Origin of the sequence: Neisseria mucosa (assembly GCA_003028315.1) — a bacterium.
In the GTDB taxonomy this organism is placed as follows: Bacteria; Pseudomonadota; Gammaproteobacteria; order Burkholderiales; family Neisseriaceae; genus Neisseria; species Neisseria mucosa.
Genome location: CP028150.1, coordinates 1495412 through 1552476, shown reverse-complemented (window position 1 = coordinate 1552476; position 57065 = coordinate 1495412). Strand labels below are relative to the sequence as shown.

56 protein-coding genes, 1 tRNA gene and 4 pseudogenes (2 of these 61 running past the window's edge) are annotated in these 57065 nt (G+C 51.5%); 34 read left to right on the top strand and 27 right to left on the bottom strand.

Translation table 11 applies throughout. The features are described from left to right. Window positions 1-513, top strand: the 3' portion of a protein-coding gene (locus NM96_07790) for a hypothetical protein (GenBank protein AVR79245.1). The gene continues 384 nt to the left of window position 1, outside the view; only the last 513 of its 897 coding nucleotides appear in the window; the start codon falls outside the window, past its left edge; the stop codon is at window positions 511-513. A gap of 82 nt (window positions 514-595) precedes the next feature. On the opposite strand, the gene NM96_07785 is transcribed toward NM96_07790, so the two are convergent. From NM96_07785 to NM96_07775, 3 genes are all read right to left on the bottom strand, one after another. Next, entirely contained in the window at window positions 596-1036 is a 441-nt protein-coding gene (locus tag NM96_07785) for a CDP-paratose synthetase (protein ID AVR79244.1), read from the bottom strand. 145 nt (window positions 1037-1181) lie between these two features. Beyond that, window positions 1182-2423: a hypothetical protein gene (locus NM96_07780; GenBank protein AVR79243.1), complete on the bottom strand. Its 1242-nt coding sequence runs from the start codon at window positions 2421-2423 to the stop codon at window positions 1182-1184. Window positions 2424-2584: 161 nt separating this feature from the next. After that, window positions 2585-5056 carry a DNA ligase (NAD(+)) LigA gene (locus tag NM96_07775; GenBank protein ID AVR79242.1) on the bottom strand — a complete coding sequence of 824 codons (2472 nt, stop codon included), beginning with the start codon at window positions 5054-5056 and terminating at the stop codon, window positions 2585-2587. Window positions 5057-5118: 62 nt separating this feature from the next. On the opposite strand from NM96_07775, the pseudogene NM96_07770 reads away from it, so the two are divergent. Then, window positions 5119-5251, top strand: a pseudogene (locus NM96_07770) (IS5/IS1182 family transposase). A gap of 107 nt (window positions 5252-5358) precedes the next feature. Here NM96_07770 and NM96_07765 read toward each other — a convergent pair. Then, window positions 5359-6615, bottom strand: a complete 1257-nt coding sequence (locus NM96_07765) for a cell division protein ZipA (GenBank protein AVR79241.1) — start codon at window positions 6613-6615, stop codon at window positions 5359-5361. Between the two features lie 235 nt (window positions 6616-6850). Then, on the bottom strand, window positions 6851-7423 hold the full coding sequence (locus tag NM96_07760) for a 1,6-anhydro-N-acetylmuramyl-L-alanine amidase AmpD (GenBank protein AVR79240.1): 573 nt from the start codon (window positions 7421-7423) through the stop codon (window positions 6851-6853). On the opposite strand from NM96_07760, the pseudogene NM96_07755 reads away from it, so the two are divergent. After that, window positions 7400-7558: pseudogene (locus tag NM96_07755) on the top strand (UDP-N-acetylglucosamine diphosphorylase). The gene NM96_07760 and the pseudogene NM96_07755 sit on opposite strands and share 24 nt — an antisense overlap. Continuing rightward, complete coding sequence (gene mltG / locus NM96_07750; protein ID AVR79239.1) at window positions 7552-8547, top strand: endolytic transglycosylase MltG; 996 nt, start codon at window positions 7552-7554, stop codon at window positions 8545-8547. Before NM96_07755 ends, mltG begins: the two are co-directional and overlap by 7 nt. A gap of 70 nt (window positions 8548-8617) precedes the next feature. On the opposite strand, the gene recJ is transcribed toward mltG, so the two are convergent. The 4 genes from recJ to NM96_07730 form a co-directional block, all read right to left on the bottom strand. After that, window positions 8618-10318 carry a single-stranded-DNA-specific exonuclease RecJ gene (recJ, locus tag NM96_07745; GenBank protein AVR79238.1) on the bottom strand — a complete coding sequence of 567 codons (1701 nt, stop codon included), beginning with the start codon at window positions 10316-10318 and terminating at the stop codon, window positions 8618-8620. A 146-nt stretch (window positions 10319-10464) separates the two neighbouring features. Continuing rightward, window positions 10465-10740, bottom strand: coding sequence for a DUF1289 domain-containing protein (locus NM96_07740; GenBank protein AVR79237.1), 276 nt, complete (start codon window positions 10738-10740; stop codon window positions 10465-10467). A gap of 146 nt (window positions 10741-10886) precedes the next feature. Continuing rightward, a complete protein-coding gene (locus tag NM96_07735; protein ID AVR79236.1) occupies window positions 10887-12389 on the bottom strand; it encodes a phosphate acetyltransferase in 1503 nt (500 codons plus the stop codon). A 233-nt stretch (window positions 12390-12622) separates the two neighbouring features. After that, window positions 12623-13864, bottom strand: coding sequence for a tryptophan permease (locus NM96_07730; protein AVR79235.1), 1242 nt, complete (start codon window positions 13862-13864; stop codon window positions 12623-12625). Window positions 13865-14245: 381 nt separating this feature from the next. Between NM96_07730 and NM96_07725 the strand changes: the two genes are divergently transcribed. Together NM96_07725 and NM96_07720 are read left to right on the top strand one after the other, a co-directional pair. Further along, window positions 14246-14920 carry a carbonic anhydrase gene (locus NM96_07725; GenBank protein AVR79234.1) on the top strand — a complete coding sequence of 225 codons (675 nt, stop codon included), beginning with the start codon at window positions 14246-14248 and terminating at the stop codon, window positions 14918-14920. 118 nt (window positions 14921-15038) lie between these two features. After that, entirely contained in the window at window positions 15039-16604 is a 1566-nt protein-coding gene (locus NM96_07720; protein AVR79233.1) for a SulP family inorganic anion transporter, read from the top strand. A 957-nt stretch (window positions 16605-17561) separates the two neighbouring features. Here NM96_07720 and rfbC read toward each other — a convergent pair. Genes rfbC through NM96_07705 form a run of 3 tightly spaced genes read right to left on the bottom strand, consistent with a single transcriptional unit; the run spans window position 17562 to window position 19551 of the window. Then, a complete protein-coding gene (rfbC, locus tag NM96_07715; GenBank protein ID AVR79232.1) occupies window positions 17562-18101 on the bottom strand; it encodes a dTDP-4-dehydrorhamnose 3,5-epimerase in 540 nt (179 codons plus the stop codon). Between the two features lie 47 nt (window positions 18102-18148). Continuing rightward, a complete protein-coding gene (gene lysA, locus NM96_07710; GenBank protein ID AVR79231.1) occupies window positions 18149-19369 on the bottom strand; it encodes a diaminopimelate decarboxylase in 1221 nt (406 codons plus the stop codon). Between the two features lie 11 nt (window positions 19370-19380). After that, on the bottom strand, window positions 19381-19551 hold the full coding sequence (locus tag NM96_07705; protein AVR79230.1) for a prokaryotic lipo-attachment site family protein: 171 nt from the start codon (window positions 19549-19551) through the stop codon (window positions 19381-19383). A 70-nt stretch (window positions 19552-19621) separates the two neighbouring features. On the opposite strand from NM96_07705, the gene NM96_07700 reads away from it, so the two are divergent. From NM96_07700 to rarD, 4 genes are all read left to right on the top strand, one after another. Next, the gene (locus NM96_07700; GenBank protein AVR79229.1) at window positions 19622-19945 is read left to right on the top strand and encodes an iron donor protein CyaY; all 324 of its coding nucleotides are present in this window, start codon (window positions 19622-19624) and stop codon (window positions 19943-19945) included. Between the two features lie 32 nt (window positions 19946-19977). After that, window positions 19978-20397 (top strand): DUF2251 domain-containing protein, encoded by a 420-nt coding sequence (locus tag NM96_07695; protein AVR79228.1) that lies wholly within the window; start codon window positions 19978-19980, stop codon window positions 20395-20397. A 21-nt stretch (window positions 20398-20418) separates the two neighbouring features. Beyond that, on the top strand, window positions 20419-20925 hold the full coding sequence (locus NM96_07690) for an S-ribosylhomocysteine lyase (protein ID AVR79227.1): 507 nt from the start codon (window positions 20419-20421) through the stop codon (window positions 20923-20925). A 213-nt stretch (window positions 20926-21138) separates the two neighbouring features. Continuing rightward, entirely contained in the window at window positions 21139-22038 is a 900-nt protein-coding gene (gene rarD, locus NM96_07685; GenBank protein ID AVR79226.1) for an EamA family transporter RarD, read from the top strand. A gap of 76 nt (window positions 22039-22114) precedes the next feature. Here the strand turns inward: rarD and NM96_07680 are convergent, their stop codons facing one another. From NM96_07680 to NM96_07665, 4 genes are all read right to left on the bottom strand, one after another. Beyond that, window positions 22115-22810 carry a nucleotidyltransferase family protein gene (locus NM96_07680; GenBank protein AVR79225.1) on the bottom strand — a complete coding sequence of 232 codons (696 nt, stop codon included), beginning with the start codon at window positions 22808-22810 and terminating at the stop codon, window positions 22115-22117. A 124-nt stretch (window positions 22811-22934) separates the two neighbouring features. Beyond that, window positions 22935-23435, bottom strand: coding sequence for a 4-hydroxyphenylacetate 3-monooxygenase, reductase component (gene hpaC / locus NM96_07675; protein AVR79224.1), 501 nt, complete (start codon window positions 23433-23435; stop codon window positions 22935-22937). Window positions 23436-23447: 12 nt separating this feature from the next. After that, entirely contained in the window at window positions 23448-23885 is a 438-nt protein-coding gene (hpaR, locus tag NM96_07670; protein ID AVR79223.1) for a homoprotocatechuate degradation operon regulator HpaR, read from the bottom strand. A 341-nt stretch (window positions 23886-24226) separates the two neighbouring features. After that, window positions 24227-24745 carry a protein disulfide oxidoreductase gene (locus NM96_07665; GenBank protein AVR79222.1) on the bottom strand — a complete coding sequence of 173 codons (519 nt, stop codon included), beginning with the start codon at window positions 24743-24745 and terminating at the stop codon, window positions 24227-24229. A 200-nt stretch (window positions 24746-24945) separates the two neighbouring features. Between NM96_07665 and gap the strand changes: the two genes are divergently transcribed. Beyond that, complete coding sequence (gene gap, locus NM96_07660) at window positions 24946-25977, top strand: type I glyceraldehyde-3-phosphate dehydrogenase (protein ID AVR79221.1); 1032 nt, start codon at window positions 24946-24948, stop codon at window positions 25975-25977. A gap of 65 nt (window positions 25978-26042) precedes the next feature. Here the strand turns inward: gap and NM96_07655 are convergent, their stop codons facing one another. The 3 genes and pseudogenes from NM96_07655 to NM96_07645 form a co-directional block, all read right to left on the bottom strand. Further along, window positions 26043-28217, bottom strand: a complete 2175-nt coding sequence (locus NM96_07655; protein AVR79220.1) for an AsmA family protein — start codon at window positions 28215-28217, stop codon at window positions 26043-26045. Between the two features lie 454 nt (window positions 28218-28671). After that, window positions 28672-29467 (bottom strand): IS5/IS1182 family transposase gene (locus NM96_07650; protein ID AVR79219.1). Its coding sequence is split into 2 segments (ribosomal slippage): window positions 28672-29100 and window positions 29102-29467, totalling 795 coding nucleotides; the frame shifts between segments, so codons are not numbered across the junction. A gap of 165 nt (window positions 29468-29632) precedes the next feature. Further along, window positions 29633-30001: pseudogene (locus NM96_07645) on the bottom strand (hypothetical protein). A 267-nt stretch (window positions 30002-30268) separates the two neighbouring features. On the opposite strand from NM96_07645, the gene NM96_07640 reads away from it, so the two are divergent. From NM96_07640 to NM96_07560, 17 genes are all read left to right on the top strand, one after another. Further along, complete coding sequence (locus tag NM96_07640; protein AVR79218.1) at window positions 30269-31861, top strand: L-lactate permease; 1593 nt, start codon at window positions 30269-30271, stop codon at window positions 31859-31861. A gap of 135 nt (window positions 31862-31996) precedes the next feature. Continuing rightward, on the top strand, window positions 31997-32641 hold the full coding sequence (locus NM96_07635; GenBank protein AVR79217.1) for an imidazole glycerol phosphate synthase subunit HisH: 645 nt from the start codon (window positions 31997-31999) through the stop codon (window positions 32639-32641). A 161-nt stretch (window positions 32642-32802) separates the two neighbouring features. Next, window positions 32803-33540, top strand: coding sequence for a 1-(5-phosphoribosyl)-5-[(5-phosphoribosylamino)methylideneamino]imidazole-4-carboxamide isomerase (locus NM96_07630; protein AVR79216.1), 738 nt, complete (start codon window positions 32803-32805; stop codon window positions 33538-33540). Between the two features lie 309 nt (window positions 33541-33849). After that, a complete protein-coding gene (locus tag NM96_07625; protein ID AVR79215.1) occupies window positions 33850-34167 on the top strand; it encodes a multidrug transporter MatE in 318 nt (105 codons plus the stop codon). Window positions 34168-34311: 144 nt separating this feature from the next. Then, window positions 34312-35079: an imidazole glycerol phosphate synthase subunit HisF gene (locus NM96_07620; protein ID AVR79214.1), complete on the top strand. Its 768-nt coding sequence runs from the start codon at window positions 34312-34314 to the stop codon at window positions 35077-35079. A 99-nt stretch (window positions 35080-35178) separates the two neighbouring features. Further along, the gene (locus NM96_07615; GenBank protein AVR79213.1) at window positions 35179-35577 is read left to right on the top strand and encodes a phosphoribosyl-AMP cyclohydrolase; all 399 of its coding nucleotides are present in this window, start codon (window positions 35179-35181) and stop codon (window positions 35575-35577) included. Between the two features lie 163 nt (window positions 35578-35740). After that, window positions 35741-36064: a phosphoribosyl-ATP diphosphatase gene (locus NM96_07610; GenBank protein ID AVR79212.1), complete on the top strand. Its 324-nt coding sequence runs from the start codon at window positions 35741-35743 to the stop codon at window positions 36062-36064. 113 nt (window positions 36065-36177) lie between these two features. Further along, entirely contained in the window at window positions 36178-36501 is a 324-nt protein-coding gene (locus tag NM96_07605; GenBank protein AVR79211.1) for a histidine triad nucleotide-binding protein, read from the top strand. Between the two features lie 45 nt (window positions 36502-36546). Further along, window positions 36547-36750 (top strand): twin-arginine translocase subunit TatA, encoded by a 204-nt coding sequence (locus NM96_07600; protein ID AVR79210.1) that lies wholly within the window; start codon window positions 36547-36549, stop codon window positions 36748-36750. Window positions 36751-36753: 3 nt separating this feature from the next. Then, window positions 36754-37428, top strand: a complete 675-nt coding sequence (gene tatB, locus NM96_07595; protein AVR79209.1) for a twin-arginine translocase subunit TatB — start codon at window positions 36754-36756, stop codon at window positions 37426-37428. An 8-nt stretch (window positions 37429-37436) separates the two neighbouring features. After that, window positions 37437-38213 (top strand): twin-arginine translocase subunit TatC, encoded by a 777-nt coding sequence (tatC, locus tag NM96_07590; GenBank protein AVR79208.1) that lies wholly within the window; start codon window positions 37437-37439, stop codon window positions 38211-38213. Between the two features lie 157 nt (window positions 38214-38370). Continuing rightward, entirely contained in the window at window positions 38371-38655 is a 285-nt protein-coding gene (locus NM96_07585; GenBank protein ID AVR79207.1) for a PepSY domain-containing protein, read from the top strand. A 220-nt stretch (window positions 38656-38875) separates the two neighbouring features. Beyond that, the gene (locus NM96_07580) at window positions 38876-40726 is read left to right on the top strand and encodes a hypothetical protein (GenBank protein ID AVR79206.1); all 1851 of its coding nucleotides are present in this window, start codon (window positions 38876-38878) and stop codon (window positions 40724-40726) included. Window positions 40727-41235: 509 nt separating this feature from the next. Then, entirely contained in the window at window positions 41236-41889 is a 654-nt protein-coding gene (locus NM96_07575; GenBank protein AVR79205.1) for an isochorismatase, read from the top strand. Between the two features lie 220 nt (window positions 41890-42109). Next, window positions 42110-42185: transfer RNA gene (locus NM96_07570), tRNA-Met, on the top strand. A gap of 261 nt (window positions 42186-42446) precedes the next feature. Continuing rightward, window positions 42447-43784 (top strand): sodium-dependent transporter, encoded by a 1338-nt coding sequence (locus NM96_07565; GenBank protein AVR79204.1) that lies wholly within the window; start codon window positions 42447-42449, stop codon window positions 43782-43784. 113 nt (window positions 43785-43897) lie between these two features. Then, on the top strand, window positions 43898-44863 hold the full coding sequence (locus tag NM96_07560; protein AVR79203.1) for an IS30 family transposase: 966 nt from the start codon (window positions 43898-43900) through the stop codon (window positions 44861-44863). Between the two features lie 124 nt (window positions 44864-44987). Here the strand turns inward: NM96_07560 and NM96_07555 are convergent, their stop codons facing one another. The 6 genes from NM96_07555 to hemN all read right to left on the bottom strand — a co-directional run bounded on the left by NM96_07555 (window position 44988) and on the right by hemN (window position 50798). After that, window positions 44988-45995 carry an FAD:protein FMN transferase gene (locus NM96_07555; GenBank protein ID AVR79202.1) on the bottom strand — a complete coding sequence of 336 codons (1008 nt, stop codon included), beginning with the start codon at window positions 45993-45995 and terminating at the stop codon, window positions 44988-44990. Between the two features lie 235 nt (window positions 45996-46230). Beyond that, window positions 46231-47307, bottom strand: coding sequence for a peptide chain release factor 1 (locus NM96_07550; GenBank protein ID AVR79201.1), 1077 nt, complete (start codon window positions 47305-47307; stop codon window positions 46231-46233). Between the two features lie 138 nt (window positions 47308-47445). Then, complete coding sequence (locus NM96_07545; GenBank protein AVR79200.1) at window positions 47446-48132, bottom strand: methionine ABC transporter ATP-binding protein; 687 nt, start codon at window positions 48130-48132, stop codon at window positions 47446-47448. A 1-nt stretch (window position 48133) separates the two neighbouring features. Further along, window positions 48134-48871 (bottom strand): methionine ABC transporter ATP-binding protein, encoded by a 738-nt coding sequence (locus NM96_07540; protein AVR79199.1) that lies wholly within the window; start codon window positions 48869-48871, stop codon window positions 48134-48136. A gap of 227 nt (window positions 48872-49098) precedes the next feature. Beyond that, window positions 49099-49299 carry a hypothetical protein gene (locus NM96_07535; protein ID AVR79198.1) on the bottom strand — a complete coding sequence of 67 codons (201 nt, stop codon included), beginning with the start codon at window positions 49297-49299 and terminating at the stop codon, window positions 49099-49101. A gap of 77 nt (window positions 49300-49376) precedes the next feature. Next, the gene (gene hemN / locus NM96_07530; GenBank protein ID AVR79197.1) at window positions 49377-50798 is read right to left on the bottom strand and encodes an oxygen-independent coproporphyrinogen III oxidase; all 1422 of its coding nucleotides are present in this window, start codon (window positions 50796-50798) and stop codon (window positions 49377-49379) included. Window positions 50799-50941: 143 nt separating this feature from the next. Between hemN and NM96_07525 the strand changes: the two genes are divergently transcribed. The 3 genes from NM96_07525 to NM96_07515 all read left to right on the top strand — a co-directional run bounded on the left by NM96_07525 (window position 50942) and on the right by NM96_07515 (window position 53513). After that, window positions 50942-51676 carry a fumarate/nitrate reduction transcriptional regulator Fnr gene (locus NM96_07525; GenBank protein AVR79196.1) on the top strand — a complete coding sequence of 245 codons (735 nt, stop codon included), beginning with the start codon at window positions 50942-50944 and terminating at the stop codon, window positions 51674-51676. A 79-nt stretch (window positions 51677-51755) separates the two neighbouring features. Further along, window positions 51756-52850: a multidrug transporter gene (locus tag NM96_07520; protein AVR79195.1), complete on the top strand. Its 1095-nt coding sequence runs from the start codon at window positions 51756-51758 to the stop codon at window positions 52848-52850. Window positions 52851-52892: 42 nt separating this feature from the next. Beyond that, entirely contained in the window at window positions 52893-53513 is a 621-nt protein-coding gene (locus NM96_07515) for a DUF2238 domain-containing protein (protein ID AVR79194.1), read from the top strand. 94 nt (window positions 53514-53607) lie between these two features. On the opposite strand, the gene NM96_07510 is transcribed toward NM96_07515, so the two are convergent. Then, window positions 53608-53979, bottom strand: coding sequence for an adhesin (locus NM96_07510; protein ID AVR79193.1), 372 nt, complete (start codon window positions 53977-53979; stop codon window positions 53608-53610). Between the two features lie 36 nt (window positions 53980-54015). On the opposite strand from NM96_07510, the pseudogene NM96_07505 reads away from it, so the two are divergent. After that, window positions 54016-54207: pseudogene (locus NM96_07505) on the top strand (phosphorylase). A 327-nt stretch (window positions 54208-54534) separates the two neighbouring features. After that, a complete protein-coding gene (locus NM96_07500) occupies window positions 54535-55803 on the top strand; it encodes a divalent metal cation transporter (GenBank protein ID AVR80296.1) in 1269 nt (422 codons plus the stop codon). A gap of 229 nt (window positions 55804-56032) precedes the next feature. Here NM96_07500 and NM96_07495 read toward each other — a convergent pair whose 3' ends face one another. Then, a complete protein-coding gene (locus tag NM96_07495; GenBank protein AVR79192.1) occupies window positions 56033-56497 on the bottom strand; it encodes a universal stress protein in 465 nt (154 codons plus the stop codon). A gap of 192 nt (window positions 56498-56689) precedes the next feature. Here NM96_07495 and NM96_07490 point away from each other — a divergent pair, with 192 nt between their 5' ends. Beyond that, window positions 56690-57065 carry the 5' end (the start) of a tRNA threonylcarbamoyladenosine dehydratase gene (locus tag NM96_07490; protein AVR79191.1) on the top strand. The gene runs 401 nt beyond the window's last position, so the window shows 376 of its 777 coding nt (coding positions 1-376); its start codon is at window positions 56690-56692; the stop codon falls past the right edge of the window.

The window sequence follows — 57065 nt, the reverse complement described above, 5'->3', positions numbered from 1 at the left end:
CTCAAACGCCGGTTCAAAGCCCAAAAGCCCAACGAAAAATGGCTGACCGACGTGACCGAACTCAAAGGGAGCGACGGCAAACTGTACCTCTCGCCAATCTTGGACTTGTTCAACCGCGAGATCGTCGCCTACGCCATGAGCCGCAGAGCCGACAGCGAAATGGTGAAGGAAATGCTCGAAAAAGCTGCCCCCCGTCTGACTGCTAAAGGAACGATGCTTCATTCGGACCAAGGTGTACTGTACCGTACGGCGGGGTATAGGGAATTGCTTGCGGAGCATTCCATGGTTCAAAGCATGTCGCGAAAGGCGAACTGTTGGGACAATGCGCCGATGGAAAGCTTCTTTGCGGTGTTGAAGACGGAGTGTTTCTATAATGCAGGTGAATTGACGGTAGATGAATTGATGAAGCAGATAGATGACTATATGGATTACTACAACCGGGAGCGTTGCAGTTTGAAATTGAAAAAGCTGAGTCCTGTCGCATACAGAACCCAGCTTGCACAGAGCGCCTGAATAGGCTTTTATGAGTGTCCAAGATTTGGGGGCCAGTTCAGTTTTCAGACGACCTTTTTTACGCCTTTAACTTGTAGCATCTTCAGTCAGTCCATTGGTCAGCCCACTCTTTCAATAAACGGTGGCGTTTTTCAAATGTCCGACGCAAAGTCGGTAATCCGATTAGCCGGTCAACCGTTTTGCCCAGCCCGAAAGTAAATTCCACCGTATCCGTCACGCAGGTACGCCCCTCGGAAAATTTGAATTCATGTGTATGGCGGAAGGAACGGTAAATCCCTTTCAGCATCAGGTCGGTAAACGATTGGTTCGGCTCAAGCGAAATGATTTCGGCGCGATGCCGCAACCAAATCCCGCAAACTCTGTATCTGAAATCCAAAATATCTCCACGCGCCCAGTATTCCTTTTCCGACAGCCATTGCACGTCAAACGGGAACTGACAGGCAAATCCGTGTCGGGAAGTGCAGTAGCGGAATATCGGTTCGAGCGGCGCATCCAGCCGGACGCTGCGGGTGTAAGTCAGCATGATATTGACCGTTGTGGGTAAAGATGGAGATATTGATAAGAGTGGTGCAGTTGGTATCAGTTCATCATTGCATTGGGCGACATGGTTGGTTTGGTATGGATAATGGAATAAAGGTCGTTTGAAAATTTTCAGACGACCTTTTGACTTATTCCTCATGTGAAAATAAGCCGGTGTTTTCTTCCGTATTTTGTAAAAATTCAACAATTTTTCTTGTTTTTTCTAATTCATTCTCTACGTTCTGAATATCTTTCTCACGTTTCTCATAGTTTGCAAAAACTAACTGCCTTTCAAGTGTTTCTTTTTTTCTTTGTAATTCATTTTTTTGCTGGTTTAGTATTGATATAAATCTGCTCTTTGATTCATTGAATAATTCTACCATTTTAGTGGGTAGCTTATTGTTTCCAAATGAAGGTCTTATATCATCAATACCGATTGTTGTTGTAAGATAGAGCCATATAAAATCATCATGATGTTTAACTGGAAGGACAGTATCTTCCATACCTAATTGCATACCTAATTGCAGGTGTTCTAAAAAATTATATCTATTGAGTAACCCTTGAAAATTATTGAATGTTTTTGAATTTAAAGATAGGCAGTTTAAAGCAATTAATTTAAGGATTTCATTGGGGATAAAGGAGCGAAGTATATTGCTATATATTTTTTCTTGTGGATTAATATATGAATTACTAATTTTCTCTCTGGATTTTTCGTCATCAGCAACATAATCTTCTATACTGATTTTATTATTTGTATTTCCATATGTGTCTTTGGATAAATTTAGTGAGATTAATTTAAGTATCTGAAATAGTACAATGAAGTACCTTTTCAATTCAAGATTTTGTTGTATATTATTTGCGATGTAAAGATTAATTTTTATTTGGTTGTCGCAAACGTTTGATTGGTAGATTTTTGAATACTTCTCATATATTTCATTAATAAATGAATCTTTATTATCATGTGCTGGATTATATTTGTTTATTTCATCAATATTTTTGACAAGGGTTTCAACTATTTTATTATGCTGCTCCAGCAAAGAAAAAAACGTCGATTCAAACTGTTGCAGATTAAAAATCTCTGACTGGCGGCTTTGTTGTTCTACCTGTTGGCGTTGCTGTTCTGCAGCCTGTTTCAACTCTTCGCGCGTTGCTTGCATTTCCTGCGCTTGTTGATGAATGGTGTAGAGCAGGCCGATAAGGGCTAGGAAGCTGATGATGGGGTTCAGCGTGCCGCCCAGATAGTCGCCGAATGTTCCCCATGTGGCGGAGTCGTTAGCAATGGGGAATGTTTTAAAATTGTTGATATATCGTTCTAAAACAAAAATAAATGCTGCAACAGCGATTCCGCCTAATACCCATAATAAGCGATTGGGTTTATTCCCTTTGTCCATGGTTTTTCCTTTTGTTTACACTCATAAAGGTCGTCTGAAAAATTTTCAGACGACCTTATTTTATAAATCCGAATCAGCAATATCTATACCGTTGTTTCCGCATATGGGGAATTGCGATGCGGGGATTTCCTAGTTTAATCTGCGGCATGTTTGGCGGGTATTCAGCCCAGCATCGCCAAAAGCTCTTCCTCGCTCAAAACCGCCACACCCAAGGCATTGGCTTTTTCCAGCTTGCTGCCTGCGGCTTCTCCGGCGACGACGTAGTCGGTTTTTTTGGACACGCTGCCGGAAACTTTGCCGCCTGCGGCTTCGATCAAGGCTTGGGCTTGGTCGCGTTTGAGGGTGGGCAGGGTGCCGGTTAACACGAAGGTTTTGCCTGCTACGGCTTCATTGAGGTCGTCTGAAACTGTTGCTCCTTGGTTTTCAGACGACGTTTGTGCGAAGAAGGTTTTCAGGTTTTCGAGCAGGGCGGCGTTTTGTGTTTCGCTGCGCCATGCTTGCCAGTCGGCGGGGAGGGTTTTGTCGGTTTGCAGGCCCTCTATGCTTTTGCCGGCGAGTTCCCATAAGGCTTGGGCTTTGTTTTCGCTGATTTTGAAACCGGGCAGGCGGGCAATCCAGCGTTGCGGCTCGGCGTGGCGGGCGGGCGGGATGGTAACGGCTTGGGTTTGCGGGGCAACGCCTGCGGCGAGCAGCTCATCTATCATCGCCTGCTGCGCGTCTTGGGCGAAGAAGTGGGCGATGGAGCGGGCGACGACGGTGCCGATGTCGGGCAGGCAGGCGAGGATGGGTTCGGGTGCGCGGCGGACATGTTCCAGCGAGCCGAATGCCTGCGCCAGCGTTTTGGCGGTGCGTTCGCCGACGTGGCGGATGCCGAGCGCGAACAGGAAGCGGGCGAGTTCGGGCGTTTTGCTGGCTTCTATGCCTGCGAGGATGTTTTCCGCCCACTTGGTCGGTTGTTTTTTGCTGTTTTGGGTGTTGGATTCAGACAGGTCGTCTGAAACCGTTTCTGCGTCACCGTTTTCGTTTTCAGACGACCCTTTATCCGCCGTTTCCTTCATTTTTTGCAAGGTCGGGATGTTGAGGCGGTAGAGGTCGGCGAAATGGCGGACGAGGTTTTGGGCGACCAGCTGCTCGATTTGTTTTTGACCGAGGCCGTCGATGTCCATGGCTTTGCGTGAGGCGAAGTGGATTAAGCCTTGCGCGCGTTGCGCCTGACACAGCATGCCGCCGCTGCATCGGGCGACGGCTTCGCCTTCTTCGCGTTCGATTTCGCTGCGGCAAATGGGGCAATGGGTTGGCAGGCGGTAGGGCTTGTGGAGCGGAACGGATTGGGTTTGATTGGCGGACGGTGTTTCGGCAAACAGGTCGTCTTGCTGATGCTTGAGGTCGTCTGAAACGGCAACGGCGGTTTCCTGCATCGGGCGGCGTTCGAAAATCACGCGCACGACTTCAGGAATCACGTCTCCGGCGCGGCGCACGACGACGGTGTCGCCGACGCGCACGTCTTTGCGCGATACTTCGTCCTGATTGTGCAGGGTGGCGTTGGTGACGGTGACGCCGCCGACGAATACGGGTTGCAGGCGGGCGACGGGGGTAACCGCGCCGGTGCGCCCGATTTGCACGTCAATCGCTTCGACGATGGTCAGGGCTTCTTCGGCGGGAAATTTGTGGGCAATCGCCCAGCGCGGCGCGCGGGAGATGAAGCCGAGTTCACGCTGTTGCGCCAAGCTGTTGACTTTGACGACCATGCCGTCGATTTCGTAGGGCAGTTCGGGGCGTTTTTGCTGCATTTGTTCGTAAAACGCCAATACTTCGTCGATATTTTTGAAACAGCCGAAATTGCCGTCGGGCAGGCTGAAGCCGAGTTCTTGGAAATAGGCGAGTTCTTGGATGTGTTCTTCCGCGACGAAACCGCCTTGCTGACGGGCGACGGAGTAGGGGAAAAAGTGTAGTTTGCGTTGCGCGGTGATGCGCGAATCGAGTTGGCGCAGGCTGCCGGCGGCGGCATTGCGCGGATTGGCAAAGGGTTTTTGCCCGTTTTCGGTTTGTCTTTTATTGAGGGCGGTAAAGTCGGCTTTGAGCATCAGCACTTCGCCGCGGACTTCGATGAATTCGGGCGGATTATCGCCGTGCAGCCGCAGGGGGATGTTGGCGACGGTTTTGACATTTTGGGTAACGTCTTCGCCAGTCGTGCCATCGCCTCGCGTCGCCGCCTGCACCAATACGCCGTCGCGGTAGAGCAGACTGATGGCGAGGCCGTCGAATTTGGGTTCGATAACGTATTCGGGATTGCCGCCGTCCAAGCCGTCGCGCACGCGTTGGTCGAAGGCGTACATTTCGGCATGGTCGAACACGCCGTTTTCATCTTGCGGGGAAAAGGCGTTGGTCAGCGACAGCATCGGCACTTCGTGGCGCACTTCGGCAAATCCCGCCAAAGGCTCGCCGCCGACGCGCTGGGTCGGGCTGTCGGGCAGTTTGAGTTCGGGATGGTTTCGTTCCAACGCTTCGAGTTCGCGGAATAATTTGTCGTATTCGGCATCGGGTACGCTGGGCGCGTCGAGGGTGTAGTATTCGTAGGCGTAGCGGTTGAGGAGGTCGGTGAGGTGGCGGATGTGTTGTGCGGTCGGATTCATGGAGGAAGGTTTTCAGACGACCTTTGTCTGATATAGTGGATTAACTTTAAACCAGTACGGCGTTGCCTCGCCTTAGCTCAAAGAGAACGATTCTCTAAGGTGCTGAAGCACCAAGTGAATCGGTTCCGTACTATCTGTACTGTCTGCGGCTTCGTCGCCTTGTCCTGATTTAAAGTTAATCCACTATACATGATGGGACGGGCAAAGGTCGTCTGAAAAATGATAGGTTGAAAACAGTTGAATTTTACCCGAAAAAAAGCGGATATGCCGTAACGACATATCCGCTTTGATTACATTCGATTTTAGGAGAACAGGCGCAGGGCTTGTTTGCTGCCGGGTTTGATGCCGACTTTGAGCATTTCTTCCTGACGCGCCAAGACGTAATTGCGAATGTCTTTGAGCCATTGGGTAGAAACTTCTTCCATTTTGTCGTTGACCAGATCCAAGCCCAACTGACCGGAGAGGCGTACCGCCAAGTCCATGAAGAGGTCGAAGGTTTTTTCGCCGGCGGGCGCGTGCGGGATGTCGAGCAGCATGCTGAAGCCTTTGTAGGACTGGTTGTCCAACAGGGCGTTGGTAAACGCGTCGCCTGTGAGGCTGTGGATGGCAAACATCGGGCTGCCGGTTTGTCCGGTGTAGTGGAATGCGCCGTCTTCGCCCAATACGAAGCCGAGGTTTTCAACAGACGCGCGCAGTTCGACGCCGCTGATGTTGCTGTGTGAAACCAAGTGGATGGCGATGGTTTGATCGACGCGGGCGCAGAAGGTGTCCAATGCCTGCGCGACTTCGGTAAACGCTGCCAAATCGGTGTGGAGGACTTTGCCGCCCATCAGTTGGGCGAAGGTGTCAACTTGTTGGTTGAACTGTTGCAATTCTTCTTGAGTCGCCAAACCGTTGCGGCTGACTGCTTGCAGGCCGACAACGAAACCTTGGTAATACACGCTCGGAATCGGTTCGGCAACTTGGAAGCGGTCGTCCATGGTGCAGCCGATGATTTGGAAACGGTGGCGGTTGGACAGGCGGGGCAGGGCGTGCAGCTCTTGCGCTTCGGAGAGGGCGATGTAGGCGAGGTAGTCGAAGCGCGGGTCAAACCACGGCAATTCGACTTGAGACAATTCGTCCAAGCTGACCAAAGGTTGGTTGGCGGCGGACGGCAGGTTAACCGGCTCGTCACTGGCGGCTTGGGTGGTGATTTCGTTGTTCAGCCCGATGACGGTATGCTGTACCGGCTCGTCGGTAAAGTCGTCTTCAATCGCCAACTCGACATCGGTTTTGATGGCGGAAGGTTTGGCGAGTTTGGCTTTGGCGGCGAAGATTTCGTCTTGTTCTTGCAGATTGCGCAGCGCGGCTTCTTGGGCTTTGTTCGCTTTTTTGACGAACAGGCCTTTGCCGCCGGATTCTTTACCGTCGCGCACATGGCTGGTTTTACTGTTCAGGAGCGCGTCTTTGTCGGAGTGGCCGAACTGCTCGCGCACCTGTTTGCGGTATTGGTTTTCTTGGTACATATTGTAGGCGATGACGGCAAGGATGACTGCCAAGCCTAAGACGATGAAAATCATGGGTAATCACTTTTTTGTAAGAGCGGCATTCCGTCTTCGTTGCCCGGGGTGGTTTGCCTTTGGGCGTATGCGGAATCGTATTGCCGCGAGTAAGTTCGTCGGAGTCGGACACGGATTGTCCCGTATGGATGCTCGATTATAACGAAAATAAACTTTTCTGACAGCAAATGCCGAGAATGATAGCCCAAAATCGGGCCAGGTCGTCTGAAAAATGCTATATGGCATTTTTGAGCGATTAACGGACAACCGGGAAACCTGCTGCCTGCAATCTTTGCCAGTCGAAAAAGTGGCCGGGGTCGGTTTTGCGGCCGGGGGCGATGTCCTGATGACCGGTAACGGCGGTGATGGGGTAATGCCCGATCAACGCTTGCAGCAGGGTTTCCAGCGTTTGATATTGCGCCTCGGCAAACGGCTCGAAATCGCAGCCTTCCAATTCGATACCGACCGAAAACGCGTTGCACTTTTCACGTCTGCGAAACGACGACACGCCCGCGTGGTACGCCATATCGTCGCAAGAAACGAACTGCACCGCCTCGCCCTCGCGGGTGATCAGAAAATGGCTGGAAACGCGCAAGGTGTGGATGACGCTGAAAAACGGATGTTCGTCGGGGGCGATGCGGTTGGTAAACAGCTTTTCCACCGCGCCCGTCCCATATTCGAAAGGCGGCAGCGAAATATTGTGTAAAACCACCAGCGACACAGTTTCTGATTCTGCACGCGGCTCGAAGTTCGGCGAAAACGCGCGGCGCGCAGGCTGCCACCAGCCTTGTTGCCAGTCAATGTCTTGGCATTCGGACGGAAGATTCATATTCAGACGACCCTTTATTTCATACGACCACTGAGGCGGAAAAAACATACGTCGGGCGGGCGCGCAGGGAAGAAGGCGCGCATTTCGGTTATACTGTCGTCCGACGTTCACAAATCAAAAATCCTACCATGCTGAAAAAAATGTTGAAATGGTTTGCGGTATTTTTTGTTGCCGTTGCCGCCGTGTTCGCCGCCTTGCTGTTTGTTCCCAAAGACAACGGCAAAGCATACCGCATCAAAATTGCCAAAAACCAAGGCATTTCTTCCGTCAGCCGTACGCTTGCCGAAGACGGAGTCGTTTACAACCGCCATGTACTGGTCGCAGCCGCCTACCTGATAGGTGCACACAATAAACTCAACGCCGGCTCGTACCGCCTCCCTTCCAACATTTCCGCCTGGGGCATTTTACAGAAAATCCGCAATGGCAGACCCGATGCCGTTACCGTTCAAATCGTCGAAGGTTCGCGTTTTGCCACCATGCGTAAAATCATCGATAACACGCCCGACATCGAACACAAAACACGCGGCTGGAGCGATGCGGAACTCATGCAGGCGATTGCCCCCGACGCGCTCAGCAGCAATCCCGAAGGCCAGTTCTTCCCTGACAGCTACGAAATCGACGCAGGCAGCAGCGATTTGCAAATCTACCAAACCGCTTATCAAACCATGCAACGTCGTCTGAACGACGCCTGGGAAGATCGCCAAAGCGGATTGCCCTACAAAAATCCGTATGAAATGCTGATTATGGCGAGCCTGATTGAAAAAGAAACCGCCCACGAAGACGACCGCGCCCATGTTGCTTCCGTATTCGTCAACCGCCTCAACATCGGCATGCGCCTGCAAACCGATCCGACCGTGATTTACGGCATGGGCAGCGCGTATAAAGGCAAAATCCGAAAAGCCGACCTCCAGCGCGATACGCCGTATAACACCTACACCCGCAGCGGCTTAACCCCGACCCCCATCGCCCTGCCAAGCAAAGCCGCCCTTGAAGCCGCCGCGCATCCGTCGAATGAAAAATACCTCTATTTCGTCTCCAAAATGGACGGCACCGGCTTGAGCCAGTTCAGCCATAATCTGGAAGAACACAACGCTGCCGTACGCAAATACATTTTGAAGAAATAGGTTGAACTGAGCTTCAAAAGCATAAAGGTCGTCTGAAAATTTTCAGACGACCTTTTATCTTTCGCAAGCCTTAAGCCGCTTCCCAATAATCGATATAAAGCTGCAATTCCATCTGATTGCGCCACTCGTTTGCCACAGGGCGGTAAACCGTGCGGATGTATTCGGGAATATCATCGGTACACCGCCAGAACATGGCTTCAAATTCGTAGCCGTCTTTTTGCAGCCAGACTTTTTTGTGTTTGCCCTCCGCGCCCAAAGGTTGCTGGCGGATGACGTGAAACTCGTCGGTAAAGCTCGGCGGCGCGAAGCCTTGTCCCCAAACATGGCGGGCGAGGTTTTGCGCCTGTTCCAGCGTGATGTCGCAGGCTTTCAGGCTGCCGTCGGTGATGAAGGTTTGCGACAAATCGTCTTCGCACACCATTTCGCGCACGGCTTCTTCAAAGGCCGTCTGAAACGCGGGAATGTTGTGTTCGAGTATGCTCAAGCCCGCCGCCATCGCGTGTCCGCCGAATTTCAAAATCAAATCGGGGTGACGTTTGGATACCAAATCCAAAGCGTCGCGCAGGTGCAGGTTGGGAATGGAACGCCCCGAACCACGCACTTCGCCGTTGTCCGCTGGGGCGAACACGATGGTCGGGCGGTAGAAGCGGTCTTTGAGGCGGCTGGCGACGATGCCGACCACGCCTTGATGAAAGTCGTCGCGGTAGGCGACCAGGGTTGTCTGACCTGAAGGCAGGGTTTCGGGAAAAGCGTTCAGCGCGTCTTGCAACATGGACTGCTCGATTTCGCGGCGTTCGATATTGAGGTCGTTCAACTGCGCCGCCAATGCCTGCGCTTCCGCGTCGTCGCGCGCCAACAGGCAGGCGATGCCGACCGACATATCGTCGAGCCGTCCGGCGGCGTTGATGCGCGGACCCAGTGCGAACCCCATGTCGAAAGGCTGCGCTTTGCGCCAGTCGCGCCGTGCCACTTCAAACAAGGCGCGGATGCCGGGACGCATTTTGCCGGAACGCATCCGTTTCAAACCTTGCGAGACGAGGATACGGTTGTTGTGGTCGAGTGGGACGACGTCGGCGACGGTGCCGAGTGCGACCAAATCCAAAAGTTCGCCCAGATTCGGCTCCTTCAGCTCGTCTGAAAAATAATTACGGCGGCGCAATTCGGCACGCAACGCCATCAACACATAAAAAATCACGCCCACGCCCGCCAGACTTTTGCTGGGGAAGCCGCATCCTTTTTGGTTCGGATTGACGATGATGCAGTTGGGTACGGTTTCAGCGGGCAGGTGATGGTCGGTAACGATCACGTCCAAACCCAATTCCTGCGCCCGCGCCACGCCTGCGATGCTGGCAATGCCGTTGTCGACCGTAATCAGCAAATCCACGCCTTGCGCGGCGGCGATTTCGGCAAGCTCGGGCGTCAAGCCGTAGCCGTGTTCGAAGCGGTTGGGTACGAGGAAATCCACCGCCGCGCCCATCGCCGCCAAACCGCTCATGCCGACGGAACACGCGGTCGCGCCGTCGGCATCGTAGTCGGCGACAATCAGGATTTTTTCCTTGCGCTCGATAGCATCCGCCAGACGGCGGGCGGCGGCTTCGCAATGCGTCAGCGATTGATAAGGCAGAAGGCTGGCGAGTTTGTCGTCCAATTCGGCAGGACTCTGCACGTCGCGCGAGGCGCACAGGCGGGCGATTAAAGGGTCGGCGCCGGCGGTGAGCAAATCATCGAGGACGTTTTGGTTGACGGGGCGGGTTTGGATTTTGACGGGCATGGTGTGTGGACGGGGTATAGTTGTATTTGAGGGGATGTATTTTAAGGCGGGAAAGGTCGTCTGAAAACTTAAAAGCAAACCAAAATCTGCTGCCTGGTTTCAGACGACCTTTTATTGTGAAAGAGAAGGGGAACCTCTTTCTCGTTTTAAGTTTCCGGGACAAAGTTGTCGTCAAACAAATTGTCCTGCTGTATTTCTTCCCGTTCTTCCTGTTGTCTCAGCAAATCGAGTTTTTTGTTGCGGATTTTGGTTTTGCGCATATGCAGCAGGCGCATGACTTGGTGCTTTTGGTCGTCCGTCATCTGCTGCCAATACAATCTCTCTTCACGACTGCGCAGGCAACCTTTGCAATAGCCTTTTTCGTTGGCTTCACATACGCCGATGCAGGGGCTGGGGATGGGGAAGAAATCGGGTTGTTCCATAATGAAGGTGCGGAAAGGTCGTCTGAAAGAGTATAGCCAAGGTGCAGGGTTTCGGCCAGGTATGTACCGTCCGAATATATAAGGTCGTCTGAAAACCTTATTGATGGTTTTCAGACGACCTTTGTTTACTTTAAAAAATCAAGTAATCAGTTTGCCATTTGTTTTGCCTGAACCGCTGTCAGGGCGATGGTGAAGACGATGTCTTCTACCAATGCGCCGCGGGAAAGGTCGTTGACCGGTTTGCGCAAACCTTGCAACAATGGACCGACGCTCAGGACGTTGGCGCTGCGTTGTACGGCTTTGTAAGTACAGTTGCCGGTGTTGAGGTTCGGGAAAATCAAGACGCTTGCCTGACCGGCGACGGTGCTTTCAGGGGCTTTGGTTTTGCCGATTTCAGGCACGGTTGCCGCATCGTATTGCAGCGGGCCGTCGATTTCCAAGTCCGGGCGTTTTTCTTTCGCCAGTTTGGTCGCTTCAATCACGGCATCGACATCAGGGCCGCTGCCTGAGTTGATGGTGGAGTAGGAAATCATGGCAACTTTAGGCGGGATGCCGAAGGCTTTGGCGGTATCGGCGGATTGGATGGCGATATCGGCAAGCTGTTCGGGTGTCGGATTCGGGTTGACCGCGCAGTCGCCGAAGACGAGGACTTGGTTGGGCAGCAGCATGAAGAATACGCTGGACACGAGGCTGGCGCCCGGTGCGGTTTTAATCAGTTGCAAAGCGGGGCGGATGGTGTTGGCGGTAGTATGAACGGCGCCGGATACCAAGCCGTCCACGTCGTTTTGCGCCATCATCATGGTGCCGAGGACGACGGTGTCTTGCAGTTGTTTGCGGGCGTCTTCAGGCGTCAGCCCTTTGGATTTGCGCAATTCGCACATCGGCTCGACGTATTGTTCGACCAATGTGGCGGGATCGATGATTTCCAAAGAGTCAGGCAGGTTGATGCCGCGTTCTTTGGCAACGGCTTCAACTTCTTCGCGTTTGGCAAGCAAGACGCAGCGGGCAATGCCTTTTTCGTGGCAGATGGCGGCTGCGGCGACGGTACGCGGTTCTGCACCTTCGGGCAGGACAATGCGCATATCGGCTTTGCGGGCAAAATCAATCAGGTTGTAACGGAATTGGGCGGGAGAAAGGCGGGATGCTTCGCGTTTTGCCAACGCAGATACGTCTTTGAGCGCGCTGCTTGAGCCGTAGAACGTCAGTCCAGTCAGACGGGCAACTTCTTCGCCCACGGATGCTGCCGCGCCTTCAATAATGAAGCCTTCCAAAAGACCCGGTGCGTTGGTGTAAAGCTGTTTGGCAAGGTTGATTCGGTGTGCCGCTTCGGCTGCGTCGGCATTGTCGGATTGCAATGCCAAGACTACGCCTGCATCCAAAGACAATGCCAGCTCGACGTTTTTGCCGGACAGGAAGAGTTTGTCCGCTTCGGGGGCGATACCTTCGATAACAAGATTGTCGGTATTGAGTGCGACGGCTTTGCCGACCACAGCGTCAAACCAGTCGTCGCTTTTGCCTTGCGCCAACAGGGTTTCGGCGGATGCGTCGAGCGGTTGGAAAACTTGCGCGCCCAAAGCTTGGGCAAAGGCTTTGCTTGCTGCTGCCACGTCCAAACCGGCGGATACCGGAGCGACCAATAATTTAGCCATGATATGTGTCCTTTCTATTTGGAGGTTGTCCGTCGCCGCCGTGATGCGGACGTAACGGCAATGGCTTAATACTAACAAACAAACCGCGTTTCCAACAAGGTTAAATGTTAATGGATTGAGTGAAAATGCAATGGATTTTTAAGGGGCTGATACTGTCTATGCAAAATATAGAAAAGGTCGTCTGAAAAAACCTTTGATGGGGTTTTCAGACGACCTCTTGTGCGGTTGGGTTGTCAGCCTTTGAACACGGGGACGAGTTCGAGCTGGCTCAATACCTGCGCGGCGATGTTGATGACACCGAAGAGGAAAACCCAAACCATCAGCCCGAATCCGCCGTAAACCTTGTAGTTTTTGCCTGCGCCGAATTTTTGGCGCGAACGGTAGAGCAGCATGGCGGGGATGATGCCGGTCCAAATGGTTGCCGCCAGACCGACGTAGCCTATGGCGGTAACGAAGCCTGTTGGATACAACAGACAGAAAATCAGGGGCGGCAGGAAGGTGAGGGCGGCGGTTTTGGTACGGCCGGACACGCTGTCGTTCCATTTGAAGATGTCGGCGATGTAGTCAAAGAGGCCGAGCGTTACGCCGAGGAAGGAAGTGGCAATCGCCATGTAGGAGAAGAGGGTCAACACTTTGTCCATGCTGCCGGTTTGGGCGAATTTGGACAGTGTTTCGATGAGGACGGAGACTTGCCCTTCGGCGGCAATCACGGGGGCGAACTCGCTGCGCGGCAGGTTGCCTTGGATGGCGATTTGCCACAGGACGTAAATCACAAGCGCAATCAGCGTTCCTGCCCAAATGGATTTGGCGACTTTGCGCGCATCGCCTTTGAAGTATTTGAGCAGGCTGGAGACGTTGCCGTGGAAGCCGAAGGAGGCGAGGCAGACGGGCAGGGCGGCGGAGATGTAAATCCAGTAGCTCGTGCCTGCGGGGGCTTGGGTGTCGAAGAGGACGGGCAGTTTGGCATCGGCAATCAGCCCGCCGGTCGCCCAAATGAAGGTCAGCACCATGCCGCCGATGAGGACGCTGGTGAAGCGATCGACCAGCCGTGCCGACGCCCACACGCAAAAGGCGAGGATGCCGAAGAAGACAAGCTGTCCGACGGTGAGCGAAACGTCGCCGCCTACCGCGCTGCCCAGCCCTTTGGCGGTCAAGTCGCCGCCGACGAAGATGTAGGCGTAGGTAAGTAAATATAAAACGAAGGCGACGGCAACGCCGTTGATGGCGTTCCAAGTCGGGCCGAGCAGGTCTTTGACCATGGTGTCGAAGCTGGCGCCGTGCGGATAGTGGGTGTTGACTTCAAGGATCATCAGACCGCTGGAAAGCATGGAAAACCAAGTGTAGAGCAACACAATAAGCGAGCCTGTGAACCAGACGCCGGAGGTGGCGGTCGGGTTGGCAAGCATGCCTGCGCCGATGACTGTACCGGCGATAATCATGGCGCCGCCGAATAGCGACGGGGTTTTGACGGACATGAAATTCTCCTCGGAAAAACAGTCCGCCATTATGCCGTAAAGTGTAAGGATTGGTAAGGAGGTCGTCTGAAAATTGCGGGGAAATGGCAGACAGCAGGAGGATTTTCGGACGGGGCTGCGGCGCGTGGATGAGGACGATTTAATTTTTTGAAAGATAGGGAGAAACTGCGGTTTCTCCTTTTTTTGTCTGATTGGGTTGAAAAAGGGTTTTCAGACGACCTTTTGCTTGAAAATGCCGAATTTACATATTTATACGGCATTTTATGGCTAATTTTTCTCTAATTTTGCCTTCCTAGAATGCGCAACCCTTACAGAGGCCGCATCCGAAACAGGGTGCGATAACAAAAAAACAGACGACACATCAAGCAGAAAGGAAGCCGCATGAGCCAATCATACGAAGTCATTTTTGAAAACAACCGCAAATGGCAGGAAACGAAGAGGCAGCAATGCCCCGATTACTTCAAAGACCTCGCCGACGGACAAAATCCCGAATACCTCTACATCGGCTGCTCCGACAGCCGCGTCGCGGCGGAAGAGCTGATGGGGTTTGAACCGGGCGATGTGTTTGTACACCGCAACGTTGCCAACCTTGTGCACGGTTTGGACATGAATGCCGCTTCTGCCATCGAATACGCCGTCTCGCATCTGAAAGTCAAACACATCATCATCTGCGGTCACTACAACTGCGGCGGCATCAAAGCGGCGATGCTGCCCGAAGATTTGGGCGCGATGAATCCATGGCTGCGCAACATCCGCGACGTGTACCGCCTGCATCAGGAAGAACTGGACGCAATCGAAGACGAACACCTGCGCTACGACCGCCTGGTCGAATTGAACGTGCAGGAACAGTGCCTCAACGTCATCAAAATGGCGTGCGTGCAGGAACGCTACCTGCTCGACGGCTATCCGATCGTGCACGGCTGGGTCTTCGACCTGCGCACCGGTCGCCTCATCGATTTAAACATCGATTTCAAAAACATCCTCGCCGACATCCAGAAAATCTACGACCTCACCGATTCCGAATGGGTGGTCAACGCGCGCAAGAAAGTGGGTTGATGGCTTGGAGGTCGTCTGAAAATCAGTTTGAACAAGCGTCCTGATTTTTCAGACGACCTTGATTTGCCCCAATCCCATCAAATACAAAAACATACACACATCAGGAGTACCCCTCACCATGAAACCCCATCAGAAAAAACAGCCTTTGGGCAGCCTGTTTAAGTCCAATTTCGCTTCCGGGCTAGTCGTCTTCCTCGTCGCCCTGCCGTTGTGCCTCGGCATCGCGCTCGCTTCCGGCGCGCCGCCGTTGTCCGGCGTGTTGGCGGGCATCGTCGGCGGCATCGTCATCGGTTCCCTCAGCACCTCGCACATCAGCGTGTCCGGCCCCGCCGCGGGCTTGGCGGCGATTATCCTTGCCGCGATTACCGAACTCGGTTCGTTCGAGCTGTTTCTGTGCGCGGGCTTAATCGCCGGCGCCATCCAGCTTTTGCTCGGCTTCATCCGCGCCGGCAGCCTTGCCGAATATATCCCCGTGTCCGTTATCGAAGGCATGTTGGCGGGCATCGGCGTGATTATCATCATGAAACAGATTCCGTTTGCCTTGGGCAGCAGCGGCAGCCTCGCCAACCCCGCCGCCCTGTTCGCCGACATCCACACAGGCTCCCTTTTGGTAGCAGGCGTGTCGATGGCGATCCTAATCGTATGGGACAAAATCCCCGCGCTGAAAAACATCAAAGCCCTGCCCGCCGCGCTGGTTGCCGTGGGTGCGGGGATACTGATGAACCAATGGTTTATCGCCAGCGGCAGCAGCCTTGCCATTCCCGCCGGACAACTCGTCCAACTGCCCGTCCCCGACACATGGCGCGAAGCCGCAGCTATGCTCACGCTGCCCAACTTTTCAGGTTTCGGCAACAGCTACGTCTGGATGACCGGCATCACCATCGCCATCGTCGCCTCGATTGAAACCCTGCTCTGCATCGAAGCCGCCGACCGCCTCGACACCCGCCGCCGCATCACCGACACCAACCGCGAATTGCGCGCACAGGGCGCAGGCAACATCGTCAGCTCGCTCATCGGCGGCCTGCCCATCACCTCCGTCGTCGTGCGCTCGTCCGCCAACGCCAATGCAGGCGCGACGCACAAACTGTCTGCCGTTATCCACGGCGTCCTGTTGCTGGTGTGCGTTTTGGCGATTCCCTTTATCCTCAACATGATCCCCCTGTCCACCCTCGCCGCCGTTTTGCTGCTGGTGGGCTACAAACTGGCGAAACCCGCCACTCTCCTGCATTTCTGGCATAAAGGGCTGTACCAGTTCATCCCCTTTGCCGCCACCCTCGTCGCCGTCATCGCGCTCGACCTGCTCAAAGGCGTCGGCATCGGGCTCGCCATCAGCATTATCTTCATCCTTCAGGGCAACATGAAACGCGCCTACTACCTCAGCCGCGAAGAACTCGCCGAAGCCGACGAAATCAGCTTGGAACTGGCGGAAGAAGTCTCGTTCCTGAACAAAGCCGCCATCAAGAAAACCCTGAAAAACATCCGTCCGGGTTCGAAAGTAACCATTAACGCCGAACGTTCGTCCTACATCGCCGGCGACGTATTGGAACTGATTGAAGACTTCGCCAACGTCTTCGCCAAAGAAAACGACATAGATGTCGTGCTCAAAGGCTTCAAATCCGACTACGACCACGAAGGCCGCAACCACCACAGCCATGTGCGGGTAGGGCACAGCGCGAGTATTTAGAAGTCGGGTTGGAATGAGTAGGAAAAGAAAGAGGCCGTCTGAAAAAACCTGTTTGGGGATTTTCAGACGACCTCTTTAGCAGATGCAAATGGAAAATACCGGCTTCGTCATTCCCGCGCAGGCGGGAATCTAGGTTTTGGAAGCTATGGAAATCTTTAAAAATTGCAGCGGCCTTTTGGAGTCTGGATTCCCGCCTGCGCGGGAATGACGGCGGCTGATGAATCGGCTGTTTCGTCCGACAGAAAAGAAACATGACGAAATATCTAAAAAAAACAGCAGGATTCGCGGGCAAAGCCCACGCTACACCGTCGGGCAACACCTAAAGTTGGAGAAAACCCATAGCGGAATTTTTTGTGTTGATTTGAGGGATAACAATCGTAGCGTGGGTTTTGCCCACGAGAATTCTCCCCCTCTCCCGTCCGGCGGGAGAGGGTTGTGGAGAGGGTGGTTCTTACCCTTTATGCCGTATATATGCAAGCCACCCCATCCTAACCTTCCCCCGCCAGACAGGGGAAGGGATAAGGTTGCCGTAGTGGAAAAGTCGTCTAAAAATCCTGTTTGGAGTTTTTCAGACGATCTCATTGTGTTCTAATACTTTAAATTCACTATCGCTTCAATACGACAGGATTCGCGGGTAAAGCCCACGCTACACTGTCGGGCAACGCCCAAAGCTGGTGGAAAGCCCATAGCGGGAGTTGTTGTGTTGATTTGTGGTGTAACTGTAACCTGGGCTTTGCCCACGAGAATTCGCTCCCTCTCCCGTCTGGCGGGAGAGGGTTGGGGAGAGGGTGGCTCTTGCCCTTTATGCCGTATATCCTCCACCCCGCCACACCATCCTAACTTTCCCCGCAGGACAGTGGAAGGAATCAGGTTGCCGTAACTGAAAAAGGTCGTCTGAAAACCTTATCTCAAGTTTTCAGACGACCTTGCGTTTTTGACGGATTTGACGACGGTAATTTAGAACGTAACTGCTTCAGCCAAAATTTTACCTGCCAAGTCTTTGGGCGACAGGTTGGGTTCCCCTTGCAACGGCCATTCGATGCCGACGGTCGGGTCGTTCCAAATCAGCGAATGTTCGGCTTTCGGGTTGTAATAGTCCGTGCATTTGTAAACGAATTCGGCTTCATCGCTCAAAACGTAAAAACCGTGTGCGAAACCTTCAGGTACCCACAGTTGGCGTTTGTTTTCTGCCGACAGGATTTCGCCAGCCCATTTGCCGAAAGTCGGCGAGTCTTTACGCATATCGATGGCAACGTCAAACACTTCGCCGACGACGACGCGCACGAGTTTGCCTTGCGTGTTTTCGGTTTGGTAATGCAGGCCGCGCAATACGCCTTTGCCTGATTTGGAATGGTTTTCCTGCACGAAGGTGCGGTCGCAGACGTTAGCTTTAAACCATTCGTCGCGGAAAGTTTCCATAAAGAAGCCGCGCGCGTCGCCGAAGACTTGCGGTTCTAAAAGTTTGACTTCGGGTAGGGTGGTATCGATGATTTTCATGAAGTATTCTCAATTATAGGGCAGGTCGTCTGAAAACGGACGGGATGTTACAAACAAGCCATTTCGTTTGCCATTTGCTGTTCTAAGGTTTCGCGGCGGCGGATAAGCCGGTATTCGTTGCCGTCCACTAAGACTTCCGCCGCCCGGTTGCGCGTGTTGTAATTGCTTGCCATGCTGGCACCGTATGCGCCTGTGCTGCGGATAACCAGCAAATCGCCTTCTTCGCAGGCAAGGGTACGGTCTTTGCCGAGGAAGTCGCCGGTTTCGCAAATCGGGCCGACGATGTCGGCGGTCAGCGGCGGGATATTTTTTGGTTCTACCGTTTCGATATGGTGATAGGCGTCATACAGGGCGGGACGCATGAGGTCGTTCATGGCGGCATCGACCATGACGAAGTTTTTCTCTTCGCCGTGTTTGACGAACTCGACGCGCGCGAGCAGCGAGCCTGCGTTGCCAACCAAGCTGCGGCCGGGTTCGAGGATCAGTTTCAGACGACGTGTGCCGATCAGTTTTTGAACCGCTTGGGCGTACGCGCCCAAATCGGGGACGGTTTCGTCTTGATAAACGATGCCGACGCCGCCGCCTAAGTCCAGATGTTCTAAAACGATGCCTTCATCAGCCAACTGATCCACCAAAATCAAAATGCGCTCGCAGGCTTCGATCAGCGGGCTGAGGTCGGTCAGCTGCGAACCGATGTGGCAGTCGATGCCGATGATTTTGAGGTGGCTTTGGCGGGCGGCGTGGCGGTAGGCTTCGAGCGCGTCGGCGTAGGCGATGCCGAATTTGTTGGCTTTCAGACCAGTGGAGATGTAGGGATGGGTTTTGGCATCGACATCGGGGTTGACGCGCAGGGAGACGGATGCGGTTTTGCCCAAGCGTTCGGCAACCTTTTGAATGCGGTCGATTTCGGGGATGCTTTCCATATTGAAGCATTTCACGCCGGCATGCAGCGCGAACTCGATTTCCGCCTCGCTTTTGCCCACGCCTGAAAATATGGTTTTCGCCGCGTCGCCGCCCGCCGCCAAAACGCGCGCCAATTCGCCGCCGGAGACGATGTCGAAACCGCTGCCCAACGAGGCGAAGTGTTTGATGATGCTCAGATTACCGTTTGCCTTGACTGCGTAGCAGACGAGCGGGGAAAGCGCGGCAAACGCGGTTTGGTAGTTTTCAAATGCTTCGGTCAGCGCGGATTGGCTGTACACATAAAGCGGCGTGCCGAATTCTTCGGCAAGGCGGGAATAGGGGACTTGTTCGCAATGCAGGGTCATGTTGGTGAGGCTTAATCGTTGGTTTGATTGGTAGGTTCTTTGGAAGAATGGATTTTCAGGCCGGTTTGGACCACGCCGAAACGCGCCTTGTCGCCTTCTTTGGGCAGATAGAGGTCGCCTTTGTAACCGCAGGCTGAAAGCAGGAGGGCGGTTGCCGCAGCAAAAAATACGCCGTATTTCATCGGTAAACTTCCTTCATAAGCGCGAATGTGGCAAGATTCGGTATCTTAAACAAAAAACACACAAAAAGCCATGATGACCGAAAGCGAATTCATCCGCATGAGCGAAGAATTGTTCGAACATATCGAAGACCAAATCGACGAAAACGGCTGGGATTTCGACTGCCAGTTTGCCGGAAACGTCCTGACCATCGAAGCGGCAGACGGCACGCAAATCATCGTCAACCGCCACACGCCAAACCAAGAATTGTGGATTGCCGCAAAAAGCGGCGGCTACCATTTCGCCGAGCAAAACGGCAAATGGCTGGCAACGCGCGACGGACGGGATTTCTACGATGTTTTGAACGAAGCCCTGAGCGCGGCTTCGGGCGAAGCGGTGGAAATTGCCGAATTGTAATTTGAGTATTCCCACAAAGAGAGCGTTACCCAATGGCACAATTACCCCTGTATCGGACTGCCGAAATCGAAAATTTTACTGTCGGCACGCCCGAAGTTTTAGAATCATTTTTCGAACATATCCCTTATGGCGTCGTCTTTGAAGACGACGGCGACACGGGCTACTTCTATGCCGCCTCGCAAGATGGGATTTTGGATGCCTTGCATATCTACAATGTCGAAGATGTATCCGACAAACATATCCCCAATCATGTCTTGATCTTATGGGATGATGCCTGCACCATAGCCGCATTGTGCATCAACGGCTACATCCATGCCGTCTATGATTTTGTCGAGCAGGCAGGATATTGCCGCAACGGCTTCCCTGAAGCAGACGGCGAATGGGTGAAAGTCGAAAACCGCGTCTTGGACGATGAATTGCTGGACAAAATCCTATCCCGAAAACCTACATAAACCACTCAAAAGGATAACAAAATGCCCCTGTTAGACAGTTTCAAAGTCGACCACACCCGTATGCACGCCCCCGCCGTGCGTGTGGCGAAAACCATGACCACGCCCAAAGGCGACACCATTACCGTATTCGATCTGCGCTTTTGCGTTCCCAACAAAGAAATCCTATCCGAAAAAGGCATCCACACGCTGGAGCATTTGTTCGCAGGCTTTATGCGCGACCACTTGAACGGCAACGGCGTCGAAATCATCGACATTTCCCCGATGGGCTGCCGCACCGGTTTCTACATGAGCCTCATCGGCACGCCCGACGAGCAGCAGGTCGCCGACGCATGGCTCGCTTCGATGCGGGATGTCGTCAATGTCAAAGACCAAAGCAAAATCCCCGAGTTGAACGAATACCAATGCGGCACTTATCTGATGCACTCGCTTGCCGAAGCGCAGGAAATCGCGCAAAACGTCCTGACGCGCAAAGTGGCGGTGAACAAAAACGAAGAGCTGACGCTGGATGAAAGTTTGCTGAACGCTTAAACGATATGCTTGAAAAAAGGTCGTCTGAAAACGGGAAACCGGATTTCAGACGACCTTTAGGTTTGGGGGTGTGATATTCCGCTGTCGGTTTGTTTAAGCAGAAAAATATATTTCAAAACTAAAAAATAAAATACGAGAACAAGATAAATACGGGAAGTTCCTATAAGGTTATTCTACAATACACCTTTTATTTATTGCATAAGGTCGTCTGAAATGACGGATTTGTCGAAAGGTCTGATTGCGGCGGCGTTGTCCAATATTTTGTTTGTTGTGTTGTTTTTATACGGAATTTGGATGAAGCCGATGACGGGGACGGAAGTCTTCGCTTGGCGGATGGTGGCGATGCTGGCGGCTTTGTTTGGCCTGATGGGGATGGTGGGCGGCTGGCAGGCGGCAGACAGATTTATACGCGGCGTCGGCCGGGATTGGAAACGCTGGCTGTTGATTTTCCTGCCCACCCCTGTTTTTGCGAGCCAGTTGTGGCTGTTTGTCTGGTCGCCCGTCAACGGGGAGGGCGTGAATGTGGCGATGGGCTATTTTCTGTTTCCGCTGGCTATGATGTTGTGCGGGCGGATTTGGTTTAAAGAACGCCTCAACCGCCTGCAAACGGCGGCTGTCATGCTGGCGTGCGCCGGCGTGGCGTGGGAATGGCTGCGGATGGGTGCGTTTTCGTGGGCGACGGTGTGGGTGTTCGGCACTTATCCTGTGTATTACCTGCTGCGGCGAAGGTTGGGCGTGCCGCCTTTGGTCGGATTGACGTTGGATTTGATGTTGATTGCGCCGTGCGCGCTGGTGTATATCGTATTTTTTACGGATACGTTAGGTTTGATTGCCGATATGCCCGTATTGGCGGGGTTGGTGGTATTGCTGGGGATAAACAGCGCGGTAGCCATGCATTTGAACCTGAAGGCAAATCAATTATTGCCGGTCGCTGTCTTCGGCATGATGAGTTATTTGGAGCCTGTTTTGCTGTTTGCCGTATCGGTAACGTTTTTGGGCGAACCTTTGCAGCCCGGGGCTTTAATCAGCTATGGTTTGATTTGGTCGGGGTTATGCCTGATGATGGCAAACGGGTGGATGAAGGCAAGACAGAAAGCGGTTGATGAAAGATAAAGGACAATAAAAGGTCGTCTGAAAACTTGGAAACGGGTTTCAGACGACCTTTTTATTTTTAAATCAAGATGGAGGATTACCAGTTTTGTACGATTTGGGTTGCTTCGTTCAGCCGCTCTACCGTTCCGACATCCAACCAAAGACCGTTGTGTTTTTGCGCGTCAACCTTTCCTTCGTTCATTGCTTGGCGCAGGAGGGGGGCGAGTTTGGCCGGATGGTGCGGCGGTGTATCGCGGAAGAGTTCGGGACGGTAAACACCTACGCCGCTGAAAGTCAAGGCTTCGCCTGCTGATTTGTCTGAAGAGGCTAAGCCGTTGGCAAGCAGGGCGAAGTCTCCGTTGGGATTGTGCGGCGGGTTGTCAACCAGCCATAGGCAGGCGAGTTTGTCTGAATGGGGCAATGCTTCGGCGGCCTGTCGGGCTTTGGAAAAGTCGATGTCGGTCAGTACGTCGCCATTGACAACGAGGAATGGTGCGTCGCCAAGCAGGGGTAGGGCAGTGGCAATGCCGCCTGCGGTTTCCAAGCCGCCTGCTTTTTCAGGGGAATAGGCGATGCGTACGCCGTATTGCGAGCCGTCGCCGAGCGTGGTTTCGATTTGTTCGCCGAGCCAGGCATGATTGATGACGATTTCGGTGAAGCCTGCGGTTTTCAGACGACGTAAGTGCCAGCCGATTAAGGGTTCGCTGCCGACTTGAAGCAGGGGTTTGGGGGTATGGTCGGTCAGCGGGCGCATCCGTTCGCCGCGTCCCGCGGCAAGTATCATTGCTTTCATGGGGGAGATGGATAAGTTTGGATAATGAAATGATGGGCAGTCTGTCGGAATTGGGGAGGCTGATTCAAGGTCGTCTGAAAATGAAATCTGATGGTTTCAGACGACCTTGCGAGCTTGGGGAGCTTTATTCCAAAGATTTGAATTGCCGTCGGAAATATAATAAAGCCGGAGGATGTGTGCCGGAATTTTTGATTTCGTTGATTTCAACGTAAAAGATAAAATGCGTCCCGATTTCGTGTTGTGAAACGATACGTCCGTGCAGATGCGCCAGTGCGTCTTCGACTTCAAGTTGCCCGGTTTTGCCCCTGTTCCAAATATGGTAGGCAAAGCGTTCTTCAGGGGAAAGCCCAGTCAGGCCGGCAAAGTGTTCTGCGATGTCCTGTTGGCTTTCGGACAGGGTATTGATGCACAAGTCGCGGTTTGTCTGAAGAATCGGAATGATTGCCGCCTTGCGGTTGATGCAGAGCATAATGGTCGGCGGTTCGTCTGTAACGGGGGTAACGGCAGTCATGGTAATACCGTAACGGCCGGATTCTCCATCGGTCGTGATAACGTGTACGCCTGCGGCGCAGGATGCCATGGCATCCCTGAACGGATGCTTGAGTGTGTATGCCGAATCTGTCATTCGTCGTGCTTTTTATTTCAGGTGCTGTTCAATTTTCGACAGCGCCGTCAGCAGCTCTTTGAGTTCGAGCATTTTTTCTTTGGAAAGCACTTGCTCAATGGCATCGTAACGTTCGTCCACTTGCGCGCCGATGGATTCGAAAAGTTTTTCTCCTTCGTTTGTCAGCTTCAAATAGACGCGGCGTTGGTCGTTGGACGGCTTCAGACGCACGACGAGGCCTGCTTTTTCCAAGCGGGTCAAAATGCCGGTCAGGCTGGGGCGCAGGATGCATGCTTGATTGGCAAGGTCTTGAAAGTCCAATGTGCCGTTTTCGGCAAGCAGGCGGATGATTCGCCATTGCTGGTCGGTGATATTGGCTTGGTTCAGAATAGGACGGAATTGGGTCATCAACGCTTCCCGCGCTTGAATCAGGCCGATGTTAATAGACGCATGTTTGGATTGGTTGGGCATGAGGGGTCTCCGTTGTTACCGATAAACAAACCTTTGAAGCGTGGAGGCAGATTTGTAAAGGCTGTATTGTCATTATAAGAGCCCTGTGAAAGCGGCGGATGCGTGGGAGCAAAGTATCAAACCAAAAATCAGATAACATTCCGTAAGTTTGTTTTGATAGTAATGTTCCGTATTTTCTTATGTTTGTATATTAGTCTATTTTTGACATAACCTCAACAAAATCATCAGTTGCGCTGGCAAGGGGCGGTTTATTTTTTCAATAAACGAATATTTACTTCGCAGGGTCATGTACTGCGCAGGATTTGAGTTCTTTATATATTAAAGGATTTAACAGGATAGCATTAATAGAACAGATCCGATATGAAAATTCTGGTGCGCAATCCCCAATAAGTGTTGATTCCTGAGGTAAAGTGAACCATTTTTCCGTTTTTAATCAGGATAATGCTCGGGGTAACGGAAACTTTCCATTTTTGCGCCAAGCGTCCGTCGTTGTCGTTGACCGTAGGAAAGTCGAGATGTTTTTCCGACATATAGGTACGGATATGCTCATCCGCACCGGAGTGCAGGGCAATACCGACAACAGGAATGCCGTCTTCGGCAAGCCGGGAAATAGTAGGCGAGGTATAGGCGCAGATATGGCACCAGTCTCCCCATACATAAAGGACGGCGGTACGGTTTGTACTAAGTAAGGCAGGTGTCAGCGTTTCTCCTGAAAGCAGGTGCAGCGGTTCGGACGACATTTGCACGGGCGGTTCGGGTTTGCGCCACCAATCAGCAACGGCCGATAAGAAGGCGAAAATGACTATTGCCTGTAAAAAGGATAAGGAGAGTGATTTGATGCGTGATGGCAGGCGTTTCATTTTTGAGGGATGAGGAGAGGAAAAAAGGGGATGATACTTTGTTTTGATGCAATATTTCATAAAATTACCTAATGGGTCGTCTGAAAAAACGGATGATGGGAAAGGTATAACTGGATTGATAAAACATTAATTACATCAAACTACATTTTTGATATAATTCGGGTCGCAAACCTTTATCCAACCGTAACAGAGGAAAAACCATGGGCATTAAAGTCGCCATTAACGGATATGGCCGCATCGGCCGCCAAGTATTACGCGCCATCTACGATTACAACCTGCAAGACCAACTTGAAGTCGTCGCTGTCAACGCCAGCGGTAGCCTCGAAACCAACGCCCATCTGACCAAATTCGATACCGTCCACGGCCGCTTTAATGCTGACATTTCCCACGATGCGACCCACCTCATCATCAACGGCCGCAAAATCCCATTCTTCTCCACCCGCAACCCTGCCGAACTGCCCTGGCGCGACTTGGGCGTGGACTTGGTGATGGAATGCACCGGCTCGTTCACCAGCAAATCCAAAGCCAATGTCCATCTTGAAAGCGGCGCGAAAAAAGTGCTGATTTCCGCACCGGGCGAGGCTGATGTTGACGCGACCATCGTCTACGGTGTGAACGACGACGTGATTACCGACGACATGACCGTCATCTCCAATGCTTCCTGCACCACCAACTGCCTCGCCCCCGTTGCCAAAGTATTGAGCGAAAACATCGGCATCGTCAAAGGTGCGATGACCACCATTCACGCCCTGACCAACGACCAAACCGTGACCGACGTGCGCCATAAAGACTTGCGCCGCGCCCGCAGCGGTGTGGAAAACATGATTCCGACCAAAACCGGCGCGGCAAAAGCCGTCGGTTTGGTCTTGCCCGAATTGAAAGGCAAACTCGACGGCCTTGCCATCCGCGTGCCGACCGTCAATGTTTCATTGGTGGACTTGAGCTTCCAAGCCGCGCGCGATACGAGTGTCGAAGAAATCAATGCGCTGATGAAGGCCGCCTCAGAAGAAGGTCGTCTGAAAGGCGTGTTGGGCTACAACACGCTGCCGCTGGTGTCTATGGACTTTAACCACACCACCCAAGCCAGCACCTTTGATGCGACGCTGACCAAAGTAACCGACGGTAATATGGTTAAAGTGTTCGCCTGGTACGACAACGAGTGGGGCTTCAGCTGCCAAATGCTGAACACTGCCCGTCGTATGTTCGGTTTGGAAGTGCGCCCGTTTGAATAAAACGGATTGTCGAAGATGCCAAAAGGTCGTCTGAAAACCATGATTGGATTTTCAGACGACCTTTTTTATTTATCTGCTTGTTTTCGTTCCGGATTGAGCCAATGCCATTGCTCGCGCAATGTTTGTTCCAATGCTTTTTGTTTTTCTTTGGGATTGTTCAGTCCGTGGGTAATACGGTTGTAGTCGAGTGTAACGGACGGATTAGCGACATTGCCCCGTATTTTGATCGGTATGGGTTTGGCGGAAGGATTGAGTGTGTTACGGATAAGTAGGTTCTCGGATAGTTCTTGCGTATTCAGATCGGTGTAGCCGTTGCTGACTATGTGTAAATGTTCGGAAAACAATTCGGTATTGATGTGGTGGCTGATGCCCTTGTCTATTTCGCTATTGAGGGTAAAACGGTGGAAAGGGGTTTGAACATGCTCGCCGCTGGATTGTTGTGCGGAAATACCGTTTTTGAGGATGTTATTTATATCTATACCTTTCCATGCCCCATCCAAAATATTGAGGGTCAGCATCCCTTGTAGGGATTGGATAAGTTGTTTGCGGTTGTTACCCCGTGCTGTCAAATCGATGATGGCATCTCCGTTGCCGCTGAAGCTGTGAAAACCGAACAAATCTTGCAGCAATGGTCGGATTTGTACGTTTTGGGCATCTTGTTGGAGATGGTAGGTAGGCGGAGTTGTGTTTGCCATACTGATACCGCCTTCTGTCTGACCGCCGTAGAGACCCGCTTTAAAATGGCTTAGGGTGATATGTTCTTTGTCGGCATTCAGCAGGGTTTCAATATTGTCCAGTTGCAGGCCGGGTATTTGGATATTGCCGATTTTGATACTGGCATCAATTCTTGGGATTGGGCCGTTGTTGAGGATTGCAGGGTAGCCTGATCCGGAGTTTGCCTGTATATCATCCCAATAGGGGAGCAATGAGAGTTTTTGCAGGGCAATCCCGGCTTCCAAAAGAGGTGTTTGTTCTTCCGTTGGTTGATATTTGAAGACAAGAGCAAGGGGTTGGCGGTCGAATGTGCCTTTGAAATCCCCTTGCCAGTTTTCTTTGCCGTTCCAGTTAAATGAGCCGGTTAATTGGCTGATAAAGCGAGGATTGGGTAGGCGGTTGACCGTATCCTGCAATGTGGTCAGATTGATTGAAGATGATTGCAATCCTTTGTTTTGCTGCCACAGCAGAGGGCCTGTCAGGGTTAAATTGGTCTGATGGACGGCATTTTTGTTGCTGGCGTTGAATTCAAAGTTATCCAATGTGGCAACGCTGGTGCGGATGCTTGCTTTGTCGAGTTTGAATGAGCCGTTCCATTGGCTTTCCGGCTTGCCTGCTGTAAATGCACCATTAAGTGATGGAATATTCAATACATTGTTTTTCAAGGATAAATGGGGAATTTGCGCGGTCAGGTGAAAATTTTGGGTAGGATTATCCGTACGCAGACTGAGGTTGTCTGCTTGTAGGGAGTTGTTTTCAGACGACCACGTCCATGTGCCGCTTCCATCAGCGGACAGTTTGTTTTCTTTTTCAGCAATAGATGCTTCCCAAAGTAAATTGGGAATGTTCCATCCGGTTTCAGAGGCATTAAACACGCCGCTACCCTGCCATTGGATGGGTTGATTTGAGCGGCGCAGGCTGCCGTTGATTTTGAAGGGACGGCCGTCAGCCCCGTTGTTGCGGATGTTTAGATAAAAATTGTCGATAATATGTGTTTGCCCTGCGATGTTCATATGCAGAGAGCTGTTTTCTATAATCAGACGGTTTAAAGAAGTAGGGTGGGAAGGATGTAACAGGTCTTGCAGGTTCCATTTGCCGTCATCGGTGCGCGATAACACGGCATCTGCACCTGTAATAACCCATTTTTCGATGACCGGGTGATCGTTCCACAGGCTGCTCCAGCCCAAACCGATATGGGTCTCTTTGATATGTAAGGCAGTTTGGTTGCTTTGAGGTTGGGTAATGGTAACGTTTTTTAGGGTAACGGTAGGACGGGGAAACCAGCTTCGGCGGATGTCGCTGCTGAAGCGGATATTCCGCCCCGTTCCGCTGAAGGCGTTTTGTACGGAAGCTTCGATTTGTTCGGGGGAAAATAGGGCATAAACCGATGCATACAGGGTGGCTGCGGTGCAAACGAGAAAGATGACCGCAGTTACGGCTGTTTTCAGCCAAAATTTTCCTGAATTAAGCAGAGGATTTTTCATGCGTAAAGGCAATAAGGTAACATGGCTGAAAGTATAACACATGACATTTGGGATGGTATGGATGGGGGATTAAGGGTAAATGTAAGGTGTGAGTGGTAGGCCTTGTGGTGGGACAGGTCGTTTGAAAGCAGTAACGCGTCAAGAGGTAAATCTTATCTTAATAATGTAGTGATAATTTTATGGATAAAATAAAGAAAAGTATCAAAAGTTCTGTGTAATTACTCTAAGACTTTATCAGTCATTGCAGCTGTTTGATTTAGATTTGGCTGTTTCCGATGCTGTATGCTGGTAGAAATCAGTATCAGAAGTATCAATATAGCCTGTAACTAATATTGAGTCCGTATGTGGCTACGGGTGTGAGGGATAGAAGCCTTTACGCGATATTGAAGGATTGGGTGGGTGAATCCTACTTCAGAGCAAAACGTATCTGGGGGAAAATCGGGTACAGTGTGAGTGAAAAACTATCGTTTTCAGAATAGACCTCTTGCGAAAATATTCATCCCATCGCATTAACCAGTCCTGCAATCAGATTTGCCCTTAACCCGAACCGTTTCCGCCTGTTGCGGTAAGGTAGCGACAAGATTTTGAATATCTTAATTTTTCTGTTGATGTGCTCGATGACGGTTCTGAGTTTGCCTAACCACCTGTTCGCCTCTTTATCCTGTTTGTTCAGCGGATGATGTTTAGATTTCTTTTTCGGGGTCTGTAATCCGGTTTTAGCCAATCCTTGATAACCCCTATCCGCAATGACTATTTTGTAGGGATAAAGCTCTGCAAGGTGCTTCTTGGCTAAACGCATGTCATGCTGAGCACCCATCCCCGTCTGGATGCTGATGATTTTTTCAGTTTCTCTGCCGTATATGACTTGGATTTTAACCGTGTGTCGCTTTTTCTTGCCGCTGTAATACTGCCGCTGTTTTTTTGGGACGTTCAATCGGGCTTTCGGTAACGTCAATGATGACCGTTTGATCGCCCGGATTCTTGTGTTTTGGCAGGGAAAAGCGTTTGCAACGAATGAGAGCGTCCTCAGTTTTACGGATGGTGCGGCAGACATTACTTTCAGAAAGACCGTAGATAGCGGCCAATTCGAGTTGGGTATGATAATGGCGCAGATAACTTAGGGTAAGCAGCAGTTGGTCTGCCAAACCGAGCGTATGCGGCCTGCCCGACTTGACCTTCCGGCTTTCTGCTTCTGTGGTGACTTGCAGCATTTCATGAAAAAGGACGGGCGTTACACCTGTGAGCCGTTTGAATTCCCTGTCGCTTCTTTGGATTAGGTTTTCGTATTTCATTTGGGAATTGTAAATCTTCAGGATACTTTCGCAAGAGGTCTAATATTGAAACGTTGGGGTAAGGTTTATGCCAAGATTGTTTCCATCCCTAATCACTCCTAATTCTAACCAAACACCTCCTTAATTCTCCCCGGATACCTGATAATGAGGCATCCGGGCCGCCTTTTAGGCAGCAACAGACATACTTAGCCTGTTGGCGGATTTCAACAGGTTCAAACACATCGCCTTCAGATGGCTTTACGCACTCACTTTGAGCAGCCTGAAATAGGCTGCCTGCGTGTAGCGGAATTTACGGTGCAGCGTACTAAAGCTTTGTTCAACCACATAACGAGTTTTCGATCAATATCGGTTACGCTTCATTTGAGCTTCCGTCTGCGGGTGGTTGCGGTGGTCTCGGAGGTAACGGGTTTTTTGACGATTCAGGTATTGTTCGATCGGGTGCCAATCAATCACCTGATCCACCTTCAATAGTGGGAAGCGGTCGATGTGTTTGGCAATCATGGCTTGTGTGGTTTGCTGGAAGAAGGTGCTCATGGAAATCCCCTAAATGTCTTGGTGGGAATTTAGGGGATTTTGGGGAATTTTGCAAAGGTCTCAAACCCTGAAAACCTCGTCTGGTAAATGCCAAAGGTACATAAATCACTTGACCGATTACATTGGATTACGTAAAGTATGCGGCGTTCTTTTAAATTGGTATTACCAATTTATTTGATAATTACTCTCAGATTAAGGTTCGATATCTCTCTCGCATCCGACATCATTAGAAAAAATTGATAAACAACGCCGATTTAAGGATTCACCATGGCACTATTCCTCAGCATTTTTCCCATCATCCTGCTGATTTGGCTGATGGTTAAGAAAAACAGTATGCCTTCCTACATCGCGCTGCCGATTACCGCCGCGCTGATTTACGCCATCAAGCTGTTTTATTTCAAAGACGACGCTATGCTGCTCAACGCAACCGCAGCGTCCGGCCTGGTTTCCACACTGACGCCGATTACCGTGATTTTCGGTGCGATCATGTTCAACCGTATGATGGAAACCACCGGCTGTATCGATATTATCCGCAAATGGCTGGCGACCATCAGCCCGAATCCTGTGGCGCAACTGATGATTATCGGCTGGTCGTTCGCCTTTATGATTGAGGGTGCATCCGGCTTCGGTACGCCTGCTGCGATTGCCGCCCCGATTCTGATGAGTTTGGGTTTCAACCCGTTGAAAGTGGCGATTTTTACGCTGGTTATGAACTCCGTACCGGTATCTTTCGGCGCGGTGGGTACACCGACTTGGTTCGGTTTTGCGCCATTAAACCTGAGTCCCGAAAACATCTTGGCTATCGGCAGACAAACCGGCGTGATGCACTTCTTCGCAGGTTTCGTCATTCCCGTCATCGGCTTGAGCTTCATCGTGCCTTGGTCTGAAATCCGTAAAAACTTAGGCTTCATCGGCATCGCCGTCTTCTCTTGTACCATTCCTTATGTCGCATTGGCGATGGTCAACGAAGAATTCCCATCACTCGTTGCCGGCGCAATCGGCCTGATGGTATCCGTATTCGCAGCCAACCACGGCTGGGGCTTAAGCAAAGACCATCCGAAAGACCCGAATGCCGAAAAAGTACCTTTCGCCCAAGTCGCCAAAGCACTTGCCCCTCTGGGTATGCTGATCGGTATGCTGGTCGTTACCCGTATCAAACAGCTCGGCATTAAAGGCCTACTGACCAGCAAAGAAGAATGGTTCAGCTTCCAACTGCCGTTTGATTTGAGCAAAATCACCGTCAGCGACTCTTTGACCATTACCTTCGGCAACATTTTCGGACAAGGCGTCAACGCGTCCTACCAAACCCTCTACGTTCCCGCATGGATTCCGTTTGTCTTTACCGTTTGGATTTGTATCCTGCTTTATAAAACCAAATTCAAAGACGCCTGGGCTTTCTACGCTGCAACGTTCAACCAAACCAAAAAACCGCTGCTTGCCTTGATGGGCGCGCTGATTATGGTTCAACTGATGATGGTTGGCGGCGACGACTCCATGGTGAAAATCATCGGTAAAGAGTTTGCCGCGATGGCAGGCGAACACTGGGTTTACTTCTCCCCTTACCTTGGCGCTATCGGTGCATTCTTCTCCGGTTCGAACACCGTATCCAACCTGACATTTGGTCCGATTCAGCAACAAATCGCCCTTGATACCGGCCTGTCCGTGACCCTCATCCTCGCCCTGCAATCCGTCGGTGGCGCAATGGGCAACATGGTCTGCATCAACAACATCATCGCCGTATGTACCGTACTGGACGTGAAAAACGCCGAAGGTGCGATTATCAAGAAAACCGTCATCCCCATGGCGATTTACGGTGTGATTGCTGTCGCCATAGCAATTATTTTCTTCCCTCTAAGGTAAGAACCTTGTAACGCAAGAAGAGGTCGTCTGAAAAAATGTTCAGACGACCTTTTTCTTTTGTCCTTCCGGTACGATGTTTTGTTACAATATTCATAACCATACCGATAAGCACAAGCTGCAATCCAAGGAGAAAACATGAAAACCGCTATTGTCGATTACGGCATGGGCAACCTGCATTCCGTCCTCAAATCCGTACAGGCCGCGCAAGCCTTGTCGGGCAAAGCCGGTGAAGTTTATCTGACCGACCGCCCCGAAGACATCCTCGCTGCCGACAAAATCATTTTCCCCGGTCAGGGTGCGATGCCCGACTGTATGGCTGCATTGAGGCAAAGCGGTTTGGGCGAGGCAGTGGAAGATGGATTGAAAAACAAACCGTTTTTCGGCATCTGCGTCGGCGCGCAATTATTGTTCGAACACAGTGAAGAAGGCGATACCGCCGGACTGGGTTGGTTTAAAGGCAGGGTCAAACGCTTCTCCGCCAATCAAACCGATGAACACGGAGGTCGTCTGAAAGTGCCGCACATGGGCTGGAACACAGTACGCCAAACCCGCCCGCACCCGCTGTTTAAAGACATCGGACAAGAAACGCGCTTTTACTTTGTACACAGCTACTACTTCGCCCCAGAAGACCCTGAAACCGTCCTTGCTACCAGCGAATATCCGCACGAATTTGCCTGCATCGTCGGCAAAGACAATGTCTTCGCCACCCAGTTCCACACGGAAAAAAGTCACGACGCAGGATTGTTGCTGTTACGCAATTTCTTGGACTGGACAGTTTGAAAAGGCTTGCACTTTGATTTTTATAAATTAATCGGGTCGTCTGAAAAGAATTTTCAAGCGATTTTGATCAGGATTATGCATTACTGCCAACTTAAATTATTCAAATATGCTAAAACTCGATAATTTGTGTAAAATACATTCCGCATAAGGATAGGACTCCCATGCTGCTGATTCCCGCAATCGATTTAAAAGAAGGCCGCTGCGTGCGCCTGAAACAAGGTTTGATGGAGCAGGCGACGGTGTTTTCCGATTCGCCCGCCGAAACTGCGCTGCATTGGTTCAAACAAGGCGCGCGCCGTTTGCATTTGGTGGATTTGAACGGTGCATTTGCCGGCGTTCCGCAAAATTTCCCCGCCATCAAGGACATCCTCGCTGCCGTTGCCAAAAACATTCCCGTACAGCTGGGCGGCGGGATACGCGACTTGGAAACCATTGAAAAATATTTGGATTTGGGATTGAACGACGTCATTATCGGTACGGCGGCGGTAAAAAATCCCGACTTCGTGCGCGAGGCGTGCAAAACGTTTCCGGGGCAGATTATTGTCGGGTTGGATGCCAAAGACGGCATGGTGGCGATAGACGGCTGGGCGACTGTAACCGAGCATCATGTGATTGATTTGGCGAAACGTTTTGAAGACGACGGCGTCAACAGCATTATTTACACCGACATCGGCCGCGACGGCATGATGAGCGGCGTGAACATCGACGCAACCGTCAAACTGGCGCAAGCCGTCGCCATTCCGGTTATCGCGTCGGGCGGTTTGACCAATTTGGACGACATCCGCGCTTTGTGTGCCGTTGAGAAACACGGCGTGGCGGGTGCGATTACTGGTCGTGCGATTTACGAGGGCAGTATTGATTTTGCCCAAGCGCAGCAGTTGGCGGATTCGCTGGCATAAGTTGGTGTAGCGAAACTCACTGCGCTCGTTTTCAGACGACCTTATTTAAAAACGACCATCCAGGTCGTCTGAAATGACCAAACGTTTTCTTACTCACTTGTTCCGCTGTTTTCAAACAATATAGCGGGGCGAAGATACAAAATAATCGGTTGAACCTGTTTGCTTTCATTGTTGTCCTGTCTTCACAGGCAGGACAAAAGATGGGTTCGTCCATTTTTCTTCACAATAAAAGGCGGCAGACCGCCGAATATTGTTTGGGACTCACCATCCCACACTCACTAGTTTTATTTACTTTTCAAGGGGTATTTCATGTTTGAAGCATTTATTTTGGGCTTTTGGATTATCTGGTCGTCCGGCCGCAACGTGCGCGCCGTCAGCGAAGGTTTGGGATTTACCATTATCGCCATTCTCGTCCGTCAGCTTTCCGCGTTCGATATGCCGATGATCGACACCTATTGGATGGTGTTTAACGGCGCATTGTGGGCATTTGCCAGCACAGTGTTTTATATCGTCGGACGCTTCAGCGGTAACTTTATGACTTCCTGCGTATTCGCCGCCATTGCGGGCGTCGGCTATTTCCAACTGCTCCAACACCTGCCCAAATGGGTTCACAACTGGCTGGCGTAACACCTGCCTTGCCGGTATCAATGATTTGAAAGGTCGTCTGAAACGGATTATCCGTTTGGGTGGAATCCGTTGTATAGGTTTTAGCGAAACCCGCTTCGCTCACTTTCAGACGACCTCATTCCTAGGTTTGGAAAGGCATTCAAAATGGCACTGGCAAAACGCATCATCCCCTGTCTCGACGTTAAAGACGGCCGCGTCGTCAAAGGCGTAAACTTTCTCGGTTTGCGCGATGCGGGCAATCCCGTCGATGTCGCCAAACGCTACAACGACGAAGGTGCGGACGAGTTGACCTTCCTCGACATCACCGCCTCCTCCGACAACCGCGACACCATTTTGCACGTCATCGAAGACGTTGCCTCACAGGTTTTCATTCCGCTGACCGTCGGCGGCGGTGTACGCACCGTAGCCGACATCCGCCGCCTGCTCAATGCCGGTGCGGACAAAGCCAGCATCAACACCGCCGCCGTCACCAATCCCGATTTAGTCAACGAAGCCGCCGGATTTTTCGGCTCGCAAGCCATCGTCGTTGCCGTCGATGCCAAAGCCGTCAATCCCGAAAACACCCGCTGGGAAATTTTCACCCACGGCGGGCGCACGCCGACCGGCTTGGACGCAGTCGAATGGGCGGTTGAAATGCAGCGGCGTGGCGCGGGCGAAATCCTGCTCACCAGCATGGACAGGGACGGCACGAAACAAGGCTTCAACCTGCCGCTGACCCGCGCTGTCAGCGAAGCAGTCGACATTCCCGTCATCGCCTCAGGAGGCGTCGGCAATGTGCAGCATCTGATTGACGGCATCAAAGAAGGTAAAGCCGATGCCGTGCTTGCCGCCAGTATTTTCCACTTCGGCGAAGTCAGTATCCGCGATGCGAAGCTCGCCATGCGCGAAGCCGGAATCGAAGTGCGGCTGTAAGTTGAACTTGATTGGCTCAAGGTCGTCTGAAAACGAGCGCAGCGAGTTTCGCCAAAACGAGCGCAGTGAGTTTCGCTAAAATAAATAAGGATACCGAATATGGATAACAGCCTGCTTGAAGCCGTCAAATTCGATGAGAAAGGCTTGGTCTGCGCCATCGCCCAAGACCGGCAGAGCCGCCGCGTGCTGATGGTCGCATGGATGAACGCCGAAGCCCTGCAAAAAACCGTAGAAACCGGTTTCGCCCACTATTACAGCCGTTCGCGCCAAAAGCAATGGATGAAGGGCGAAGAATCGGGACACACGCAAAAGGTTTACGAATTACGCCTCGACTGCGACGGCGACGCCATCGTGATGCTGATAGACCAAAACGGCGGCATCGCCTGCCATACGGGACGCGAAAGCTGTTTCTACAAAGTTTGGAAAGACGGCGCATGGCAGACGGTTGATGCCGTGTTGAAAGACGAAAAAGCCATTTATGGGCATACGCATCCTTAGAGGTCGTCTGAAAACGAGCGCAGCGAGTTTCGCCAAAACGAGAGAATCGAGTTTCGCTAAAAATCGGGCGGATGATTGTCTGTTGTCAGAAACAGCGTTACGCGAAGCCAAGCAAGCCGATGCTTTATCCGAATAATCCTTATCCTTCAAAGCCGAAAATCCCATGACCAACACCATCCTCTGCCAAATCCAAAACACCATCGACTCCCGCAAAAGCGGCGATCCCGAAGCATCCTACGTTGCCCAGCTTCTGCACAAAGGCGAAGACAAAATCCTCAAAAAAGTCATCGAAGAAGCGGGCGAAGTCCTGATGGCGTCGAAAGACGGCGGCGGCGAACACCTCGTTTACGAAGTTGCCGACTTATGGTTTCACACTATGGTTCTCTTGGCGCACCATGGTTTGCGCGCCGAAGATGTCGTCAACGAGCTTGCGCGCCGTCAAGGTTTATCAGGCTTGGCGGAAAAAGCCTCTCGCAAAGAGTCTTGAATTTATATTACAATCCGACCTTATTCGTTTTTCTGCCGTCTGTTTGACGAAACGCGCTGCACACGTTTTAGCGAAACTCGCTGCGCTCGTTTTCAGACGACCTCGGAGCCATTATGGACAACTGTATTTTCTGTAAAATCGCCGCCAAAGACATTCCGGCGCAAACCGTGTACGAAGACGACGAGATGTTGTGCTTCAAAGACATCCGCCCCGCCGCGCCGGTTCATCTGCTGCTGATTCCGAAAGTCCATTTCGACTCGCTGGCACACGCCGCGCCCGAACATCAAACCCTCTTGGGCAAAATGATGTTGAAAGTCCCTCAAATCGCCAAAGCGGCAGGTTTGACCGACGGTTTCAAAACCCTGATCAATACAGGCAAAGGCGGCGGGCAGGAAGTGTTCCACCTGCATATCCACATCATGGGTACGCCTGCGTAAACCAACATTTCAAATATCCATTTTCAACTATATCAAGGATTTATTATGGGTAGCTTCTCTCTGTGGCACTGGATTATCGTATTAATCATCGTTGTTTTGGTTTTCGGTACCAAAAAACTGCGCAACGTCGGCAAAGACCTCGGCGGTGCCGTGCATGACTTCAAACAAGGTCTGAATGAAGGTACCGACGGCAAAGATGCCAAAAAAGACGAAGTCATCGAACACAAAAAAGACGAAGACAAAGCATAATCTATGTTTGATTTCGGTTTGGGCGAGCTGCTTTTAGTCGGCATCGTCGCCCTGATTGTACTCGGCCCCGAGCGTCTGCCCGAAGCCGCCCGCGCCGCCGGACGGCTCATCGGCAAGCTGCAACGCCTCGTCAGCAGCGTCAAGCAGGAATTCAACACCCAAGTCGAATTGGAAGAGCTGCGCAAAGCCAAACAGGAATTTGAAGCCGCCGCCGCACAAGTGCGCGACAGCCTCAAAGAAACCGGTACGGATATGCAGGACAACCTGCACGACATTTCCGACGGACTCAAACCTTGGGAACGCCTGCCGGCGCAACGCACGCCTGCCGATTTCGGGTTGGATGAACACGGCAATCCGCTTCCTTCGTTAAGCACGGAAGTTTCAGACGACCTGTCCATTTCCACGTCGTCTGAAAACACTATGGCGCAAGCAGGCAATCCGACGGATGCCGTCGAAACCGACACGCCTGCAGAATCCGAACAAGACCGCGCATGGCGCGAATACCTGACCGGCAGCGCCGCTCCGGTTTCCAATGCCGTAGAAGTCAGCTATATCGACACTTCCGCAGACGCGCCCGTGCTGCATATCACCTCCCTCAAAAAACAAGCGATGAACCGCAAGCGCGACCTGCGCCCGAAATTTCATGCCAAACCCAAACTTCGCGTCCGTAAAAAGTGAGTAAACCGGTGTCCGAACCTCAAAACGAACAACCCGTCCAACCTCTTATCGAACACCTTATCGAGCTGCGCCGCCGCCTGATGTGGATCGTCATCGGCATCGTCGTCTGCTTTCTCGGCATGATGCCGTTTGCCCAGCAGCTTTACACCTTTGTTGCCGAACCATTGATGGTGAATCTTCCCAAAGACACCAGCATGATTGCCACCGACGTCATCGCACCGTTTTTCGTGCCGGTGAAAGTGACGCTGATGGCGGCATTCCTCGTTTCCCTGCCGCACACGCTCTACCAAATCTGGGCATTCGTCGCGCCCGCCCTCTACCAAAACGAAAAACGACTGATCACCCCGCTTGTCCTCTCCAGCGTCAGCCTGTTTTTTGTCGGCATGGCGTTTGCCTACTACCTCGTTTTCCCCGTCATCTTTAAATTCCTCGCAGGCATCACCCCCGTCGGTGTCAACATGGCGACCGACATCGACAAATACCTGTCCTTTATTTTGGGCATGTTCGTTGCATTCGGCACGACTTTCGAAGTCCCCGTCGTCGTCGTCCTGCTTGCCAAGATCGGCGTCGTAACCACCGAACAACTCAAAAACGCACGACCCTACGTCATTGTCGGCGCATTCGTCGTTGCCGCCATCATTACCCCGCCGGACGTGATTTCCCAAACCCTGCTTGCCGTACCGCTTATCTTGCTTTACGAAGCAGGTATCTGGTGCAGCCGCTTTGCCAAACCCAAATCGGACAAAACCGACGAACACTCGCCCCTTCCGCCCGCAGAAACTTAAATCAGCCTGCAATGGAGAGCGTAAATATTAAAAGGTCGTCTGAATTGTTTCAGACGACCTTTACTACGTTTAACAAAGTGCTAAATGACTGCTAATTTTGCCGTGTTTAAATACACCCATCAAAACCCCAATGACACATTTCGAAAGGAAGTCGAACATGAAAAAATTATTATTGACCGCCATCGTCGCTTTGTCCGCTGCTGTCGCAGGTGCCAACGATTACATCGAACACCAAATTTACAGCGACAAAAATTTTGAACAAAACCGTACCAAAGCCATCAGAATGCTTGAACAACGCGGTTACCGCGTTCACGACATCGACGCCGACGACTATCGTGGCAGAGCCGTATTGGACGTAGAAGCCTACAAAGGCGGACGCGAATACGACATCAAATTGTCTTACCCCGACTTGAGAATCATCAAAGAGCGTATCGACTACTGATAAACGATACGTTACAACTGCCGCAAACTGCCCGTTTGGCGGCAGTTTTTGTTGAAGGGGAACTTGGATTGCCGACTTAATCATTACAAACATGATTATCCCAATAAGTGTAATGTTTTTATCGATAATGTATGACGTTATGTAAATTCCCCGAATCAGAGGAACTAAAAAACGCTTTTCCCTTTCCATTTAAATTGATTCACTCAAACGGAGGATAAACATGGATTTCCACGATAAAAATAAAAAAGGGCAAGAGCCGCAAAATACGGTTTCTGACTGGGAGAAACCTTTCGAACGACCCGATCCCGATGCGCCGCAGCCTGTTTCCGAAGTTTGGGAAGACTCAGAATCTGAAACGGCAGACCATCAACAAGACAGCAATGCCGAAGAGGCCGTGACGGATAACATCATCCTTGAAGGCATTGAGACGTCGTCTGAAAAGCCCAAAAAGAAAAAGAAAGACAAAAAAGACAAGGCGAAGAAGAAAAAACAAGCCGCCGATGCGCCGCCTTCCGATCTTTTGGGTACGAACAAAGGCGTGGAAACCATGTTCCGCAACGCTGTGCGTTCGGAGATGGAGCTGCTCGCGCTGGCGGCGACCAAGGCGAACATTATGATTTCGCTCAACGGTTTTATCGTGTCTGCGCTGATGATTTCGGGCGCATTTATTTTTTCATCGTCACCCGAATTTCTGATTCCGGCGAGTACGTTTATGATTACCGCCGCCGCGTCCATCGTGTTCGCGCTGCTGTCCGCTTCGCCCGAACGTATCGGCAAAATGCAGGCGGCGCGCGCTTGGGTTAAGGATTTCTTCCGCGGGCGCGCCAAACTGCGTGATTTGAGAACCCGCCTCAGCAGCACCCAAACGCGCTTTTTCAGCGGCAGCCAGCCCAATATCCTGATTTACGAAGACCGTGTGAAGGTGCAAAAAGACCAATATTGGGAAATGATGCAGGAGATTATGGGCGACCGCAAACAAGTCTATCAAAAGATGAGCGATCATCTTTACTGGCTGGGCTTGCTGGCGGACAAACAATTCAAATACATCAACCTGTCCTATGCCGTATTCCGTTGGGGGCTTTTGGCTTCGCTGGCGGCGTTTATCGGCGTGAAGACGCTGCCTTCGCTGCTGACCCAACCCGCCAACAATGCGGCAGAGCTGCGCTCTTTGGGTATTAATATGTTCAACGGCGTGTACGAGCCATCTGCCGTGCAACAGCTTCCCGACGGCAAACTGTTGATTGCAGAAGACGAACCGAACCATGCGTTCAGCATCGTCAGCATCGATCCGTCAGGCAGATTTATCGAAGACGAGGCCTTGGATACGCGCGTGATCACCGGCTTCAAACGCCGCCTAAGCGACTTGGAAGCATTGGCGCGCGACGATGAAGGCTTTATCTACGCGCTCACTTCGCATTCGCGCACCCGCAAAGGCAACCGCTCGCCCGACCGCGAACACCTGATGCGCTTTAAAATCCAAGACGGTAATGTGTTGGGGCTGACCAGCTACGACAATCTGACGCAGGTTTTGGAAACCGACCACAAATTGCACGACCTCATCAGCGAACGCACCAAAGCCGAAGTTTCCTTTGAAGAAATCAATATCGAAGGCATGGCGTTCGACCCTGTGAAGAAACGCCTCGTCTTGGGCTTCCGCGATCCTGAGTTCAACAATATGGCGCTGGTGGCATTCATCAGCAACCCGAAAGACGTATTCGAGCGCAACGCCAAACCTGAGTTTGACGAAGTCGCCATCCTCGACATCGACGGCGGCGGTATCCGTTCCATCAACTACGACCCGGTGTTGAAAAACTACGTCATCGCCAACGAAGTGAAGGATGAAAACGGTCAGAAATTCTCGCAACTGTGGACTTGGAGCGGCAACCCGACCGACGAACCGCAAAAAATCTCCCTGCCCAACCTGCAACACATCACCAACGTCGAAGCCGTCGATTCGATTACGGTCAACGGCAAGCCACAGATGATTCTGATGGGCGATGAAGGCAATGCCTCGCAGAAAATTACTGCCAAATATATGTTGGTGGATTACAGCCAGCTTGGTAAACAGTAGTTTTAAAGCTGATTAAAGGTCGTCTGAAACTGAGGTTTAAGGTTTCAGACGACCTTTTATATTTGTGGCTTTGGGTTGTTGGTTGGAGGAGGAATGATTGCCGTTTGTCCTATGCTTTTTAATTTTTTTAGCAAGATTTTTTGTTAACTCATGAAGAAAAATTCGATTTAAGTCAAAAAAATAACTGCATTTTTCTCTTTCTGTTGTTTTTTGGTCAATATTAAATTGAAGGCAAAAGTTGAGGAGGAGGTAATAAGGGGGATTAAAACAAAAATAAATTTCAAACATTTATGCTTATTGAGTTGATATTTTTTGTGAGATTTTTGAGGGTGAATTCTACTAAATAGATATTTACGGAATAAATTGTTACTAATTGTTAAATATTCCTGGTGATTTGCCGATTATCCTGATATTATACCGTTCATCATAAATATACCGATTATCTTCGATAAGAGCCATTTATCGAGGAAGTGTTTCCGGATTTATCTGGTTTTTTGTGGAGTTACATCATGACGACTGTTGCTATCGATATTCAACCTCAATTCCGCTTTACCTGCATGGCAGCCAATGCCAACCATTTCCTGCATCAACCGGAAAACATGGTTAAAGAATTAAACCGTCAGGCAGCTATCGCAGATAAGCGTATTTTGGTCGAGAACGTCAATATTGATCCGGAGAGTATTTGCGCCGCAGTCGTTAAACGCAACGGAATTATGTTTGCGCGGGAAAGTGGCTATTTTAGCCAGTGTGCAGGCGGTTGCCGTGGTGCAAATTTGCTGGATGGTTTGCCGGCATCTGCTGATTATGACCATGTAATCGAATTAGGCGGGGAGAATGGTTTTGGTGCATGCTTCCATGATGATAACGAAGCCCGCAGCACCGGTTTGATTGAATGGCTTTATGCAGAAAAAGCAGATACTGTCATTATCGGCGGTTTGGCAACGGAAGAAGCAATCAGCCGTACCGCCGAACAATTATTGTGGTACAACGACAGCCTGCACATTATCGTCAATCTTGCCGCATGCCATGGCTATGCACCTGAAAGTACCATTCAGGCTGTCTATAAAATGCGTAAATCCGGTATCTCTGTTGTCAGCAACGCCGAAGAGATTCCCGAACAAATGCTCCGTTATGCTAACGAAGCTTGGTTTAAAGTGTCGTAACCTCTTGCTATCACTCCCAGCTGCAAGAGTTTTTCAGGTCGCTTTTAGCGGCCTGTTTTTTTGGGTTATATGGTATGAATGAGAAAAGGTCGTCTGAAAGTGTAATTTTTGTTTTCAGACGACTTGAGGCAAGGTGCTTATGGATAAAATATACGGTGATAAAAGCCAAGCGGTCCTTGTCTCTGTAATATTTTATGATACAATATGCTCTTTCTCTTGAGGGTCTGTAGCTCAGGGGTTAGAGCAGGGGACTCATAATCCCTTGGTCGTGGGTTCGAAACCCACCGGACCCACCAAATATCGAAGCCTGGACAAATGTCCGGGCTTTTTCTTTTGTGCTTTTTATCATGGCAGTGTTTGTTTGAAATAAAATATCAAAATTACCTATTTTTTGTATTTATGTTTATCTAAAAAACAAAATCTCAGATTTTTTATTCAATATTGTCTTTTTAAGCGCACCTTATGTGCGAAATTTTGAAGCAGGCCATTATGGTTGTGCTATATGCAGTTACGCTTTGTTACAATGCGGTCTCTTCACATTTCTTAATACAATAATCATGAATCATCCGGTTTCTTGGTCTTCCAAACTTGGTTTTGTGCTTGCTGCGGCAGGTTCGGCAATCGGCTTGGGTGCAATTTGGAAATTCCCGTACACCGCGGGGACAAACGGTGGGGCGGTGTTTTTCCTGCTGTTTTTGCTTTTTACGATTTTGGTGGCATTACCTGTGCAGCTTGCCGAGTTTTATATCGGCAGGACGGGCGGTAAAAATGCCATCGATTCTTTCAAGACCCTGCGCCCGGGTTCGCAATGGCCGTGGGTGGGGCGTATGGGGGTTGCAGCCTGCTTTATCTTGTTGTCTTTTTACAGTGTCGTCGGTGGCTGGGTGTTGAACTACGTTGTCCATAGCTTTACCGGAGAAATCCATGCGGGTGCGGATTTTGAGGCATTATTCGGTGCGACCATTTCCAGTCCTGAAGGGTCGTTGTTTTATCAAGGGCTGTTCATGCTGATTACCATTTGGGTGGTTCAAGGCGGTGTGTCCGACGGGATTGAAAAAGCAAACCGTTACCTGATGCCGGGCCTGTTCATCCTGTTTATTGTTTTGGCTGTCCGTTCACTGACGCTGCCCGGGGCGATGGAAGGAGTATCTTTCCTGCTGAAACCCGACTGGTCGCATTTGAAGCCGCAAACCATGCTTACGGCTTTGGGTCAGGCATTTTTTGCGTTAAGTATCGGCGTGTCTGCGATGATTACTTATGCGTCTTATTTGGGTAAAGACCAAGATATGTTCCGTTCAGGCAATATCATTATGTGGATGAACCTTTTGGTTTCTCTGCTGGCTGGGCTGGTTATTTTTCCGGCGGTATTTGCTTTCGGATTCGAACCAAGTCAGGGGCCGGGTTTGATTTTTGTTGTTTTGCCTGCCGTGTTCATGAAAATGCCGTTGGGGCAGATTTTGTTTGCCGTCTTTATGCTGTTGGTGGTGTTTGCGACGCTGACTTCGGCGTTTTCGATGTTGGAAACCGTCATTGCCGCTACGATTCGTCAGGATGAGGGTAAACGCAGCCGCCATACTTGGCTGATTGGTACGGCAATTTTTATTGTCGGTATTCCCTCTGCTTTGTCTTTCGGTGTTTGGGGTGAGTTTAAAATCTTCGGAAAAACCGTTTTCGATTTGTGGGACTACCTGATTTCGGCAGTCATTATGCCGATTGGCGCATTGAGCGTTGCTGTGTTTACTGCGTGGATTCAGGATAGGGAGTCCGTATTGGCGAATGCCGGTGCAGGCAGCAGCGTTCCCCAAACCATTATCCGTCTTTGGCTGATGGTGTTGCGCTATGTTGCACCTTTGGCGATTGTTGTTGTATTTATCAATTCTCTAGGCTTGATTTAAAAACTGTCCCAAAATGGCAAAGGTCGGCGGATTCGCATTTGAAGTGCAACTTTCCATAACAGAAAAAGGCCAGTATGCGGTAGCATACGGCCTTTCCTGCAAGAAAGATTGCCATGAGCTACACACAACTGACCCAAGACGAACGATACCATATCCAATACCTGTCCCGCTACTGCACCATCGCCGAAATCGCCAAACAGCTCAACCGCCACAAAAGCACCATCAGCCGAGAAATCAAGCGGCACTGCATCCAAAGACAGCAATACAGCGCCGATAAAGCCCAACGGCAAAGCCGGCTGACCAAACAGCACCGGCGAAAACCCTATAAGCTCGATTCGCAGCTGGTTCAACACATCGACACCCTTATCCGCCGCAAACTCAGTCCCGAACAAGTATGTGCCTACCTGCATAAACACCACGGGATCACACTCCATCACAGCACCGTTTACCGCTACCTCCGCCAAGACAAAAGCAACGGCGGCACTTTGTGGCAACATCTCAGAATATGCAGCAAATCCTACCGCAAACGCTACGGCAGCACATGGACCAGAGGCAAAGTGCCCGACCGCGTCGGCATAGAAAACCGACCTGCTATCGTCGACCAGAAAACCCGCATCGGCGATTGGGAGGCCGACACCATCGTCGGCAAAAATCAGAAAAGCGCGTTATTGACCTTGGTCGAACGCGTTACCCGCTACACCATCATCTGCAAATTAAAGAACTTAAAAGCCGAAGACACTGCCCGGGCGGCCATTAGGGTATTAAAGGCATATAGAGCCAGAGTCCACACCATCACCATGGATAACGGCAAAGAGTTCTACCAACACACCAAAATAGCCAAAGCATTGAAGGCGAAAACCTATTTTTGCCGCCCTTACCATTCGTGGGAGAAAGGGCTGAATGAAAACACCAACGGACTCATCCGACAATATTTCCCCAAACAAACCGATTTCCGAAACATCAGCGATCGGGAGATACGCAGGGTTCAAGATGAGTTGAACCACCGGCCGAGAAAAACACTTGGCTACGAAACGCCAAGTGTTTTATTCTTAAATCTGTTCCAACCACTGGTACCCTAGTGTTGCACTTGAAATCCGAATCCAAGGTCGTCTGAAAATCTTGATTCGAGATTTTCAGACGACCTTTTGACTTTTAAGTTTTGTTGTATTCGGGAGAGCCTGCCTTTTTTGCCAAATACAATGTTCAGGCTAGGGTTTCGATGCGGTTGTCGGGCATGACCAGCCAGACTTTTGCCTCTTTGGCGCGCGCGGCGGTACGGATGGCGGCTTCGTCCATGATGGAGAACGCGGTGGAGAAGGCATCGGCAACGGCGGCGGTCGGCGCCATGACGCTGACGCTGCGGTAGCGCGGTGTGGCAGTGCCGGTGCGCGGGTCGAAGAGGTGGGTGAACTTGCCGGCTTCGTCCATCACGGTACCGTAGCCGCCTGAGGTGGCGAAGGCTTGGTTTTGCATGGGGATGGTCAGGAGGGTGGCTTCTTCGTTTTGGGGATTGCGGATGCCGACGTTCCATGTGCGTTGGTTGTCGGTGTCGAAGCCGCGGATTTCGCCCATATCGACGAGGGCTTGGCGGATGCCGTGTTGTTGCAGCAGGGCGGTGATTTTGTCGGTGATGTAGCCTTGGGCGATGCCGTTGAGGGACAAGCCCATGCCTTTTTGTTCGAAGAGGATAGCTTTTTGGTCGAAGACGACGTGTTTGAAGCCGACGAGTTTGAGGGTGCGCCGGATATCAGGTTCGGACGGCGGGGTTTCGGCACGCGGGTTGCGGCGGAAATGGTCTGCATAAAGGTTCCACAGCACTTGGACGGTGGGGTCGAACGCGCCGTCTGTCAGGGCGTGGATGTCGCGGCAGATGCTCAACAGGGCAAGGAAATCGGGCGGCGGGTTGTTCAGACGACCTTCTTTGTTCAGTCGGTTGATCAGGCTGTCTTCGCGGTAGAGGCTGAAGATTTTTTCGAGGCGGGCGACTTCTGCGAGGACTTTGTTGACAAGGATTTCGGCTTCTTTGCGGTCAACGCCGAAGAGGCGGAGCTCGGCGCCGGAACCCAGCGCGATGCCTTTCCAAATGACGGGTTCGCCGGTAGTTGGTAACGGGGCAGGGCGGTTGCGGTTCAGGAGGAAGGGCGCGGTTGCTCCGGCGGCAGTCAGGGCGGCGATGGCGAAAAAACGGCGGCGGGTGAGCGGGGTGTTCATGGGATGAGTCGTCTGAAAAAGGGCGGGGTGTTGGAGGACTGCGTGGAATCGGTTTATCCGGGCTTGCGTTTGAGTGGGAAGGCTTTTTAGGAGCGCCGTCATTTCCACACAGGATTTTTATGGTTACGGAAAGGACGGTGGGCGACGGCTGAGGCTTGATTTGCGCTGCGGCAGAACTTGTTTTCCCGCCATTAAGCCTGCCTTCACGCTTTGGCACCAAGCATCAACCGCCCTATCAGTCGCCCATTGCCGCCAGTAGCTCTGCCTGATGTTCGGCAATCAGGGCGTTGGTGATTTCTTCCAAATCGCCGTCCATCACGAAATCCAGCTTGTGCAGGGTGAGGTTGATGCGGTGGTCGGTTACGCGGCCTTGCGGGTAGTTGTAGGTGCGGATGCGTTCGCTGCGATCGCCGCTGCCGATAAGGGATTTGCGTTCGGCGGCTTCTTTGGCTTGGGCTTCGCGTTTTTGCGCGTCGTTCAGGCGGGCGGCGAGGACTTTCATCGCCTGCGCTTTGTTGGCGTGTTGGCTGCGGCCGTCTTGGCATTCAACCACCATGCCGGTGGGCAGGTGGGTGATGCGGACGGCGGAGTCGGTTTTGTTGATGTGCTGACCGCCTGCGCCGGAAGCGCGGAAGGTGTCGATGCGCAGGTCGGCGGGGTTCAGTTCGATGTCTTCGAGTTCGTCCGCTTCGGGCATGACGGCGACGGTGCAGGCGGAGGTGTGGATACGGCCTTGGCTTTCGGTGGCGGGAACGCGCTGTACGCGGTGGCCGCCCGATTCAAATTTCAGACGACTGTACGCGCCCAAGCCGACGATGCGGGCGATGACTTCTTTATAACCGCCCAACTCGCTTTCGTTGGCTGAGACGATTTCAACCTGCCAGCGGTTGCGCTCGGCGTAACGGCTGTACATACGCAGCAAATCGCCGGCAAACAGCGCGGCTTCGTCGCCGCCCGTTCCGGCGCGCACTTCGATGAAGATATTTTTGTCGTCGTCGGCATCTTTGGGTAGCAGCAGTTTTTGCAGTTCGGTATCGAGCGTGTCGATTTTAGCTTTTGCCACTTCGATTTCTTCGGCGGCAAAGTCTTTCATTTCGGGGTCGGACAGCATTTCTTCGGCATCCGCCAAGTCGCTTTGAGCCAACTGATAGTTTTGGAATACTTCGACCACGGGCGTCAATTCGGCGTGTTCGCGCGTGAGCTTGCGGTAGTTGTCCATATCGGACGTGGCTTCGGGCTGTCCGAGAAGGTGGGTGACTTCTTCCAGTCGGTCGCTGAGTTGTTGTAGTTTTTCTAAGATAGACGGCTTCATAATTCTTCCATAACAAATGCCGTCGGGAGTCGTCCGCGACGGCGTGAGGAGGCGTTATTATAATGGGTTTGGTTGGAAATTCAAAAGGATATGACTGAAAAGGTCGTCTGAAAACTTTTCAGACGACCTTTTGATGGTTTAACGTTTGTCCAATTTCCGCGCCAATGCGTTGCCGATGCTTTGAATCAGGATAACGAGCAGCACGAGGATGGCGACGATGAAGATGATGACTTCGGTTTGGTAGCGGTAGTAGCCGTAGCGGATGGCGAGGTCGCCCAAGCCGCCGCCGCCTATCATGCCTGCCGCCGCGCTGTATGAGAGCAGGCCGATGGCGAGGACGGTGATGCTGGAAACCATGCCCGCGCGCGCTTCGTTCAAGAGGACTTTACGGACGATGGCAAGCGGCGATGCGCCCATGGCGGTGGCGGCTTCAATCACACCTTTGGGGACTTCGCGCAGGTTTTGTTCCACCAGTCGGGCGAAGTAAAACAGGCCGGACACGCTCAATACCAGCGAGGCGGCAATCGGGCCGATGGTGCTGCCGACAATGGCGCGGGTGGCGGGTATCATGGCAATCATCAGGATGACGAAGGGGAAGGCGCGCATCAGGTTGACTAAGTTGTCAAACAGGAAATTCACCAGCTTGTTGTAATGAAGCTGGCGGTTGGAAGTCACGAAAAGCAATACGCCCAGCAGGGTGCCGAAGATGACGGCAAAAGTGGTGGACAGCCCGACCATAACAAAGGTTTCGCCCAAAGCGCGGACGATTTCGTCTTTCATGTCGACGATGGTGGAAACGGCTTGTTCGAATGTTAAGTCTGCCATATCAGTCCTCCCGAATCAGTTCGCGCCCGATTTCGGATTGGGCGTGGATTTGGTTGCCGCGTACTTCGACGATTTCCACCACTTTTCCTTTATCCAAAAGGGCAGCGCGGTCGCACAGGCGGCGGATGACGCTCATTTCGTGGGTTACGATGACGATGGTAACGTTGAAGCGCTTGTTGATATCTTCTAGACATTCCAAGACGCTGCGCGTGGTGGCGGGGTCGAGGGCGGAAGTCGGTTCGTCGGCGAGGATGACTTGGGGTTTGGGTGCGAGCGCGCGGGCGATGCCGACGCGCTGTTTTTGTCCACCGGAAAGCTGGGCGGGGTAGTGGTCGGCGCGTTCGGTCAAGCCGACGATTTCAAGGCATTCTTTAACGCGTTCTTTGATTTTTTCAGACGACCATCCGGCGATTTCCAAAGGAAAGGCAACATTGTCGGCGACGGTGCGATTGCTCAAAAGATTGAACTGCTGAAACACCATGCCGATATTCTGCCGCGCCTGACGCAATGCGGCGGCATCAAGCGCGGTCAGCTCTTGTCCGCACACATTGACCCTGCCGCTGTCGGGACGTTCCAACAGGTTAATCAGGCGCAACAGGGTGGATTTGCCCGCGCCGGAATAGCCCATCAGACCGAAGATTTCACCGTCTTGGATTTCGAGGCTGGTCGGCTCGACGGCGGCAAAACGGGTTTTGTCGCGCGTTTGGTAATGTTTGGAAACGTTGTCCAAAATAATCATAAATACTTCCTGATACTTCCGGAAAAAAAGAAGCCCGATGCTGTACACAACGGGCTTGGATATAAAGAAAGGAATAAAAACAGCAGAAAATGAAAATACGCTTTAGCTGTTTATGCCCGCAAGCTGTGTCAAATCGGCAATGTTAACTCATATACAACTATAATCAAAATCGGTAAATTTGTCAAGTTTTGATATGATTTGTAATTTTAAAATAATAAATTGTCAGTTTATTTGCCGAAAAGCTCCGCCACCATGCGAGCTTCTTCCTCGGTATAAGCCGCGCCATTGAGCTTGGTGGTCAGGATAAATTCGCCGCTTAACCCTTGTTCGGCGCAGGTTTCGCGCCAGCCTTGCAGCTGTTCTTCGTCGCTGGCTTTACGTTTCAGACGACCTATGGTTTGTGCGGCCTGTTTGGTTTGTTCGTTCATTAGCGTTCCTTAACAAAGGGAAACAAAGGGCAAAGGTCGTCTGAAAACGGTTTTCAGACGACCTTTGCTATTCCTGTTTATACCGTCTGCGAATATTGGGCTTTGGTTTCCTTGTGACGCAGGTGGTAGTCAAAGACCATGGCGATGTTTCGTATCAGGAAGCGGCCTTTAGGGGTAACGGCCAGCCCGTGCGGTTTCAGGCGGACGAGCCCGAGGGAGGAGAGTTGTTCCAAGTCGGCAAGTTCGTCTTTGAAATAGAGGTTGAACGGAATACCAAACACGCTTTCGTAGATTTGGTAATCCAAGGAGAAACGGCACATCAAATCTTGGATGATATTGCGGCGCAAAAGGTCGTCCTGATTGAGTTGGTAGCCGCGCATGATGGGCAGGTGTCCGGCATCGAGCGCGGCATAGTAGGCGTCGATGTCGCGTTCGTTTTGGGAGTAGGTGCTGCCGATTTTGCCGATGGAGGATACGCCGATGGCAACTAAATCGCAGTCCGCGTAGGTCGAGTAGCCTTGGAAGTTGCGCTGGAGGAAGCCTTCTTTGAGGGCGATGGAAAGTTCGTCATCGGGTTTGGCGAAATGGTCCATACCGATGAAGACGTAGCCGCGTTCGGTCAGGGTTTGAACGCAGTATTGCAGCATATCGAGTTTTTCTTCGCTGCCGGGAACGGCTTCGGTATCGATACGGCGTTGCGGCTTGAAGATATGCGGCAGGTGGGCGTAGTGATAAAGGGCAAGGCGGTCGGGATCGAGCGACAAGACAGTGTCGATGGTGGTTTTAATGCTTTCGGCGGTTTGGTGCGGCAGACCGTAAATCAAATCGACGCTGACGGATTTGAATCCGGCTTCGCGGGCGGCATCGATGACTTCTTTGGTTTCGTCGTAGCTTTGGATGCGGTTGACTGCTGCCTGCACTTTGGGATCAAAGTCCTGAATGCCGACGCTCATGCGGTTGAAGCCGAGCTTACCGAGCATGAGGACAGTTTCGCGGCTGACTTTGCGCGGGTCGATTTCGATGGAGTATTCGCCGCCAGGGATCAGTTGGAAGTGTTTGCGTATCATGCGGAATACGCGTTCGATTTGGTCGTCGCTCAAGAAAGTCGGCGTACCGCCGCCGAAGTGCAGTTGCGCGAGCTGATGCCGTCCGCCCAGATGCGGGGCGAGCAGCTCCATTTCTTTTTCAAGGTATTCGATGTAGGCATCGGCGCGGCTTTTGTCTTTGGTGATGATTTTATTGCAGCCGCAGTAGTAACAAATGGTGTTGCAGAAGGGGATGTGGATATAAAGCGAAAGGGGCTTGTTCAAAGCCCCCATACCGCGCTGATTCAAGGCATTGATATATTCGGCTTCGCGAAATCCGTCATGAAAACGGTCGGCTGTGGGGTAGGAAGTGTAGCGCGGACCGCTGGAAGGAAGGCTGGCGATGAGTTCGCGGTCGAACTCAGGCTTGTCATCGTTTCTATTGTGATTATTTTGTATCGGTATTACTTTCATGGCGTGTGCGTGATTAGAGTAATGAAGTTAGGCAATTTTCGGATAGTTTGGTAGAATGCCACAGTATGATAAACCTGTCTTGATATGTGTCAATAACTTACGTAATCATGACAGGATAAAAACCTTAATTTTAAGGGTGTTTTATGACCACACACAATGCTATGCATCAGATGAAAACCCTGTGTTCTTCCTGTTCGCTGCGTGAACTCTGCCTGCCTGTCGGGCTTTTGCCCAATGAGTTTGCACAATTGGACGCGGTCATCCGACAGAGCCGCCGCTTGAAGAAGGGTGAATATCTGTTCCGCACCGGTGAGCCTTTCGCGTCGCTGTTTGCCATCCGTGCCGGTTTTTTCAAAACCACGGTTGCCAGTCAGGACGGTCGCGATCAGGTTACCGGCTTTTTTATGTCCGGCGAACTCATCGGTATGGACGGCATTTGTTCCCATGTCCACAGCTGCGACGCGGTGGCTTTGGAAGACAGCGAAGTGTGTGAGCTGCCCTTCACCCACATCGAAGAGCTGGGACACAACATCCCCAGCCTGAGAAGCCATTTTTTCAGATTGATGAGCCGCGAAATCGTGCGCGACCAAGGCGTGATGTTGCTTTTGGGCAATATGCGCGCCGAAGAACGTCTGGCGGCGTTTTTGCTTAATCTGTCCCAACGCCTTTACTCGCGCGGATTTGCCGCCAACGATTTCATCCTGCGGATGTCGCGCGAAGAAATCGGCAGCTATCTGGGGCTGAAACTCGAAACCGTCAGCCGCACACTGTCCAAGTTCCACCACGAAGGCTTAATTTCGGTCGAACACAAACACATTAAAATCCTCGACTCGCAAGCCCTCAAAAAAATGGTGTCCGGCTGTTCGCACGCCATCTGATGAATACCGAGACTATTTTCAAACAGAATCCAAGGTCGTCTGAAAAATTTTCAGACGACCTTCTTCATAAAACCCAATTATGAAACACAAGAAAAAACTCATTGCCTTGACCGCTGTCTGCGCCCTGCTCGCCTACTGGCTCTATCCCGACCAACATCCCGTTTACCCCGCAAGCGACCATTACGACCCGAAAACGCAAACCTTCTTCAACCCCGAACCGCAGCAGAAACCGACCGGCCTGACCGGCGCATTTTGGAAGATCCTGACCAACCCGCAGGCAACGCGCCCGCCCAAACCTCTGCCTACCGTCAAACCCGATTGGCAAACCTTCCTTGCCGCACCCGAAGGGAAAAGCCGTTTCGTCTGGTTCGGACATTCCACCCTATTGATGCGGATCGGCGGGCAAACCGTCATTACCGATCCCGTTTTCGGCAATTCCGTCTCCCCCATCCCCATCACCATGAAACGCTTCCAGCCTGCGCCCGCAGAAATCGACGAACTGCCGCCCGTCGATGTCATCCTGATTTCACACAGCCACTACGATCACCTCGAAAAAGACAGCGTGCAGGCACTCAATTCAAAAGGCAACAGCCATTTCATCGTCTCACTCGGCATGGGCGTACTGCTGAAAAAATGGGGCGTGCCGCAAGAGCGCATTACCGAACTCGATTGGTGGCAAAGTACCGAACGCAACGGCATCCGCTACACCGCACTACCTGCCCGCCACGATTCATCCCGAACCCTGACCGACCACAACCAAGCCCTGTGGTCCAGCTTTGCCATCGAACACGGCGGCGAAAAATTCTATTTTCACGGCGACTCGGCACAAGGCAGCCATTTCGACAAAATTGCCGAAAAATTCAACGGGTTCGATATCGCGTTCATCGAAAACGGGCAATACAGCAAACATTGGCCCAACAACCACCTCTTCCCCGAACAAACCGCCCGCTATGCCGCGCAGCTTGCCCCCAAACGCTTCATGCCCATCCACTGGGGCGCCTACGCCATGGCACTGCACGCTTGGAACGAACCCCTGCTTCAAAGCATCCCGCTGGCACGCAGCTTGGGCGTGAATCCGCTGACCCCGCTGATGGGGCAAGTCTTCGATGCCGATACCGCCACGCAAGACTGGTTTGCAGAGCCTTTAGAATCAAGCTGCTGCACAGTTTATTGAAAATTTCCATCATTTTTATTAATTTAATACAAAGAAATTCTTATGCAAAAAACTTCGCATGTTATCCCTTTATTATTCACAGTTTTCATTGCTTTACTCATCGTCTGGTCGGGTATCAATCCGTCCGACCGCGCTGTTTGGTACGCCGAAATTATTCCTGTTTCGATCGTATTTATCGCACTCATCGCTACCTACCGCTGTTTCCGTTTCAGTAATCTGGCTTATGTATTCATGAGCTTCTGGCTGATTATGCACACCGTCGGCGCACACTACACCTTCGCCGATGTGCCCTTCGACTGGGCAAACCGCCTGCTTGCGCCGTTTTTAGGCGAAGGGCGCAACCATTTCGACCGCGTCGGACACTACATTATCGGTTTCTACGCCTACCCGATGGCGGAATGGTTGTTGCGCCGCAAACTCTGCCGCCCCGCGCTTGCCCTGTTTTTCTCCTTGTTCTTCATCATGAGCGTGGCAGCGGCTTACGAAATCATCGAATGGCAGTATGCGGTGATTGACGGCGGCAAAGCAGGTTTGGAAGTACTCGGTTCGCAAGGCGATATTTGGGATGCGCAAAAAGACATGCTCGCTGATACGCTAGGCGCGTTAACGTCACTGGTAGTGTTTATATTGACACGACCGGATAAGCGTTTGAAAACAGGTTGACAGGTTTTAAAGAAATGGGAAAAACAATAGGTCGTCTGAAACCTTATTTCGGTTTTCAGACGACCTCAAAGAAGCTTAAATCATTCGTTGTAAATTAGCGGTCGATGTTAACAGGTTCGCAGTTTTTCACGATGAAGCGGTTGCGTGAGTCGGTTACGCCCACAACTTCGGAAGTGGTGTGGGTGTTTTTGTCGATGTAACCGGCAGACATAGAGAAGCCGCGTTTGTTGGTGAAGGTTGTACCGGTGCTGTCTGATTGACGTTTGTCAACGCGCAGGCTGATTTGTTTACCGGCTGCATTTGCAGATGCGCCAACTGCATTACCACTGCGGTCAAATTCGTAAACGACATTCAGTTTTTTACCGTTGTCGCATTTGTAAGGAACGTAGCCAGCAGGAGCGGCAGCGGCAGTCATGGAAACACCGGCAGTCAGAACGGCTACAATAGCGGCAGATAAGAATTTCATCTGGTATTACTCCATAAAGTGAGAAAAGAGTGATGTGTGGCGTGGACTATCCGGCGCCATCCTTGCTTTGTTTTGAAAGCAGAACATATTTTATCCGTTCCGAAAAAATATACAATATGCAGATATGCAAAGCTATACAAAGAAATTTTCGAGAAGGGTTATTCTGGTTGTACGAAATTAAATAAGTTGAAAATTTATCATAACAAAATCACTTATTTTATTGTTTTTCTTTTATTTTCGGGTATTGATTTTTTTATAAAAGTTTATCATCAAAGCAAGTACCTGAAAGCCTCTGCACAACACTAACCCCAAATTAGATATTAAGTATGTTGTTTTTCGGGTGCTGCCCTGATTGGGTATAAAAAGCGATACAAGGTCGTCTGAAAAAGGTTTCCAGCCACAAAATGCTGATGATTGGAGATTTTCGATTCGGTACAGCTTATTTTTAACACATTTCGGCATGAAATATCCGAAATGTCTGTTAGATAATCTCTTGATTTACGTTAAAATACGCCTTTTTTTGTGAAGGTCGTCTGAAAAAAGACGGAGAGAATGATGTCTGAACAACACACACACGCTTCGACTTGGAAAAGCAAAATCAATGCGCTGGGGCCCGGAATCATGATGGCTTCGGCAGCGGTCGGCGGTTCGCACCTGATTGCCTCGACGCAGGCGGGCGCGCTTTACGGCTGGCAGCTTGCGTTGATTATCATTTTGACCAACCTCTTCAAATATCCGTTTTTCCGTTTCAGCGCGCATTACACGCTGGATACGGGCAAAAGCCTGATTGAAGGCTATGCGGAGAAAAGCCGCGTTTACTTGTGGGTATTCCTGATTTTGTGCGTTATTTCGGCAACGATTAACGCGGGTGCGGTCGCCATCGTGACCGCCGCCATTGTCAAAATGGCGATTCCTTCGCTGACGCTGAATGTCGGCGCAATCTCCGCGCTGATTATGGCTTCCTGCCTGATTATCTTGGCGAGCGGACGCTACAAAGCCTTGGACAACGTTTCCAAAATCATCATCGTCAGCCTGACGATTGCCACAGTCGCCGCCGCCGCCATCGCCATGTCGCGCGGCATGCAGATGAAACCCGACTTTATCGAGCCTACCCCATGGACACTGGCAGGCTTGGGCTTCCTCATCGCGCTGATGGGCTGGATGCCTGCGCCGATTGAAATTTCGGCCATCAACTCACTGTGGGTTACTGAAAAACAACGCATCAATCCTTCCAGCTACCGCGACGGTATTTTCGACTTCAACGTCGGCTACATCACCAGCGCAGTGTTGGCAGTCGTCTTCCTCGCCTTGGGCGCGTATGTCCAATACGGCAACGGGGAGGCAGTGCAAATGGCGGGCGGCAAATACGTCGGTCAACTGATCAATATGTACGCCGTCACCATCGGCGATTGGTCGCGTCCGATGGTTGCATTCATCGCCTTCGCCTGCATGTACGGCACGACGATTACCGTAGTGGACGGCTACGCGCGTGCGATTGCCGAGCCGGTGCGCCTGCTGCGCGGCAAAGACAAAACGGGCAACGTCGAACTCTTTGCCTGGAATGTTTGGGTCGCAGGTACGGGTTTGGCAGTGATTTTCTGGTTCAACAGCGCGATGGCGGAGCTGCTCAAATTCGCCATGATTACCGCCTTCGTTTCTGCCCCCGTGTTCGCTTGGTTGAACTACCGCCTCGTCAAAGGCGACAAACGCCACAAGCTGACGGCAGGTATGGACCTCCTCGCCATCCTCGGCTTGATTTACCTGACCGGGTTTACGGTTTTGTTCCTGCTGAACCTGACAGGCATCTTGGCTGCACCTAAGTAAGCCCAATCAAAACAAAGGTCGTCTGAAAACCGGATTTTGGTTTTCAGACGACTTTTTTGTTATGGGTTTGGTTTGGGGAAGAAGTTATTTATTGGTATAGGTGAATGATATTACGAAGTTCATGATTATAATCAATAATTCGTAAAACCTATTTGAAATAAGATGAAAGAAGGTCGTCTGAAAATCTTAGTTTGAGATTTCAGACGACCTTCTTCAGTAGGGCAGCCCCTTACGCTTCTTCCGCTTTGCTGCGGATAATCAGAAGCGGCAGGTGGCTTTGGCGCATAACGGTTTCGGCGAAGCTGCCCATCAGGAGGTGCATCAGGCCGGTGCGGCCGTGTGTGCCGAGTACCAGCAGGTCGGCGCCGTTTTCATCGGCGTAATCGACCAAATCCTGCGCCATTTCGCGTGCGCCTTTGTTGGCGACCAGCAGGTGTTTGACAATGTTTTCCACGCCGTTTTCGCGGGCGGTTTTTTCAGCGAAGTCCAAAACTTCGTTGCCTTGGGCGACGGCGGCGGCCTCGTAGCTTTCGTGTTGCAGGAATTCGGGGGCGAGCGCCATGTATTCGGCGGGGTTGGCGACGTGTACCAAAGTCAGGCGGGCGTTGTTGACGCTTGCCAACTCGGCGGCGTGTTTCAGGGCGTTGAGGGAAGTTTCGCTGCCGTCAACGGCTACAACCAGATGTTTGTACATAGTTCATTCTCCTTTTGCGCCGCAGGCGGCACTTTGTTTCATGCGGTTGGGAAGGGGCCGATATGAAACGATTATAGACTCTTTCGGGCTGCTGCAACAGCCCGTCTGCTTTCCAGTATAATATGTGTCGCATTCGTCCGCAGCGTTTTGCTTTGATTTTCATTCATTTATTGATATATCACAAGGTTGGGTATGAACGACACCGTTTTTCTTCCTTCGCGCCGTTTCGGCGGTATTGCCAGACTCTATGGAGATGAAGCACTGGCGCGGTTTTCGCGCGCGCACGTCTGCGTGGTCGGCGTGGGCGGGGTAGGTTCTTGGGCGGTGGAGGCTTTGGCGCGGACGGGCATCGGTCGTTTGACCTTGATTGATTTGGACAACGTCGCCGAGTCCAATGTCAACCGCCAGCTTCATGCGCTGACCGACGATTTCGGCAAGGCGAAGGTGACGGCGTTGCGCGAACGCATTGCCCAAATCAACCCGCAATGCGAAGTGGAGGAAATCGAGGATTTTGTGACGGAAGACAATCTGGAAACGCTTTTCAGACGACCTTTCGACTTTGTGATCG

Coding starts and splice junctions, on each gene's coding strand:
- NM96_07680 (AVR79225.1), bottom strand. CDS start 22,810: ATGAAAGCAATGATACTTGCCGCGGGACGCGGCGAACGGATGCGCCCG.
- NM96_07635 (AVR79217.1), top strand. CDS start 31,997: ATGAAAACCGCTATTGTCGATTACGGCATGGGCAACCTGCATTCCGTC.
- NM96_07730 (AVR79235.1), bottom strand. CDS start 13,864: ATGTCCGTCAAAACCCCGTCGCTATTCGGCGGCGCCATGATTATCGCC.
- gap (AVR79221.1), top strand. CDS start 24,946: ATGGGCATTAAAGTCGCCATTAACGGATATGGCCGCATCGGCCGCCAA.
- NM96_07665 (AVR79222.1), bottom strand. CDS start 24,745: ATGAAACGCCTGCCATCACGCATCAAATCACTCTCCTTATCCTTTTTA.
- NM96_07580 (AVR79206.1), top strand. CDS start 38,876: ATGGATTTCCACGATAAAAATAAAAAAGGGCAAGAGCCGCAAAATACG.
- lysA (AVR79231.1), bottom strand. CDS start 19,369: ATGACCCTGCATTGCGAACAAGTCCCCTATTCCCGCCTTGCCGAAGAA.
- NM96_07510 (AVR79193.1), bottom strand. CDS start 53,979: ATGAAATTCTTATCTGCCGCTATTGTAGCCGTTCTGACTGCCGGTGTT.
- NM96_07535 (AVR79198.1), bottom strand. CDS start 49,299: ATGAACGAACAAACCAAACAGGCCGCACAAACCATAGGTCGTCTGAAA.
- NM96_07515 (AVR79194.1), top strand. CDS start 52,893: ATGCAAAAAACTTCGCATGTTATCCCTTTATTATTCACAGTTTTCATT.
- NM96_07765 (AVR79241.1), bottom strand. CDS start 6,615: ATGATTTTCATCGTCTTAGGCTTGGCAGTCATCCTTGCCGTCATCGCC.
- NM96_07610 (AVR79212.1), top strand. CDS start 35,741: ATGACCAACACCATCCTCTGCCAAATCCAAAACACCATCGACTCCCGC.
- NM96_07600 (AVR79210.1), top strand. CDS start 36,547: ATGGGTAGCTTCTCTCTGTGGCACTGGATTATCGTATTAATCATCGTT.
- NM96_07550 (AVR79201.1), bottom strand. CDS start 47,307: ATGAAGCCGTCTATCTTAGAAAAACTACAACAACTCAGCGACCGACTG.
- recJ (AVR79238.1), bottom strand. CDS start 10,318: ATGCCCGTCAAAATCCAAACCCGCCCCGTCAACCAAAACGTCCTCGAT.
- NM96_07775 (AVR79242.1), bottom strand. CDS start 5,056: ATGAATCCGACCGCACAACACATCCGCCACCTCACCGACCTCCTCAAC.
- NM96_07630 (AVR79216.1), top strand. CDS start 32,803: ATGCTGCTGATTCCCGCAATCGATTTAAAAGAAGGCCGCTGCGTGCGC.
- NM96_07690 (AVR79227.1), top strand. CDS start 20,419: ATGCCCCTGTTAGACAGTTTCAAAGTCGACCACACCCGTATGCACGCC.
- NM96_07720 (AVR79233.1), top strand. CDS start 15,039: ATGAAACCCCATCAGAAAAAACAGCCTTTGGGCAGCCTGTTTAAGTCC.
- NM96_07520 (AVR79195.1), top strand. CDS start 51,756: ATGAAACACAAGAAAAAACTCATTGCCTTGACCGCTGTCTGCGCCCTG.
- NM96_07735 (AVR79236.1), bottom strand. CDS start 12,389: ATGGCTAAATTATTGGTCGCTCCGGTATCCGCCGGTTTGGACGTGGCA.
- NM96_07565 (AVR79204.1), top strand. CDS start 42,447: ATGAATCATCCGGTTTCTTGGTCTTCCAAACTTGGTTTTGTGCTTGCT.
- hpaC (AVR79224.1), bottom strand. CDS start 23,435: ATGACAGATTCGGCATACACACTCAAGCATCCGTTCAGGGATGCCATG.
- NM96_07585 (AVR79207.1), top strand. CDS start 38,371: ATGAAAAAATTATTATTGACCGCCATCGTCGCTTTGTCCGCTGCTGTC.
- NM96_07540 (AVR79199.1), bottom strand. CDS start 48,871: ATGATTATTTTGGACAACGTTTCCAAACATTACCAAACGCGCGACAAA.
- NM96_07625 (AVR79215.1), top strand. CDS start 33,850: ATGTTTGAAGCATTTATTTTGGGCTTTTGGATTATCTGGTCGTCCGGC.
- NM96_07695 (AVR79228.1), top strand. CDS start 19,978: ATGGCACAATTACCCCTGTATCGGACTGCCGAAATCGAAAATTTTACT.
- NM96_07725 (AVR79234.1), top strand. CDS start 14,246: ATGAGCCAATCATACGAAGTCATTTTTGAAAACAACCGCAAATGGCAG.
- NM96_07605 (AVR79211.1), top strand. CDS start 36,178: ATGGACAACTGTATTTTCTGTAAAATCGCCGCCAAAGACATTCCGGCG.
- NM96_07740 (AVR79237.1), bottom strand. CDS start 10,740: ATGGAACAACCCGATTTCTTCCCCATCCCCAGCCCCTGCATCGGCGTA.
- rfbC (AVR79232.1), bottom strand. CDS start 18,101: ATGAAAATCATCGATACCACCCTACCCGAAGTCAAACTTTTAGAACCG.
- NM96_07640 (AVR79218.1), top strand. CDS start 30,269: ATGGCACTATTCCTCAGCATTTTTCCCATCATCCTGCTGATTTGGCTG.
- NM96_07760 (AVR79240.1), bottom strand. CDS start 7,423: ATGAATCTTCCGTCCGAATGCCAAGACATTGACTGGCAACAAGGCTGG.
- hemN (AVR79197.1), bottom strand. CDS start 50,798: ATGAAAGTAATACCGATACAAAATAATCACAATAGAAACGATGACAAG.
- mltG (AVR79239.1), top strand. CDS start 7,552: ATGCTGAAAAAAATGTTGAAATGGTTTGCGGTATTTTTTGTTGCCGTT.
- NM96_07615 (AVR79213.1), top strand. CDS start 35,179: ATGGATAACAGCCTGCTTGAAGCCGTCAAATTCGATGAGAAAGGCTTG.
- NM96_07545 (AVR79200.1), bottom strand. CDS start 48,132: ATGGCAGACTTAACATTCGAACAAGCCGTTTCCACCATCGTCGACATG.
- NM96_07575 (AVR79205.1), top strand. CDS start 41,236: ATGACGACTGTTGCTATCGATATTCAACCTCAATTCCGCTTTACCTGC.
- NM96_07700 (AVR79229.1), top strand. CDS start 19,622: ATGATGACCGAAAGCGAATTCATCCGCATGAGCGAAGAATTGTTCGAA.
- NM96_07555 (AVR79202.1), bottom strand. CDS start 45,995: ATGAACACCCCGCTCACCCGCCGCCGTTTTTTCGCCATCGCCGCCCTG.
- NM96_07785 (AVR79244.1), bottom strand. CDS start 1,036: ATGCTGACTTACACCCGCAGCGTCCGGCTGGATGCGCCGCTCGAACCG.
- NM96_07500 (AVR80296.1), top strand. CDS start 54,535: ATGTCTGAACAACACACACACGCTTCGACTTGGAAAAGCAAAATCAAT.
- NM96_07525 (AVR79196.1), top strand. CDS start 50,942: ATGACCACACACAATGCTATGCATCAGATGAAAACCCTGTGTTCTTCC.
- tatB (AVR79209.1), top strand. CDS start 36,754: ATGTTTGATTTCGGTTTGGGCGAGCTGCTTTTAGTCGGCATCGTCGCC.
- NM96_07495 (AVR79192.1), bottom strand. CDS start 56,497: ATGTACAAACATCTGGTTGTAGCCGTTGACGGCAGCGAAACTTCCCTC.
- NM96_07780 (AVR79243.1), bottom strand. CDS start 2,423: ATGGACAAAGGGAATAAACCCAATCGCTTATTATGGGTATTAGGCGGA.
- rarD (AVR79226.1), top strand. CDS start 21,139: ATGACGGATTTGTCGAAAGGTCTGATTGCGGCGGCGTTGTCCAATATT.
- NM96_07620 (AVR79214.1), top strand. CDS start 34,312: ATGGCACTGGCAAAACGCATCATCCCCTGTCTCGACGTTAAAGACGGC.
- hpaR (AVR79223.1), bottom strand. CDS start 23,885: ATGCCCAACCAATCCAAACATGCGTCTATTAACATCGGCCTGATTCAA.
- NM96_07705 (AVR79230.1), bottom strand. CDS start 19,551: ATGAAATACGGCGTATTTTTTGCTGCGGCAACCGCCCTCCTGCTTTCA.
- NM96_07655 (AVR79220.1), bottom strand. CDS start 28,217: ATGTGTTATACTTTCAGCCATGTTACCTTATTGCCTTTACGCATGAAA.
- NM96_07560 (AVR79203.1), top strand. CDS start 43,898: ATGAGCTACACACAACTGACCCAAGACGAACGATACCATATCCAATAC.